Below are 49993 nucleotides of genomic sequence, written 5' to 3'. Positions count from 1 at the left end.
CGCTGCTACCGCTTCCGGCAACGGTGAGGGCACCGTAGAGGCCTAGGCCTCTACGGTGCCCTCACCGTTGCCGGAAGCGGTAGCAGCGGATTCGCCGGCCTGCTCCTCTTCCTGCTGCTTGAACTGCTTGCGCAGCATAAACAGCTGGCGGACGGTCTCTTCCTTCACGCCATCGTTCATGGCGTTGAACATCTCGCCGCCCTCCTTCTGGTACTCCACCAGCGGATCGCGCTGCGCCATCGCGCGCAGGCCGATGCCCTCCTTGAGGTAGTCCATCTCATAGAGGTGCTCGCGCCACTTCTGGTCGATGATAGGCAGGATGACCATGCGCTCGGTATTGCGCATCTGCTGCTCGCCGCCAATGGCGGTCACAGACTCTTCGAGCTTGTCGTACTCATTATTGGCGTCCTGCACCAGGGCGTCGCGAAGCTGCTCAGCAGAAAGCTCACCCGGGGAACCATATTCGGAGCCTTCCACCAGCTCCTCATGGGAAATGGTGGGGCCGTAGAGGGAATCCAGCGCATTCCACAGCGCGTCCAAATCCCAGTCCTCCACATAGCCGGTGGCGGTAGCGCCAGCGACATAAGCGGACACGGTGTCATCGATCATGCCGCGAATATTGTCCTGAATATCGCCGGCATCAAGGATGTCGTGTCGGGTAGCGTAGACCACCTTGCGCTGCTCGTTGAGCACCTCGTCGTACTTAAGGACGTTTTTACGCATCTCAAAGTTCTGGTTCTCCACCTGCGCCTGGGCGCCCTTGATGGAGTTGGAGACCATCTTGGCCTCGATGGGGACATCGTCCGGCACGTTGAGGCGGTTCATCATGTTTTCCATGGACTGGCCCACGAAGCGCACCATCAACTCGTCGCGCATGGACAGGTAGAAGCGGGTCTCACCCGGGTCACCCTGGCGGCCGGTACGACCACGCAGCTGGTTATCAATGCGGCGGGACTCGTGACGCTCGGTACCCAGTACGTAGAGGCCACCGGCCTCGCGCACCTGGTCACCCAGTTTCTTAGAGCGCTCCCTCTCGGAATCGATTTCTGCTTCCCAGGCCTCCTGGTACTTCTCTTCATCCTCGAATGGGTCTAGGCCGCGCTCGCGCAGCTTCTCATCGAGGATGACCTCGGGGTTACCACCGAGCACGATATCGGTACCACGGCCGGCCATATTGGTAGCCACGGTGACGGTGCCGGGGCGGCCCGCACGGGCGATGATCTGACCCTCTTCTTCGTGGTGCTTAGCGTTGAGCACGTTGTGCTTAATGCCGCGCTTAGACAGCAGCTGGGACAGGTACTCGGAGCGCTCCACGGAGGTGGTACCGACCAGAACCGGCTGGCCGGACTCGACGTGATCGGCAATATCGTCCACTACGGCGGCGAACTTAGCGTCCTGCGTCTTGTAGATGCGGTCAGAGTGATCGGCACGCTGATTCGGCTTATTGGTAGGAATAGGCACCACATCCAGGCCATAGATGGAGTGTAGCTCGGCAGCCTCGGTTTCTGCCGTACCGGTCATGCCGGAGATCTTCTCGTACAGGCGGAAGTAGTTCTGCAGGGTAACGGTAGCCAGGGTCTGGTTCTCGTTCTTGATCTCCACCTGCTCCTTGGCCTCAATGGCCTGGTGCATGCCCTCGTTGTAGCGGCGTCCGGCCAGCACGCGGCCGGTGAAGCCGTCCACGATCATGACTTCGCCATTGCGAACGATGTAGTCCTTGTCGCGGGTGAACAGCTCCTTGGCCTTCAGGGCGTTGTTCAGGTAGGACACCAGCTGGGAGTGCTCGGGGGCGTAGAGGTTATCGATGCCGAGCTGATCCTCGACGTATTCCACGCCCTCTTCCAGCACGCCGATGGTGCGCTTCTTGTGGTCCACCTCGTAGTGGATACCCTCGCGCATACGCGGGGCCAGCTGGGCGAAGACGCCGTAGAACTGGGAGGAACCATCTACCGGGCCGGAGATGATGAGCGGGGTACGGGCTTCATCGATAAGAATCGAGTCAACCTCGTCCACGATGCAGAAGTTGTGGCCGCGCTGCACCACATCGTTGAGGGAGCGGACCATGTTATCGCGCAGGTAGTCAAAGCCCAGCTCGTTATTGGTGCCGTAGGTAATGTCGCAATCGTAGGCAGCCTTGCGCTCTGGTGGGCGCATCTCGGACAGGATGACGCCCACGGACAGGCCGAGCCAGCGGTGAACACGGCCCATCATCTCAGCATCGCGCTTTGCCAAGTAATCGTTAACGGTCACGATGTGGACACCCTTGCCATCAAGGGCATTGAGGTAGGCCGGCAGCAGCGAGGTCAGGGTCTTGCCCTCACCGGTGCGCATCTCGGCGACGTTGCCGAAGTGCAGGGCCGCACCGCCCATGATCTGCACGCGGTAGTGCTTCTGATCGAGGACACGCCAGGCAGCCTCACGGACGGTGGCAAAGGCCTCGAGCAAGATGTCATTCATCTCTTCGCCGTCTCGCAGGCGAGTCTTAAACTCGTCGGTCTTTGCCTTAAGTTCGTCGTCCGAAAGCTCCGCGTACTTATCCTCAAGGGCAATTACATCGTCTGCCATTTTGCCCAGGCGCTTGACCGTACGGCCCTCGCCCGCGCGCAGCAGCTTGGAAAGTCCAAACACGGTTAGTTAGTCCTTCTAGTCGCGACAATAAAGTTAACTCGTCGCTATTGTACTCACTCGCTTTCACAAAGCATCTCCCGCCTAGCACATAGGGCAGGCGCACAGCCTCCGTTCAGCCTGTATATCCCCCGCAACCTGCTTGCCGACGCCCCCTCCCCTAACCACACATTCGACCCCGCTGCATACTCGCAGCAGGGTCGTTAGCTAAGAGAAGTATGAGCTCCTTTAAGCTTCAGCGTCTTCCGATAGGGAGATAATGCCGTAGTCGTAGGCGTGGCGGCGATAAACCACGGACGGCTTATTGTTCTCCTCGTTGATAAAGAGGAAGAAGTCGTGGCCCACCAGCTCCATCTCGCTCAAGGCATCATCCACGCTCATCGGGGTAGCCGGGTGCTCCTTGGTGCGCACGATCTGGCCGGGTCGAACGTCCTCCACGGTCTCAGCATAAGGGTCAACGTAGCGCTCTTCCTTTGCGCGCTCAGCCTCGGCCTGCGCAACCATTTCAGCGGCAATCTCGCCGGTGCCCTTCTGCGCGCGGTGACCGCTCTTGACGTTTTCGCGGCGCACCTTCACCTTGCGCAGGGAGCGCTCCATCTTGCCCAATGCGGTTTCGAGCGCTGCGTAAAAGGAATCTTCCTTGGCTTCAGCGCGGGCGATATGCCCCTTGCCCGTAGCGGTGATCTGGATGCGCTCCGCCTCGGAGTCACGGCGCGGGTTCGGCTCGTGCTGTAGCTCCACGTGGAAGAAGGTCAGGGTGGGGTCAAGGCGTTCAATCTTGGCCAGCTTGTCATTAACTCGCTCTTGGAAGTGATCGGGGACCTCGACGTTGCGGCCCGTAATCGTTACCTGAGCTTTGTTCGGCTGGGACATTGAGATGCCTCCCTTGAGTAGTGGGGACTAGAATTAATCACAGTAACTATCTCTCTGTGACACTCCTCATGATAGCACTGGTTATGACCTTTGCGGGAGATTTTTAGGCAACTCCCCTACCTCGAGGGTGGGCACCACCCCTATCTAGGCATCAGCAAAGACCAATGCCCCACAGACTTCTACACCCGTGGCCTGCAGGGCGGCGATGCTGGCGGCGAGGGTGGCGCCGGTGGTAATGACGTCGTCGGCAAGCAGCGCAGGCGCCTGAGCAATAGGCACGCGCACGCGGACTCGGCCCTGCAGGTTTGCCCACCTATCCTGCGCGTTGAGCTCGGACTGGTCCGCGGTGGACTGGCCCATAGTAAGCGCCGCGCACACGCCCACACGCTGGTGCTGCGCCGCGGCGTGACACACAGCGGACACCGGATCTCCGCCGCGTGCCCGCGCCGAACGCGGCCGAGTAGGCGCGGGCACGAGGGTGAACTCGCGCGGGATATCGCCGCGGGCACTCAGATGGGCCAGCCCGGCCGCGAAGACGGCCCCCACATACTCGCGAACCGGCCGATTGCCTCGCTCCTTCATGCCAATAATGATGCGGCGGCGAATATCGGAATAGGGGCCGAGAGCATAGACGGGCGCGCCCAGCGGCCGAGGCCGGGCCACCATGTAGGGCGGCTGCCGCAAGTGATCGCGGCACTGTGGGCACAAAACCTCGCCCGGCGCGCCGCACCCAGCGCACGCACGCGGAAAAATAAGCTCCCCCAAGCCCATAATCGCCTCTCCCAGCCGCGCAGACCCTCTGGCGGCTAATTAGAAACAATAGGGGAAGAACGCCGGCCCTGCAGGCCGGAGACCTCGCGCCAGTTGGTTTCGTCCATGACGGTGGAAGGAAGCTCAAACATGGCGTGCGAATCAGTAATAAAGAGCTTGGTAGGCGAGGTTGCTACCGCCACCACAGGGGCGGTGATATTGCCGGTAGGCATGGTCGAAGCCGAGGAACCATCCTGCTCAATGCGCCATACGGGCGACTGGCTCGAGGAAGTGCCAACGATGAGCGAGCCATCCGCATTCCAGTCCAGCGAAAGTGCCGAGCCGGATACTTCGGGGCCTACCTCGCGGGCGTTGACGATGCGCTCATCACCGCTGCTGGATTGAGCAACGGCCGCGATGTACACGTGGCCATCAATAATCATGGCCACGCGCGCACCGCTATGGGACAAGCGGATAACGGAGATTTCGCCCTCAATATCGTCGATGCTGCGGGCATCCACCTCGGATTCGGAGATGCGGCCTGTAGTCTTGGAGCGCACCACGCGCACGATGCGATCACCATCGACCACGGTCCAGGCGGCTTGCCCGTTGTACTCGAAGGTCGGTCGTGCCAGTGTGGGGCCGTCCACCGAATCCTGCAGCTGGCCGTCAAGCTCGCCTATCTGCAGCGAGAAGTCATTATTAGACTTGCGGCGCACGGCCGCAACGAGGCCGCTATCGGCAACATCTACGGATTGCACGTCACCGCTGCTGCCCAACGTGGATTTCACGTGCTCGGCCACACCATCGTCTACCTCGAGCAGGTTGCCCTCATTGAGGGCGTAAAGCTTAGACAAAGAGGTGCTTCTTTCCTGCGGGTTATAGTCCGCAAAGTCATCCACGCTCAGGCTATCCATGCCCTCCACCAAGTCACCGCCATCGGCTTTGACCTTAAAGGGACCGGTATGGCCGGCTTCCGTAAGCGTCCACACCAACTGGGCCGCAAAGAGCGTGCGATCATGGGAGTCCAGGTCAGCAAGGCCCTCGAATTGGTAGCCCTGTTCGGGGTCATAGCCAGCGAAGGTGACATTCTCCCCCGCTGCCCGGCGGGTAGCGGGCGCAATGCTAGCTGAAGGTCCCTCCATCAACAGCGTAAGGAGCGTCGACTCCGATTGTTCGCCGCCCTTGTACAGCCAGCGGCGGTCTGGAACCAGCACATAGTTGCTCTGCTTAAAGAAGTACAGCGATTGCGGGGTGTAGTGATTGCGCATTTCATTGCGCTCCATTACTACTCCGGCCGGCAAGCCATCGACGCGCCATCTATCGTCTTGCATCTTCATGTAGATGACGGCCTCGTAGCCCTCATTTTCCGGCACGTACGCACCGCCGGTTTTCAGGCGGCCGATGATGGTGCCGCGCACTGTGAAGGCGCGCTCATTATCCCTCGAGCTTTGCTTACTAGCGGGCGCGGTAACGATGTCCAAGCTATCGACCACCATCACATCGCCGCTGGCGTCCCAGGCTTCGCGGGCGTTATCAGTCAGAAAGCCGCGCGCGACCTCATGATCGTTTCCCGGCACGGCGGAAGCCTGGTAGAAATCGCGCAACGTCAAGTCCGGGTCATCGCCGGGTTGCGGTGCAATGACTTCTTCCGGGCCATCCTCTTGCTGTTGGTAGGTACCGACCACCTGCGGACTGGTGTTTTTCGGCAGGGTGGAACAACCACTGACAAAAAGCACGGCCGCTGCGGTGCCGACAACTGCGGTCTTGTGATACTTCGCTCTCAACACGCTTATTTCCTCCTGCCCTCAAAGTCCGGGGCCTTATAGGCGCGCCTGTCCGGAGCGGCCGCGCCGCGGTTAAGCTCACGTTCCGAAGGCCAGAGGATGCCATCGCCTTCTACCTCACCATCGGTGTCCCTGTCACTCTTCTCGACGTGCAGTGAGCTCATGCCGGATGAAATGGCCGGCGTTACAGAGGCGGGCCCGGCATCCAGCTCGGCGGCGCCAGTGTCCTGTGCTTCTGTAGCTTCAGCATCGGGTTCTGCCAGCTCACTACCATCCGCAGTGCTGGTGACGGGTGCGCCGGGAATCTCCACAGCGATGGGAGCCTCGCCCACCTCGGCATTCGGGGTGCGTGGAATAATGAGGCGGAAGCGAGAACCAAATCCCTCGTAACCGGTGGCATCTAGCGTGCCGCCGTGCAGGACGGCATCCTCGCGGGCGATAGCCAGGCCCAAACCGGTGCCGCCAGAATGGCGTTTGCGGGAAGAATCCGCACGCCAGAAGCGGTTGAATACCAGCTCTTCCTGGCCAGGTTTTAAGCCTACGCCATGGTCCGTAACGGTAACGCCCACCGCAGCGTCCGTGGCTGCGACGTCTACCGCCACTGGATTGCCCTCCGAGTGGTCAATGGCATTGGCCAGAAGGTTGCGCAAGATCCGCTCAAGGCGGCGGGAATCGGCCTCGACTCCGATGCGCTCCTCCGGCAGGTTGAGCTGGACTTCCACGTCGAGCTCGCGGGCCAAATGCTCCACCTGCCCGTAGGCCGCCTCCACACACGAGCGCAGATCAATGGCTGCCGTAGACAAATCCGCCACACCAGCATCGTGGCGAGAAATCTCCAGCAAGTCCGCGAGCAATTCCTCGAAACGATCGAGCTCACTAGACATCAGGCGGGAAGCTCGCTGGGCGCCGTGCGGCAAGCTATCACTTTCGGCCTCAATCATGTCCGCGGCCATGCGCACGGTGGTCAATGGGGTGCGCAGCTCATGGGAGACGTCAGAAGTAAACTGCCGCTGCAAATCGCCGTACTCCTCCAGCTGTGCAATTTGGGAGGAAAGCTTATCGGCCATGTTATTGAAAGATGCGGCCAAGCGACCCATCTCATCATCGCTATCGACGGCCATGCGCTCCTTCAAATGACCCGCCGCCAAGCGCTGCGCAATGCGCGAGGCCGAGCGAATTGGCGTAATTACCTGCTGGGTGGCTAGCCAGGCAATGCCCACCAGCAACACCACGACCACCACGCCGGCAGCCGAAAGCAGGCCGCGCATCAGCGCCATGGTGGATTCTTCCGATTCCATGGACAACGCCAGGTAGACCTGCGTATGGGGAATATCGGTATCGGTAGGCGTGCCTACTAGCAAGGCGTTGTAGTGATCACCATTTTCGCGCGGCGCTGGGAAATACTGCTGCGCAATCTGGCCTTTATCCACCATCTCGCGCAGCTGATCCGGTACGGGAAAATCCTCGGGCGAAGTGGTAACAGAGCCATCCTGGTTTTCCACCACGATGACCGGCTCGTAGACCGTCTGGGCGTCGCCCTGCTGGGCGGAGAGCTGGCCCAACGCAGCGCGAGCGGAATTAATGCGTACCTGGACGGAGTTAGCAGAACTGGTGGCATCGATCTGCTGTTCCACGGCCGTGCGGGCACGCTCCAGCTCCTGTTGGGCTACGTCTTCCTTCTGGCTGACCAGGCGCTGGGTAAGCACGGACACCAGCGCGTAGGCCAAGATGATCATGACCACCGAGGAGGCGACCAAAATCATGCCAATGACGCGCGCCTGCAAAGAGGTGCGCCACGTTGTAATGAAGGCGTCTCGAATGCGCCTTAGACGCTCAATGATGCCGATGGTCCTTACTCCCCGGCGCCGGCCTTGCCGGTCTTATACCCCACGCCGCGCACGGTCAGCACAATCTGCGGGTCTTCCGGATCGTGCTCGATTTTGGCGCGCAGGCGCTGCACGTGCACGTTAACCAGGCGCGTATCAGAGGCATTGCGATAGCCCCACACGGATTCCAGCAGCGATTCACGCGTATGCACCTGGCCTGGGCGGCGCGCCATCTCCAGCAGCAGGTCAAACTCAAGCGGGGTCAGGTTCAGCTCGGTGCCATCGGTGCGGCGCACGGTATGCTCCGGCACATCAATGACAAGGTCCGCAACCTCCAGGATTTCAGATTCCGCAGAATCGGTGCGGCGCAGGCGCGCACGGATGCGGGCGATGAGCTCCTTGGGCTTGAATGGCTTGGTGATGTAATCATCCGCGCCGGATTCAAGGCCGAGTACCACATCAACCGTATCGGTCTTGGCGGTCAGCATAACGATGGGCACGGAGGATTCACGGCGAATGGCACGGCAAATATCTACGCCATTCATGCCCGGAAGCATGAGGTCCAGCAGGATGAGATCCGGCTCGTGCTGCTCAAAGGCAGGCACGGCATCATTGCCATCCATGACCGGAATGGGCTTGAGTCCCTCGGACTCGAGCACAATGGTCAGCATCTCTGAGATGGCCGGATCGTCATCGACAACCAAAATCTTGGGCGCCACGTTTCATTCTCCTACAAGGTCTTTTATCGCTGAAATAATAGTATCCGCATCGGCAGTAGCGATCCAGCGTCCACCCCAGCCCGCATCTGCCAAGCGCCGGTAGGCTGCGGCGGTGCGTTCTTGCAACCCGCCATCGCGTTCGTAGCGGTCGCGTTCCCGGCTGGCGTCTGCCTGGGCTCGTGCCTGCGCTCTTTCCGACGCCACCTCTACCGCCGTATCCAAATACACCTGCAGGTCTGCCTGCGGCAGGCCGAGGGTGCCAAATTCCAGATCGTGCACCCACTCCATCACCGCATCGTCTTCGAGCCGCGCCGCCGAATACGCCGCATTGGAGGCCACGTAACGATCCAATAGCACCACGGTGTCGGATTCCTTGGCGCGCTGCAGCTGGTCCTTGACGCCATAGCGATCCAACGCGAATAGCGTCGCCATGGCATAAGCCGAATCCGTGAGGTCGCCCATCTTTCCGTAGAGCGCCTTTTGCGCTAGTTGCGCGTGAATCGAATCTGCATAGCGCGGAAAGGCAATAACCTCTACGGGCCGGTCCAACGACTCCTTGAGTGCGGAGACCAACGTATTTTTACCGGCACCGTCGATGCCTTCGATGCTGATCAGCATAGGTGTGGGCTATCTTCCCTTCTGTTATTTCACCCGCGGGGCCGCTTTCGCGCGGCCGCTGCCGCGGGCAGCAGGATCGACTTAGGACAGGGCCTCAATGAAAGGCTCGAGGTCATATTCTTCCTCGACGTTTTCGAGCACCTCGAGGGCATTTTCCGTCAAGGTCTCGCTGCCAGAGCCCACCAGTTCCCTAATATAGGGGTAGTCTTCGACAACTTCGCCCGCACTAAAGGGCGCACCAGCCCAAATGGCAGCAATGGTGGCCGCCGCTTGAGCATTCTGTTCCTCTTCCTCGCTGAGTTTTGGCTTGCTGTGTGCGACCTCGCAGGCATCCTCGACGGCGCGAATTACCCCTTCTTCATCGAGGTTTGCCATCTCGTCCAAGAAATCCACGTTGAGGTCCGTGCTGAAAATATTTTCGTCCCAAGTACTCACTTTTTGACTCCTTCGGTGCTTTCAGCGCCATTTATACACGCTTTCTTGGTGAAAGAAAGCAGATAATGAAAAGGTTTGCATGGCTTTCTACGCCCGTGAACTGCCCTTTTGTTTACTTATCACAGAATTGCGACGCCGTCGCAATGTTTCCCAAACATGATAGTCTCGTTACCAACTTGTTACCGGGGCGCCGTATCGCCCTCCCCCTTGGGCTGTAACGGCCCGCCTCATAGAAAGGACAGCCACGATGAAGCCAGATTCGCGCCGCGTCTACGTGTTCATTGTGGCCGGACTGATCGCCGCGGTCGTCGTCGGAGTCGCCGTCTGGCGCATGAGCTCGCCAAGCGCCAACTATTCCAATGCCGCGGATCAGTCCGCGACCACCTCCGTCTCCCCGACCCACACCGCAGCCGAGGAGACCACCACTTCTTCAACGGACCGCTCCCCCTCGAAGAAGCACTCCTCGCGCACCACGACATCAACTGCCTCGTCCGGTGATGCCAAGCACCAGCAGCCGCACAACAACGATCCGTTTCTCGCCCCTAATGCGGTAGTGCGCCCACAGGCAGCAACCCAGCCCACCAAGGTCTACCGTCCAGAAAACATCTCCCCGCAGGGCACCGCCTCGCAGGGCAATACCACCACCCAGGGTGGTCAGGGCACCGGCCAGGGCAATCAGCGTCTAACGCCTGATTACCCGAGCAACCAGAACGGCTCGCAGGCTACTGGTGCCCCGCAGAGCAACCAGGGCGGCACCACCCCGCCGGCCACCACTGGTCCGTCCACTCCACAGCCCTCACCTGAGGCGCCTGCCGCGCAAGATAACTCGGGCAAGAATTCCGACGCCCCGGCCCATGAACCAGCTGGCACGGAGCGACCCGAGGCCGAGAAGGCGGAGCAGAAACAGCTCACCGACCATGCCGCTGCAGAGCGATCTTCCGCCGATCAGAACCAGGAGCCTACCGACTTGGTGCCAACTAAGCAGGCACCGGCCACGGCCCAGCAGGCTCCGAGGGAAGCAGCGCCTACGCGCTAATTCGGAGCCGGTTCTCGGCGTAGACGAACAAAACAAGCACGTTCCCTCGATTTTAAAGGCAGAAATCGGGGAAACGTGCTTGTTTTGTATGCGCTGGAATGCGGTAGTTACGACGCAACCACAATGTGCGCCAAAAATTGGGCGGAGCAGACCGCAACGCGGCCGTAATGAAGACTGAAAAGCACGCTTCGCCTGAAACCGGAGGACGGCGGCGAAGCGTGCTTGTGTGGGTTAAACGCGGACTAGGCGCGGGCGACGAAGAGGTCGGCGGCGTCGGATTCCGCCGTAGCGGTAACGAGACCCTCGGAGGCTGGCAGCCAGACGGCCTGGCCTGGGGTCGCGGTGAGGGTCTTGCCCCCAGCATCGGTAAAGGTTACGGAACCTGCGGTACACAGGGCGATGGTCGGGCCATCGTAATCAAGATCCACAGAAGACGAACCGGTAAGCTCCACGCGATCCAGCAGGAATTCCTCGATGGGTACTGGGTAGGACCATGCGGCGGCATCGTGGACATTGTCTTGGGCGGACTTATCTTGTTGCTGCACACGCGGCTCATCGGCAGCGGCGTACGTCAAGACCTTGACCAATTCTGGAACGTCCACGAACTTAGGCGTCAGGCCACCGCGCAACACGTTATCGGAGTTCGCCATGATCTCCACGCCGAGGCCCGAGACATAGGCGTGAAGCTGACCGGCATCCAAGTAGACGGCCTCACCGGGCGAGAGCTCGATGTGGTTGAGTAGCAATGCGCCCAGCACACCGATATCGCCTGGGTAGCGCTGGTTGAGATCCAGCACCGTGGACATGACGCGGGACTTCCAATCGGCTGGGTCGGCGGCGATCAGGCGCTCGCCAGCGGCAACAATGGCGGAAATGAGCTCCTTGCGCTTGGCAGACGGAATGGTAATCCATGTGGTGAAAAGGACGCGCAGGTTGGCGGACTCGGTGGTTGCCGAAGGGTCGTCGTCAAGCATGGCAACGTAGTGGTCCAGCTCCGGGCACTCGAGGGCGGCAAAAAGCTCGCGGGTGCGCGCCAAGGGGCGGAAGCCGGCCATGGCATAGAAATCCGTGAGCGCGACAATGAGCTCGGGCTTGTGATTATCGTCCTTGTAATTGCGATTAGACGCGGTGAGCTCGATGCCGGCGGCGTTTTCGCGGGCAAAGCCCTCTTCCGCCTGCGCCTTTGACGGGTGGGCCTGCAAGGACAGCGGCTCCTCGGCCGCAAGCACCTTGAGCAGGAAGGGCAGGCGCTCGCCGTACTCGGCAGAAACGCGGCCACCTAGCTGTCCTGCCGGATCCTCGGCAATAACCTCATTGAGCAGGCGGCCATCCACCGTGGAAGGGTCGCCGGGGTGGGCGCCGAACCACAGCTCTGCGACGGGCTTGTCGGAATCGGGCTGGCCCTGCAGGTGCGGGATAAGGGTACGCGAGCCCCAGGAATAATTGCGAGTGGCGCTGTCCAACAGCTGCATGTGTTTCTATCCTTTAGAAATCTCGTAGGCGGTCGCGGCAAAACTCCGCGTAATAAGCTGCAGTGAGCGGGCAAGATGCCCCATGCCCGGTTCCGGGTCGATGCTGCGGACTGCAAGCGAGTTGGGCAGGTTCGCCTCTTCCTGCCCCCAGAAAACTACCTTCAAGGGTACCAAAGCGCCCTCAGCACCATCGCCATCAATAAAGGGGTCAAAGAAGAGATCAGTGGCCGGGGAACTATCAGAATCCCGGTCGAGCGCGTGACGCAATTCGGCCGGGTCCACATAAGCGCTCGGCAGGCCGTGTACGGCCCAGATGGTCGCAGCCATGCGGGCCACGAGGGCGTCGAGCTGCACGTGCTCGCGACGTTCCGAATAGGAGTACGGGTCGAGCACGCAGGAATGGATGATGCGGGCGCCGTCGATAAACTCGCGCAGTTGGCGGCCCGGATTGGTAGTGGCATCGCGCTCGGGAGAAAGCTGGGCGAGCTCGCGGTCCACGGCCGCAGCGAGGTCCTCAAGGGTCTCCTTCACCGCGGTCGGGCCCTGATAGAGCAGGCAGCACAGCGCATGCAGGGCGGCAATGCTGCGCGCGGGCGAGCTACCCTCGGCCGTCGGCAAGCAAGGTGCGACGAGCGTATCCTCCGGGCAGTCCTCCACCAGCGGGCCCTTAGCCGGTCCGATGAGCAGGGTGGTGGCACCGCGCTGGCTGGCAGTTATGAGGGCGCGCGACGCCCAGTCGCACTCGCTGGGCTCGCCGACGACCACGACCAGGTCCAGCGCCCCCACGTAGCGCGGGAGCGATTCGGTCACCACAATTGGGATCCGCAGCGGCTCGGCTAGGCCAACTCCCAGGTGGGCGGCCTGGCGGGCAATCGCGTCGGTGGGAATAATGACAAGCGAGCGGGGATTGAGCCCGCTGAGCGCCTCGCCCCAGCGCTCCACTTCTCCGGCCACCAGGCGGATTTGGGCGCCTTCGTGCGCCACATCAAAAAAGCGCACGGTTTCGGCATCATAATTACCGGTATCCATGTGGCCCAAGCATAGTCGGGCGCCCACTAAGATGAAGTCCTATGACTTCCGCACAGATCCATCCTGTAACCCTGATTGGCGGCGGCCCCGGCGCGTGGGACCTCATTACCGTGCGCGGCATGCGTGCCCTGCAGGATGCAGAGGTTATCCTTGCCGATCACCTGGGACCTACGGCGCAGCTCGATAAGCTGTGTGATATTTCTTCCAAAGAGCTTATTGACGTCTCTAAGCTCCCCTATAAGAAGTCAATCTCGCAGGAAAAGATCAACGAGCTGCTCATCGAGCACGCCCGTGCCGGCCGCAAGGTGGCCCGCCTTAAGGGGGGCGATCCCTTCGTCTTTGGGCGCGGCTTTGAAGAGGTGCAAGCGCTGGCGGAAGCGTCTATTCCCACCACGGTCATTCCGGGCGTGACCTCAGCCATTTCCGTACCTGCGGCCGTCGGAATCCCAGTAACCCAGCGCGGCATCGTCCACGGATTCACGGTGGTTTCCGGCCACCTTCCGCCCGGCCATGAAAAGTCCTTGGTGGACTGGGCAGCGCTTGCCCGCTCTGGCGCCACGCTGGCTGTCATCATGGGCGTGAAGAATGCCCCGGCGATTGCCAATGTGCTTATCGACGCCTCCCTCTCCCCCTCCACTCCCTGCGCCATCATCCAAGAGGGCACGCTTTCTACCGAGCGCGCCTACCGTTGCACCTTGGGCACCCTTGCGCAGACGATGGCCGAGCACGAGATCTCCGCGCCGGCGGTCTACGTCATCGGCGAGGTTGCCGGGCTGTAGCACCCCCTCGAGGCCTTCAGGGTCCGCGAGGCCAACTTGTGGCCGCGCTCTACCCCACCGCAGTTGGGGTTTAGCCCGTATCGTGGCCAAAGGTCGCGGCAGAAGGGCTACGCGCGGTCAGCGGCGGGGCTTTCGGGCGCCTTATCCTGCACGATGGTTACGGCAGACCTGCGCGAACCGTGGACGCGGTAGGCGGCAGCGACGCGCTCCGGATAATCCGGGGCATGGAAATCCGCGTGGGCGGCTTCCTCAGCGTTTTCGGCTTCCAATTCCGCCGCACGCGCACGCCTGGTGCGCAACGCGCCACGAATGGTGGCTGCAACGCCAGCCGCGACCACGACCGCGATGGCAACGGGGGTAACTGCTGCAGGCACTGCCCAGCCAAAGTACGTCTCGGCACCGCCGATCACCTTGCTGATGTTCAGGCCCACGATGGCGGTGCCCACCAGTCCGCCGAGTAGGATCGGGTTGATGCGGGAGATGAGCCACGCGGCGATGGGCGCGGTGATAGCGCCGCCGATGAGCAGGGCAATAACTGCGGCCAAGTTGGCGACGATATCGTGCCAGAGACCGACGATAAAGCCCGCGGTAGCGCCGAAGGTCACCAGGAACTCAGCGGCGTTGACCGTACCCACGATGCGGCGCGGCTGCTCGCGGCCGATGGCCATGAGCGTGGAAGTCGACACCGGGCCCCAACCGCCGCCACCGGTGGAATCGACGAATCCGCCCACAAGGCCCAGTCCGGCCAGAAACGGCGTGGAGTGGGTGCGCTTATAGGCGGAGCCACGGCGGCGCGGTTGGGAGAAACGCCAAATGAGGTTCGCGCCGATGCCGACCAGGATGAGTGCGGTCACCGGCGCGGCCGCCGCGGTGGAGATATTCGACAACAACGTAGCGCCCAAAAAGGCGGCGATCCCGCCCGGCACGCCGAGACGGACCACGGTTTTCCAATCCACGTTGCCAAAGCGCGCGTGGCTCAATCCAGAAATGGCCGTGGTACCAAGCTCGGCGGTATGAACGACGGCCGAGGCCTGCGCGGGGCCAAGGCCGGCAAGAAGCAGCATCGTGGTGGACGTGACGCCAAAGCCCATGCCGATGCCACCGTCCACGAGGTTGGCGGCCGCACCGGCGAGCGCGATGAGGATGAGGGTTAGCATGGCACGAACACCTCTTGTGCGGCGCAGCGGGCGTGGTGAAAGCGGTCTGCGACGAGGCCCGCGAGGTCGGTTCCTAGCGGGCGGTCGACGGTTGCGGGAACGCCCGCCAGCCGGTCCAGGAGCAGGCCCTCGGTCACGAAGAGCGGAATCACGCGCACGCGAGAGGGGTCTTGATGCTCGCGGCACAGGGACACGATCCCTTCGCGACCACCGCGAGTGGCGAATTCCACCGCCGTAGGTACGCCGGTGAGCGCGAAGGTGCGGTGGGCGAGCTCACGGATGGCATCGTTCGCCGCAGTATCGGAGGACCCAACGGAGTAGATGACCACATGGGCATCGCCAGGCCGGGTACGGGAGGCGAGCACGCGGGCGAGGTCCTCGCCGGTGCCGAGCCCAGGGGCGAGGTGGAGGGAAAGGTGGGAGGTTTGGGCGGCGTCGGCAAGCGTGCGCGGGACGTCCACGCGCTGGTGGTAGCCCTGGGTAAAAAGCAGCGGAACTACAACGGTCTCGGTCTCCCCGAGCTGGGCGAGCTCGAGCGCGGCCGTGGTGAGGTCGGGCTCGTTGAATTCCAGGTGCGCCGCGCGGGCTGGTCGCAGACCCGTGGCCTGGGTCAAACGCTCAATGCCGGCCGCGGCGCCCGGGTGCCGCGAACCGTGGGACAGGGTAATAAGTGCGGGCATGGGGCGCATCCTTAAGCCTGCGGTGCCGTGGAGTGTCCGCGGCGGGCAAGCGAGCGCTTTAGGGCCTCGTTGGAGGACACGGCCGGTGCGGGGGCTACCGGGGCATCGTCTTGGCCGTGAAAGCGCACGGAGAAAATCCGCAGGCACTCCTGGCACTTCCAGGCAAAATCATCTTCCTCATCCGGGAAGAGGTCGGTGCCGGCGCAATACGGGCAGAAGCTGGGATGGTTGCGGTTGGGGTTGGGCTGGCGGCGAAAATTCACTGCAAGTCCTCCTCCTTGGCGCGCAAGACCCAGTGGCGGAATTGCTCGCCGTCCTCGCGCTGCTCTTTGTATTTATTGACCAAGCGAATGACGTACTCGGGCACCTCCTCGGCGACGACCTTGTGGCCGCGCAGCTTACGGCCCCAGTCCGGGGACAGGCCAAGCGCACCACCCAGGTGGACCTGGAAACCCTCGACGCGGTTGCCTTCAGAGTCGGTAACAATCTGGCCCTTCAGGCCAATGTCCGATACCTGCGAACGCGCACAGGCGTTGGGGCAGCCGTTGAGCGCGATGGAAATCGGCACGTCCAGATCGCCCAAGGTGTCTTCCAGGATGTCTACCAACTCGATGGCGCGGGCCTTCGTGGTCACGTGCGCGAGCTTGCAGAACTCCAGGCCGGTGCAGGAGATGACGCCGCGGCGGAATTCGGACGGCTGGGAGTACAGGCCGGTCTCATCGAGCGCGCGGGAGAGCGCCGGAATGTCTTCTTCCTCCACATCAAGGAAGAGCAATTCCTTCATCGGGGTGGTGCGGATGCGGCTGATGCCGAATTTCTCGGCCACGTCCGCGATGGCGATGAGCTGCTCACCGGTGGCGTGTCCCACGGTAGGCTTTACGCCGACGTAGAACTTGCCATCTTTCTGGCGGTGTACGCCCAAGTGATCGCGGGAGCCGGGCTCGACCTCCAGCGGGATGCCATCCAGCAGTGGCTTATCCAGGTATTCTTCCTCCAGCACTTGGCGGAATTTTTCGATGCCCCACTTGGCTACCAAGAACTTCAGACGGGCACGGTTGCGATTGCGGCGGAAGCCGTAGTCACGGAAGATGCCGACCACACCGGCCCAGACCTCCGGCACGCGCTCTAGGGGAACCCAGGCGCCGAGGGACTGCGAGAGCATCGGGTTGGTGGATAGGCCGCCGCCAACGAAGCAATCGAATCCTGGGCCGTACTCGGGGTGGTTCACGCCCACGAAGGCAACGTCTTGAATCTCATGCGTGACGTCCTGACGGGAGTTGCCGGAGATAGCGGTCTTGAATTTGCGCGGCAGGTTATGGAATTCCTCGCGCGGCAGGTAGTTATTCTTAATCTCTTCGATGGCTGGGGTGGCATCGATAATCTCGTCCTCGGCCACGCCGGCAACTGGAGAGCCTAAAATGACGCGCGGCACATCGCCGCAGCCCATGAGCGTGCTCAGCCCCACAGACTCGAGCTTGTCCCAAATGGTGGGCACATCCTCGATTTGAATCCAGTGCAACTGGATATTCTGGCGGTCCGTAAAGTCCGCCGTGGAGCGGGCATAATCGCGCGAGATCTCACCGACGGCGCGCAGCTTGGCAGGATCGGCACGCCCGCCGTCGAAGCGCACGCGCATCATGAAGTACTCGTCCTGCAGCTCGGCGTTGGACAGCTTGGAGGTCATCTCGCCGCCCAAGTTCTGGTTGCGCTGAGTATAAAGGCCCAGCCACTTGAAGCGAGGGGCTAGGTCATCGGCTGGAATAGAGGAAAATCCCTGCTTGGAGTAGATATCGATGACGCGCTGCTTGGCAGAAAGCCCGCCGTCTTCCTGCTTAATTACCTCATCGTTATTGAGGGGCTCGGTGCCGTCAATCTTCCATTGGCCTTCGGGCTTTTTGGCGCGGGGCGTGCGCTTGGTATTAGTCGCGGTGGTCATGGTGTAGATCTCAACCTGCCTTTCCAAAGTATTGAAAGACAACGTACCCGTCTAAAATGAGCAGACAAAGCGGTCTTTTTTATTTTCAAGTAAAAAATCGCTCTGAACTGCATGAAGAGAAGAATATTTTCAGAATCTAATTCAACGTCTTGCCGCAACCTAGACTAAACGGTTCAATGGCCAGAAAGTTAAGCCCCAGAAAATGAACCTAGCGGTCTAGACCCCGCGATAGAGAGAAAGGCATTCACGCAGCATGAATCAGCCCTTTAAGGTAGCCGTCATCGGCGCAGGCCCGGCCGGCATCTACGCCTCCGATATCCTGGTGAAAAAGACCGGCGGCGAGGTACAGATTGACCTCATCGAGCAGATGCCCGCGCCCTTCGGCCTCATCCGCTACGGCGTAGCGCCGGACCACCCGCGCATTAAGGGCATCATCAAGTCCCTGCACCGCGTGCTCGATACCGAGCAGATTCGCCTGTTGACCAACGTGCACATCGGCCGTGACATCACCGTTGACGAGCTGCAGCAGCACTACGATGCCGTGGTCTTTGCCACCGGCGCCGTGGGCGACCGCCACCGCGATATCCCTGGCGCGGACTTGGACGGCGTGCATGGCGCCGGCGAGTTCGTCGGCTTCTACGATGGCAACCCGCGCTTTGAGCGCGATTGGGATCTGTCCGCCAAGGAGGTGGCGGTCATTGGCGTGGGCAATGTGGGACTGGACGTCTCCCGCATCTTGGCCAAGACCGGCGATGAGCTCAAGGTCACCGAGATCCCCGATAATGTCTACGAGTCCCTGGCTAAGAACCAGGCTGAGACTGTGCGCGTTTTCGGACGCCGCGGCCCGGCGCAGGCCAAGTTCACTCCGCAGGAGCTCAAGGAGCTGGACCATTCTGAGTCCATTAATGTTGTGGTCTCCCCCGAGGACATCGACTATGACGAAGCCTCGCTGGCCGCGCGCCAGGAGAGCAAGTCCACCGACTTGGTGTGCCAGGTGCTCGAGCAGTATGCCATCCGCGATCCCAAGGAGGCGCCACACACCCTGCAGATCCACCTCTTTGAGCAGCCGGTAGAGATTTTGGGCGAGGACGGCAAGGTCAGCGGCATCAAGACCGAGCGCACCGCCCTCAATGGCGATGGCAGCGTGCACGGCACCGGCAAATTCACCGAATGGCCCGTGCAGGCGGTCTACTTCGCCACCGGTTACCGCTCCGATGCGGTCGATGGCGTGCCCTTTAACCAGGACAAGAACGTCATCAATAACGATGGCGGCCATGTCATCGATGCGGCCGGCGCGGTAGTGCCGGGTCTCTACACCACCGGGTGGATTAAGCGCGGCCCAGTGGGCCTGATTGGCAATACCAAGTCCGATGCCACGGAGACGATTGGCATGCTGCTTGCCGACGCCGCTTCTGGTGCCCTCCCCTCCCCCTCCAGCACCGCGGATATCACCGAAGTCTTTGCCGAGCGCGGTATCGATTACCTGACGTGGCAGGATTGGCAGCGTTTGGACGCGGCCGAGCGCGCCCTAGGCGAGCGCGAGGGCCGCGAGCGTAAGAAGTTTGTGGAGTGGGAGGACATGGTCTCCCACTCGCGCGCCGAAGTTTAGCGACGAATGATGGCAAGGACTTCGTCGACGATGGACTGCACCTCGTCGGCGGTCTTTGCCTCTACATTGAGGCGCAGCAGCGGCTCCGTATTGGACGCGCGCACGTTGAACCATGCCTCGGTTCCCTTGAGCTCGACGGTCACGCCATCGAGCTCATCGACGGACTCAATCTTATCGGCCAGCTCATCCAGCACCGCCTGGGTAGCGGCCTTCTGGTCCTCCACGGTGGAATTGATCTCGCCAGAAGCCTCGTAGCGGGAGTACTCCGCCATAAGCTCGCTCAGCGGCTTATCGGACTGGCCCAGAGCGGCCAGCACGTGCATCGCAGCAAGCATGCCGGAATCGGCGTTCCAGAATTCCTGGAAGTAGTAGTGCGCGGAGTGCTCGCCACCGAAGGCGGCCTGGTGCTCGGCCATCTGCGCCTTGATGAAGGAGTGGCCCACGCGGGTGCGCACCGGGGTGCCGCCCTTTTCCTTAATGAGCTCCGGCACGGTCTTGGAGGTAATCAGGTTGTGGATGATGGTAGCGCCGGGGAACTTCTCCAGGTAGCGCTCAGCAACCAGTGCACAGATGGCAGAAGGAGAAACCGGCTGGCCCTTTTCATCCACCACGAAGCAGCGGTCCGCATCGCCGTCGAAGGCCAAACCAATATCAGCCTTCTGATCCACGGTGAATTTCTGCAGATCCACCAGGTTCTTTGGATCCAAGGGGTTCGCCTCGTGGTTCGGGAAAGTGCCATCGAGCTCGAAGTACAAATCGCGGACGTCGAAAGGCAAGCCATTGAAGACGGCCGGCACGGTGTGGCCACCCATGCCGTTGGCGGCATCGACAGCCACGACGAGCGGCTTGGAATCCTCCAGCGGTACCAGCTTGCGCAGGAAGTCGGCGTAGCCGGCCAGAATCTCCTGCTCGGCAATTGCGCCCTCGGTGCCGGTGAACTCCGGGGTGCCGTCGATAAGCATCTGCTTAATCTGCTCCAAGCCGGTCTCCTGGCCCACCGGTACCGCGCCGGCGCGGCAGAGTTTAATGCCGTTGTACTTGGCTGGGTTATGGGAAGCGGTAAACATAGCGCCCGCACACTCCAGGGAACCGGCGGCGTAGTAGAGCTCGTCGGTAGAGGTTAGCCCCAGCAGGGTCACGTTGAGGCCCTGCGAGGTCACACCCTCAGCAAAAGCGCGCGCCAGAGACGGCGAGGACGGGCGCATATCGTGGCCGACAGCCACGGTGTTTTCGCCTTCTTCCCGCAGGATGGCGGCAAACGCGGCGCCCGTATCGCGCACGAAGTTCTCATCGATATCTTCGCCCACCACGCCACGGACGTCATAGGCCTTAATTACTGCATCAAGATGCTCACGAGTTCGCATAACCTGCAATAGTACTCCCGCCCGCTGGGAAACTACCGCACCACGGGGTTCGTGTCAGTCCTGTTCCGGTTCTGCGGGCGTCGTTTCATCGGGCACGACCGAAAGGTGCGCGCGGCGCGCCTTTTTGGCATAAGCCACGCGGCGGGTGCGAAAGACCGGGTGGTTCGAATTGGCAGGGTCCGCCCCATCAAAGGTCGCGGAATAGTCGATTGGGTCTGCACCGGAGCCGGCGCTGCGGTCATCGACCAAGCCGGTGGTCACGCGGCCGTCTTCCTTGACCGCCTCCGCCAAGGCCATCAGGTCATCTTCTTCGTCCAGCTCAATGCGGTCCACACGCACCAGTTCCCAGCCCACTGGGGCGGAAATGCGGTCGCGGTGGGTCGCACACAGATCCCAGCTGTGTGGGTTCTCCTCTTCCGCCAGCGGGCCGACGACGGCCGTCTGGTCCGCGTAAGCGTAGGTCAATGTCGCCACGGCGGGGCGGCCGCAGCCTGGGCGGGAGCAATGGCGAGAAATAGTCACAGCGCATAAGTCTAAACCCTTGGTTTAGATTTAGATAGTCTTCGCCCCGGCGTGGCTCCGCTAAATCCGGCCCGCCAGCGCCTTAGAATCAGGGTCATGACCGCCGCTCGCCCGCATATCCGCCCCGCCCGCGACCGCCACGGCCACGGCATGCGCGGACCGCTCCTCCCCCAGCAGACCCCGCGCTACCGCAGCGCGCGCGAGCACTTCGACATGGCCGTATTGGAGGCCTATGCCCCCATCCAAAACGCCTTCGCGCCACAATTGCGTGGCCTCGACTTGGCCGTGGATACCATCCCACGCATGCGGCTTTCGCCCGATATGACCGTGCTACCGGATGAGATTATCGCCGATGGCCCAGTTCCCCTTGGCCGCGTGGTTCCCGCCGGTGTAGATTCCGAGGGCCAGCCCACCCGCGCGCGCCTAGTCATCTTCCGCATGCCCATCGAGCAACGTGCCTCTACCCCGTCCGAGCGCTCCGAGCTCCTAGGCACCGTTATTACCGCGCTGGTGGCCAACTACCTCAACTTGGATCCCGAAGAAGTGGACCCGCGCTATAGCTGGTAACCTCCGGCAAGTTTCGCGGCAGCAGAAAAGCCCCTGGCCGCACATTGCGTGCTAACCAGGGGCCTTACTGGACACCTTAATTATCCAATCTCGCGCTTGAGGCGGCGGCGCTCACGATCCGATAGCCCGCCCCAAATACCGAAGCGCTCATCGTGCTCCAGCGCGTACTCCAAGCATTCATCGCGTACCGCGCAGGCCTGGCAGATGCGCTTGGCCTCACGGGTAGAGCCTCCCTTTTCGGGGAAGAATGCTTCAGGGTCGGTCTGCGCGCACAGCGCCTGGTCCTGCCACTCCTGCTCGACGGCACCGAAGAGTTCATCGAGCGACATCTCTGCAGCAGCACCGCCACGGAGAATGGCGTTGTTATTAGCCATTTTGTCCACGCCTTTTCCTTTCTCCGAGGTTGGGTAATTCTCATTAGCGCGACCGACTGTACACCACATTTCCTTTGGGCTACCCCGCCAGGACTGTGTGGAAGTAACGGCGCCGGCCGCTGTTTCTTTCACTGATGTCATTTCACACCGGATCACTAAATATCGTCAACCCGAATTGGCGGCTTCTTCGCGCTTTCCGGCAAAAACGCAGCACACGATCCCCATGCGTCACATCCGTAACAACTGATCCCCCGCGGGGGTGTAGGTAGGGGGTACTACATGTAGTGGTACCCCGTTTTTCTGTCAACAATTTTCAGGAAATTCCGGCGTGTCGCGCGCACAACCCCGCAAAGAAGGGATCCATGCGCTTCATATCTGTGAAGATTTCGTACCATGTCGGCCGGTGCAGACAGGCGTAACAGGTGGCCCCATAAAAGAAAGGCCGAACCGAGGCTCTTTATCCTCAGTTCGGCCTATGTCAGCTAGACCTAGTGCAGCGCCCAGACCACGGCGAAAGCGTTAAGCATCGGAGCTAAAACGCACGCCGGCATCAGGAATAGAAACGCCGGGGAAGACTCGCATGCCGTCGAGAAGCTCGCAGCGTGCGCCGATATGCGCGCCTTCACCAATGACACAGTTCTCAATGACCGCGTTGGCGCCAATGTGAGCGCCGGAGGCAATGATCGAGTTGTGAATGATGGCGCCTGGCTCAATGCGCACGCCGTCAAAGACAACGGTGCCCTCCAGACGGGAGCCCGCGCCCACCTCAGAGCCTCGGCCCACGGCGGTACCGGACAGCAGCAGCACGCCGCCAGCGATGCCGGCGGAGGGATCCACCAGGGATTCACCAGTCTTGCCCTCAATCAGCGGGGAAGGCGCGATGCCACGTACCAGGTCGGAGGAACCACGGGTGAAGTCATCCGGGCGGCCCATGTCGCGCCAGTAGGAGTTGTCTACGTGGCCGACAACTAGACGGCCTTCAGCCAAGAGCCCTGGGAAGGTTTCGCGTTCGACGGAAACAACGCGGTTGGCCGGAATGGACTCGATGACGGAGCGCTTGAACACATAGCAGCCGGCGTTGATCTGGTTGGTTGGCGGATCCTCGGTCTTTTCTAGGAACGCGGTAACTCGGCCGTTGGAGTCGGTCGGCACGCAACCAAACGCACGCGGGTCAGCTACGTTGAGCAGGTGCATGGTGACATCGGCGTCCTTGTCATGGTGCGTGGTGAGGATGCCTTCCAGATCCATGCCGGAGAGCACGTCGCCATTGAAGACCATGACCGTGTCATTGCGCAGCTTGTCGTAGACGTTGCGGATGCCGCCGCCGGTGCCGAGCGCGGTCTCTTCCACCACGTACTCGATCTCCAAGCCCAGATCGGAGCCATCACCGAAGTACTCCTCAAAGACCTCGGCCTTATAGGAGGTAGACATGACGACGTGCTCGATGCCGGCGGCCTTGATGCGGGCGAGCAGGTGCTGCAGGAACGGGTAGTTTGCCGTCGGCAGCATCGGCTTCGGTGTACCGATGGTTAGTGGGCGCAGGCGGGTGCCGCGGCCGCCGACGAGAATCACTGCATCCGTGCTGGCACCGTGGGTGGTGGCTGCTTCAGTCATAGTCTTCCTTATGTATGCGGACAATTTTATTCTGTGATTTTCTGAGGGACAGTGTAGAGCGTATGGCGCGCAATCCAGTTCAACGGCACGCGCACCGAGCCTTAAGAACGTGCCGAGGCTGAGGCAATAAGCCCGCGGACTCGCAGTCCCAGCCACAACGCGCCGCGCAGTGGGGCCTGCCACCATGCGGGGTGGCGGTCTGCCTGAAAGCGATAGGCGGAGTTGTGGTGGGCGCGCAGCATCGCTCCGGCGTGCGCTTGGGTGGAATGCCCCTTAGCGTGGCTGATGACGGCCTCTGGGCAAAAGATGTTTTGGTAGCCGGCGCGCGTGAAGCGATCTCCTAGATCTACGTCTTCGAGATACATGAAGTAGCGCTCATCAAACCCACCGATGTCGTCGAAGGCCTCCCAGCGCACAAGAAGGCAGGAACCGGATAACCATCCGGCCGGACGCTGGGCGGTCATATCGGATTCATCGCGGTAGGCGCGCGACCATGGATTGGACGGCCAGATCGAAGAAAAGAGTGCGTGCCCAATGCCGGTAGCCACGGTAGGCACGGCGCGGGCCGAGGGATAATTGCTGCCATCCGGTTCCACGATGCGCGGGCCCACGGCCGCAGCATCCGGCCACTGGCGGGCGCACTCGATGAGCTGGTCAATAGATCCCGGGGTAAAGGTGACATCGGGATTAGAGATAAGGAAAAATTCCTCATCCACGCCACCGTGCTCGCGGGCGAAGCGGGCACCCGCATTCATGCCAGCGCCGTAGCCGATATTTCCGCCGGTATCGAGAAAGTCCACCCCGGCGCGTTCGCGGGCGGCGGCCTCGGGCACGCCGTCGGTGGAGCCATTATCCGCAAGCACGACCTTGGTGCCGCGAGCGCAAGCGCCCGGCAGGGAGTTCAAAAAACTACCGAGGTATTCACCGGGACTATAGGTCACGGTGATCACGGCCAGCGGGGATTGATTTGGTGTAGTCACAATGGCCCCGAGCTTAGTCACAGGCGCTCCTCGCACTGGGCAGGGACACTGCCCGAACACGCGAAATCGGACACGGATCACTAATTTTTGCCCGTTCTGCCCTAAACTGTCTCCAGATCCCCACCAATCTAGAAAGCCTCCAGTTGTGACTTCTGAGAACACTCGTCGGGCGCGCACGATCCAGCCGGCGCCCTCTGCCGCTAGTGCGGTGAAGCAAAAAGGTTCCACGGCCATCAAGGCGATCGTGGCACTCCTGTCTGCCTTGATCCTGGTGGTATCTGGCGTGGGTTATGCCACCGTGGGTCGACTAGATAATGGCATGTCTTCGGCCACGGACTTGTCCCTGGACGGCCAGGGCTTGTCCGGTGACTCGCACGATGGCGCAGTGGATATCTTGCTGGTGGGCAAGGATTCGCGTACCGATGCCAAGGGCGATCCCCTCTCTGAGAAGGAATTGGCGGACCTGCACGCCGGCGTGGCCGATGGTGAGGAAAATACTGACACCATGATGCTCATCCGCGTTCCGGAGGACGGTTCCCGCGCTACCGCCGTATCCATTCCGCGCGATACCTATGTCAAGGATCCGGACTACGGGAATATGAAGATGAATGCCGTCTTCGCCTCCCACAAAAACGCCAAGGTGGAAGAGCTCGAGCAAGAAAATGCCGAGGCGGAGGCCAAGGGCAAAAAGAAGCCGCACTCGGATAAGGACATCGAAAAGCAGGGCGTCGAAGCCGGCCGCGAAGGGCTGCTGGCCATGGTGCGCACCCTGACCGGTGTGTCTATTGATCACTACGCCGAGGTGGGCCTCTTGGGCTTTACCCTGCTGACTGACGCCGTCGATGGCGTGGATGTCTGCCTCAACGATAATGTTGATGATGATATGTCTGGCGCTAAGTTCAGCAAGGGCAAGCAGACCCTCGACGGCGCCAAGGCGCTAGCCTTCGTGCGCCAGCGCTATAACCTCCCGCGCGGCGACCTCGACCGGATTGTGCGCCAGCAGGCCTTCATGGCGTCCCTAGTCAATAAGATACTGGACAATGACACCCTGGCTAATCCTTCCAAGCTGTCCAAGATTGCCAAGGCGGTGGAGCGCTCCGTAGTCATCGATGATGGCTGGGACATCATGGGCTTTGTCACCCAGCTGGCGGGCCTGGCCGGCGGCAATGTCACCTTCACCACTATCCCGGTGACCTCCATCGACGGCCAGGGCGATTATGGCGAGTCCATCGTCACCATCGACGCCTCCGAGGTCCACCGTTTCATGGATGACCTGGCTAAGACCCACGATGAAGCCACCGATGAATCCAAGGCCGAGGATAAGGACAAGCAGGACAAGGCGGAAAAGGACAAGGACGTCGATCCGAATATCAATATTCACGTCCTCAACGCCGGCAATATTGATGGCTTGGCCGCAGGCATTGGTTCCTGGCTGGAGGACAAGGGCTACACGGTGGAGCGCTCCGCGAACGCGCAGCCGGGCATCTACAGCGAGTCGCAGGTCGTCGCCGCCGATCCATCGAGCAAGGAAGCTAAGGCCCTGGCCAAGAAGCTGGGTGGGCTGCCGGTGGCAGAGAATCCGCAGCTCGACGATGACACCCTCATCGTGGTTGCTACCGATGACTACCAGGGACCTTCCGATGAGGAGGCCAGCGCCCAGCAGCCGGAGGAAGACACCTCCAGCCAGCCGGTTGGCACCCCGGGCAATGACTTCGGTACCGCCAAGGTTTCCCCGGAGATTGACGCCGGCGGCGACGGCCCGCGCTGCGTGAACTAGCACTTCTCCCCTACGATGGGCGGGTATGGAACTACTCGCCCATCTTTTGCGTGCCGATGCCGCCTCCCCGCGGCTTACCGTATACAACGAGGCCACCGGCGCTCGCATGGATTTTTCTGCGCAAACGCTCGACAATTGGGTGGCCAAGATCGCCAATATGCTGGAAGAAGAGCTCGACTTAGAGGCGGATTCCACCATCGCCATCGATCTTCCTTCCTCGTGGCAGGCGGCCGTCGTCGCCTTGGGCGCCCTTGCTGCTGGCCCTTCCTATAGCTTTGGCGAGGCTGCCGCGCTTGCCGACGTCGTCTTTACCTCCCCTTCCCGCTACGCGGCCGCCCACGAGCGCCAGCCCCAGGCCGATATCGTGCTCATTAGCGAGGACCCCTTTGGCCGCGGCGTGGTCGAGTCCGGCGGGGAGCTTCCCACCGGCGCCATCGATTTTGGCCCCACCGTGCGCTTCTACGGTGATCAGTACTTCGGCGAAACCCAACCGCTGCCCCAGCTTGTCGATGCCCCCGCATCCGCCGAGCGCCTGCTTTCTACCGGTTGGTCCGATAATGAGTCTTTCTCCCGCGCCGTGCTCGAGCCCCTAGCCGCTGGCGGTTCCGCGGTCATCGTTGCCGGCATGTGCCCGGCCGAGCGCTTAGAGGAAATCGCCGCCAATGAGAAGGCCACCGCCCGCCTCTAATAGTTTCTACATGCAGGCTAGGCCCAGATATACTTAACCCTCGTTATGCTTCTGGGAATCTCTGTGGACGCATGGTCCTCTATCTTCATCGGCGTCCTCATCCTCGCCGGCACCATTACTCAGGGCACCATCGGCTTTGGCTTAGGCACCATCGCCACGCCCATTATCGCGCTCATTCGACCTGAGCTCGTGCCCACGCTCATTCTGCTGCTGGCACTGTGCATTTCCAGCTATACGCTCGCGCGCACCTTCCGCGAGACGTCCTGGCGAGTTGTGGGCATTTCTTCCCTCGCCCGCATTCCCGGTTCCCTGGTGGGCGCGTGGGCAATCGCCAGCCTCCCACCCGATGGGCTGTCCATCTTCATCGGTTGCGCCGTACTCCTTGCTATGACGCTTTCCAGTTTGGGCTGGAGCCCTCGACCTACCACCGCCAATACGCTCATCGCCGGCGTAGCCTCCGGCATCCTGGGCACCTCGACCTCCATCGGCGGCCCGCCCATGGCGCTCATCATGAAGCGCTTCGACCCAAACCGCACCCGCGGGACCTTGGCGGGCACCTTCGTCGTCGGAACCTTAATTTCTCTTATAATTCTGGCGCTTAATGGGCAGATCACCAGCACTCAGATGACCGCTGCGACAGCCTACTTCCCCCTCGTTGTCGTGGGTCTCATTGCCGCCAACTACCTCAACCGATTTATAGATAGGCACCTCCTCAACCGCATCGTCATCATCGTGGCCATCTCCGCGGCACTCTTGCTTATTGCCGAAGCCGCCCTACTCTAGCCCCGCGCCCTACCCCTCAGCGGAAAGCCCCGGTAGATTCCAGTTACAAAACACGCCAACCTTGGCCATGTAAACGCCTATAACTTATGTCACGTAACATTCATGCTTAGGCATTTTATAACCCCTTTCCACCCGCCTAAATGCAGCGTACGGCGCATATTGTGACATGTCCACAACTTTTCAACAGGGTGCCAACGCCTTCCTCGCAGCCACAGGAACACCCCCACCTAGGGGTGTTACAAATTTGAGCCGATCGGCCGTTGTATATACATCTATCCATCAATAATTTTTCACGCACTACCAGCCATCTAGCGGGAATAAATCCCAATAAACAGCTTGGTCTATATAAAAAATACCCACCCTCCGCTCCAGTAAATATATAGACATCTAAGAGATGAATTAATTATGAGCCTGTTTTAGCGTTATCTTAGCGCAACACTGTGAGTTGCTGGATTTCATTCATAAGTTCATTCATTTTCTACCTGCCCAGGAGAAGTTCTATATGTCGATTCGTCGTCGCATGACCGGCCTGACCGCCGGCCTCATCGTCGCCGGCACCGCATTCGCGGCACCGCTGGCTGGCGCAGCTACCCAGACCGAGTCCTACCCGGAGACCCCGGCCCTGAACCCGGATCTGCCAATCATCCACACCACCCACGGTTCCGACCACATGAAGGCGAATATCCTGAACCCTCGCCCGGTATGTAACCCGTGGGAGGACCACCGCACCGTGGTCTACAAGGTCTCCGACCGCTTCCTGCCGGCCGGCACCATCTCCACCACCAACCAGACCAAGAAGGACATCCCGCTGCAGCAGGATCTGTCCAAGTCTCAGTCCATCTCCCTTTCCGTCAACGGTGACCGCACCGAGACCACGTCCATGAACCTGGGCGGCAAGGGCTCCAAGAAGGGCGCTGAAGGCTCCTTCGGCATTTCTCACGAGATCGCTACCAAGATTGGTGCTAGCGCTTCCTACTCCCTGTCTTGGGATGCTGGCCAGTCCATCGGACCTTACGACGTTCCGCCAAACCACACCGGCGAGGCTACCTACGGCTTCCGCGTGCTGAACATGACTGGCACCCAGCAGTACTGCAAGCCAAACGGCACCTGGTCCACTCCGACCGCTTGGAACGCTATGCAGCCGGTAAAGAACGAGGTTCGCGTCAAGCTGTACGATAAGCTGTCTGACTCCTACGCTCCCAACAAGGACGCTCAGAACACCACCGACGTCAATGACCCGAAGGTCGTTGAAGAGGACAAGAACCTCGAGGCTGACGCAGAGGTAGTCAAGGAGTCCGAGGGCAACGCCAAGGAAGCAACCGAGAAGGTCTCTGAAGCAGAGGGCAAGAACGAAGAGGCTGCTGACAAGAAGAAGCAGGAAGAGGTTGACGCCAAGGAAGACAAGAAGGACTCCAAGCACAAGCTCGACCTCGAGCCTTACCTGACCGTTTCCGGCGCTAAGCACGCTGGCTTCGCAGGCACCGTTGCTCTGCGCGCCAAGAACGTTGGCTCCGAGCGCTACTACGGCGAGTTCCCAGCTACCCAGTTCCGCGTGGACGTGAAGACCGCTAAGGGCCCGAAGGGCGTTGACCGCCTCATCACCCCGCGCTCCTCCAACGGCGCTCACATCCGTGACCTGGGCTTCAACGAGAAGACCTCCACTCGCTCCTTCGAGGTAACCCTGGCTAACCCGATTAACGCTGGCGAAGAGGCCCGTATCGCTAACCTGGACTTCGGCGACGGCAACACCAAGGAAGGCCGCCTCATCAACAACATCGAGGTAACCCAGACCTCCCGCATCAAGGGTGATGACTCCAAGCACAACGACCAGAACGTTGACTCCCGCGAGCACACCCTGAATGACTTTGGCAAGAAGAACGAGGGCCTGTTCTAAGAATACCCTACTTCTGCCCTAGGAAAATAGTTTCCTAGCCAGTCACTCCCAGAAGGCCGCTGCATCATCAAACGGTGCGGCGGCCTTCTTTCTTACCCTCGCCTACCCATACACGTCATTACTCCGCTTCAGATGTTCCCACCGTGGTCGTGGACGAGCACCCAGAGATTGAAGAGCTCTTCGCTCCCCTTTCGCAGTTGCTTACCGACGAAAAGATGCAGGAACTCAACGCCCGCGTCGACGTCGATGGCGAAGACTACATCACCGTGGCGCTAGATTTCTTGAAGGAAGAAAACCTGATCGCGGACTAGCTGCGGCACCTTAACAAGATTCCCAAAGACCGTTGCACCACCCTCGGTGCGGCGGTCTTTAACATTTATTTAACTTAGATCACAAATTTGCTTTCGTTCACCAGAACCTTCAGATAGATTGTGTATGTTACCCCATTCACAAACACTGGAGGATGAATTCTATGTCTCACACGACTGCGAATGCGCCCGCTTCACCAGCCAGCCCACCCACCACTGGCGGTGCAGGTACTTCACCCAGCGGCCAGGTGACCACTAATAAGGCCGTCAATAGCCAATGGACCATCACGCTCTTCGGCACCGCCGTGGGTGCAGGCATCCTCTTCCTGCCGATTTCGGCCGGCAGCTTCGGCTTCATCCCGCTACTGGTGGCTACCCTGCTCATCTTCCCAATGACCTACCTGGCCCACCGCGCGTTTTCTTGGATCATCAGCTATTCCCCGCTACACGGCGAAGATGTCCTCGCGGTACTCACTCACTTCTTCGGCCGCGGCAATGGCATCATCCTGGCAATCATCTACTGGTTCACCATCTTCCCGGTGGTGCTCATCTACGGCGTATCGATTACGAATACGGTCGATAGCTTCATCGTCAACCAGCTGGGCGGCCCGGAAATCTCCCGCTACATCCTGGCGCCACTGTGCGTGGGCCTCATGACACTCGCGCTCGCCTTTGGCAACGCCATCATGCTCAAGATTGCCCAGTTCGTGGTCTACCCGCTCATCGTGGCGCTCGCAGCGGTATCGCTCTACCTCATCCCGCAATGGGACTTGGGCTCCTTCCTGGAAGCCGGCGACCACAGCGCCGGCGGCGTCCTCAAGGCCATCATCCTCATCCTTCCAGTATTGGTCTTCTCCTTCTCCTTCGTTGCCGCCATCTCCCAGTTCTCCCTGGGCATGGAGAAGGAATACGGCGCGGACCACCACGCGCAGTCCGATAAAGTCATCCGCAACTCCGCCATCCTGCTGACCATCTTCACCATGTTCTTCGTCTGGTCCTGCGCCCTGGCCATGGGCGCGGACGGCATGCAGGAGGCTAATGACAAGAACCTGCCGGTACTCTCCTACTTCGCCAACGAAACCGGCACCCAGTTTATGGCCTACATGGCGCCCATTGTCGTTATTTGCGCGGTGGCCTCCTCCTACTTCGGCCACGCCCTTGGCACCATCGAGGGCACCCAGTACCTCTTCAACCTGGGCGCGCCAAAGGCCACGAAGAAGATGTCTACGCGCACACTCGACCTGTGGACCTACCTCTTCATCTTTGTTTCAACCTCCCTGGTGGGTATTTTCAACCCCTCCATCCTGGATATGATTTCCGTCGTGGGCGGTGTCTTCTTCGCCTTCATGACCTACCTGCTACCCATCTGGGTCATCTACCGCGTGGAGGCACTGGCACGGTTCCGGGGCAACAAGACCAACTTCTTCGTGGCGATCATGGGTCTTATCGTGCTCTTCGCCACCATCTGGGGAATGTTCCAATAATTCCACAAAAACATGGTTCGACAAGGCCTTTTCCTCTCTGGCAGGGTGGGAGACATCATGTCAGAACAGGAAAAGGATCCCGACCTAAAGATTAAGCTCGGGCAGAACAACGAAATCAAAATTAAAAACAAGTACGAGACTTTCTCCATCGCCAATGACATCGCCATCTCTGTGGTCTTCATCCTTGGCTCAGTGCTGACACTGGCCGGCATGTCAATGGTCGCCACCGTCTTCTACCTTCTCGGCAGCCTGGGCATGGCAGCCCGCCCAGCTATCCGCTTGAAGCGGCGCACGCACCTGCAACGCATTGGAGCGGATGCCAATACCGCCGAAAGCTACGACTACTAGGCGCAATGGGCAGACGCGGCTAACAGTAAACTTTCAGCAACTCGCAGCGACCTATCAGGCGCAACCCATTGCAGTAGCAGCCCCGTACCCCATACTTAAATCATGCGTTTGAGAGAGCGCATACGAGAGAGATAGAGAGAACCCCTCAGTTTCCAGAGGGCGGCTTTAAGCCGATACATGGGAACACCTTGTAGAGAGAGACGCCTGCGGCCCTCGGTTCCTTTTAGGTTCCGAGGGCCGCAGGCGTTTTACACGGCTCCACGGTACTACTCGTGCAGCTTATTCTTCTTCGACGCGAAGAGAACTGCGATGCCGGTCACCAGCGCCGCGGCCACCAAGTAGAAGGCGGGGGCGAGCTGCAGGCCCGTGACGTCAATAAGCCACGTGGCAATCATCGGTGCGGTACCGCCAAATACAGCGTTGGCGGTATTAAACGTCAGCGCGAAGCCGGACAGGCGCACGTGGGTGGGGAATTGTTCGGAAAGGAAGGAGGGCAGGACGCCGTCGTTAAGCGCCAGCACGCCGCCCAAGCAGACCTGAATGATAATGACAAGGAAGAGCCCGGCGCCATCGAGAAGCATGAAGGCCGGAATGATGGTCGCGCCCATGAAGGCGGCCGCGCACAGCATCGTCGTGCGGCGACCAAGACGGTCCGAAAGCATGCCGGTGAGCAGGGCAAAGCCCACATAGAATGCGGACGCCACCGAGGACGCGATAAATGCCGGCGTCGCAGCCATGCCCAACTCCTCCGACAGGTAAGTGGGCAGGTAAGTCAAAATGACGTAGAAGCCAATGGCGTTGAGCACCGCGCCCGCAAAGGCAATGGCCAGGGCCTTGGGGTACTTCAGAACCTCGCGCAGCGGGGACTCCTCCGGCTCATCCTGGTCCTCAAAGTGGGAGGACTCTTCCGTGTTGCGGCGAATCCACAGGCCGTATAGACCCAAAGGCAGCGCAATCAGGAATGGCACACGCCAACCCCAGGAATCCAGGGCGGCATCATCAAGGACTCCAGTCAGCAGCGCCGCAATGAGCGAGCCCAAGAGCAAGCCCGAGGCCGTCGCGGAGGGCACCACCGCCGAATAGATGCCACGCTTGCCGGCTGGGGCAATCTCAGCCAGGTGCGTGGCCGCGCCCGCATACTCACCGGCTGCGGAAAAGCCCTGCACCATGCGGCACAGCAATAACAAGATGGAGGCGGCAAAGCCAATGGTGGCATAGCCCGGCAGGAATCCGATACACGCGGTTGCCACCGACATCATCACAATAGACACCGTCAGCGTATGGATGCGCCCGTATTTATCACCAAAGTGACCCCACACGATGCCGCCCAAGGGCCGCACCAGAAACGACAACGCGAAAAGCGCAAACGTCATAATCAGCGCGCGACGGCCTTCCATCTCCGGAAAGAACACCCGGGAGATAATCGCGGACATATAGATATAGGCCGCATAGTCGAACCACTCGATGAAGGTGCCAATAAACGCCGCCTTAATGGCCGAGCGATGCTGGCGCCTGGTTTCTTCCGCATCCTCTACCTGCGCCGGCACAACGTCCTTGGCTGGGGGTTGGGCTGTGAGAGGAGACATGCTCCTCACCTCGATTCTGTAGCTCTACAAGCAGGTGAAACGGCGCAGCCTGACTGCGCGCATATCTTCCACCCTACAGAAACAAACTATGTTCTACGTCACTTTCACGCGCCAATGTTGCACATCTCCACCCCAGTCCTGCTTTCCGACGCCCTCCCCACCCCATTCCCAGCCACTAACAGCAACCCAACAGCCGGACCCCATGGCCGCTACAGCCCAGTGCCCCATACTGAGATTGTGCGTTTGAGAGAGCGCATATGAGAGAGATAGAGAGAACCCCTGCAGTTTCCACAGGGCGGCAGATGCCGATACATGGAAACGACATGAGAGACGCCCGTGGCCTCCAGCTCCGAAAGGAACTGGGGCAACGGGCGTTTCCCTAGCTAGAGTCTAGGCATCATGCGGAAGAAGGCCGTTGCGGAAGCTTTTTATCAAAATCAATTAGGCGACCAAAGGCCCAATCCTTATCAGTAAGCAAGCGAGAAAACACCAAACCGGCACCAATAGATCCAACTACCATCATTCCAGTTGCCACATTGGCCAACGCTTGATCCATCTGACCATCGTTCAAATAAAACACCGCCCGGAACATTGTCACCCCTGGGATCATAATCACCGCGGCCGGAACGGTGGTTGTAATGCGAGGAAGACGCGCCCTTTTAGAAGCTACTGCCCCCAGCAACCCGATGATTAATCCACCCACAAAGGCTGCAAAGAAAATGGTTGTTCCCGCGTGAATTAGAATCAAACGAAGCTCATTTGCCACGGTTCCAACGCACGCCGCTACTAAGACCATGCGGCGAGAAGAGTTAAAAAGAAAAGCAAACCCAGCAATGCCCAGAAAACTTGCCATCGGCGCCAACAGAAACCATTGCATATCCTGCACAGGTGCAGGTGGGTCAGGACTAAGTTTTGTCAGCCAGCTAACCATAGAGACCGTGAAAGCCGCCGTGAATATGACGGTAAAGGCGTACCCCAATCTGACAATCCCCGCATCAAGATCAAATCGCGCTATGTCGATCAAAGCAGAGAAAAGTGGAAACCCAGGAATCAGGAATAAAACGGCCGCCACAAAACCCGAGGACAGTTCACTGGGTTCCACCGAGCCTATAGCCCCGAAAAATTCCGTCAACAAGAAGAAAACTATGCTTGCCGTCGCACCACCAGCAATCACTCCTCCAATTTGATGAACGTGACGGTGGAGAACTGTATAACGAACAAACTGGCCTGCAAACGCCGCCAAAGCAACCAACCCCACTGCTTCCAGCGGGAAAAAATTAAGATACGCAAACGCCGCACATGCGATCGCGGCAGCGAAAGAAAGAGTTAGACCGCCCCAGCGCTTTTTGACATTATGCTCGATAGTATCCAGCATCGCCGCTAATTCCTGAGCGGTGATCCCTGCGTAGAGGCGATTGTGGGTTAAATCTTCCAAGGCTTCAATCCGAGAGGCATCAACTGCAGGCGAATGTTGCCGAGCAATGACCGTCCGGAAGTATTCGCCGCGGTGAAACGTACAGGTAATCTGCGTCAGACCCACTGTGGCATCTAGATGGTCAAACCCCAATGCTCGCGCACTCCGTTTCATCCCTCTAAGTACGCGATAACCAGAGGTGCCGGCCCCCATTAGGAGCATTCCCACCCGCAATACAACGTCCGCCTCGATACCCATTTGCCGATGCATCTCCGGATCAAATTGTTGTGCCATCTCTCCTCCTCTGACACTGCTCTTGGCGCACAATTAAAGACTTGTCGACCCCAACCCGATAGCGCGCTTGTAGTTTCCCTAGAATCTTACGCAAAAGAAGCCTCTTGTGAATCAGGCTCATCGATCCAAAAGCCTCCACCTTGATACCCGTAAGCTGATTGAGCCATTTTTTATCCTCCGCCAAATGATTGCCACTATATTCACAGGAAAAAACCAGACCTATGGCAGCCTAGCGCGTTATCTTTAATTTACGTGTTCGAGCGAACGCAAGAGAGATAGAGAGAACCAGTTCCAGCGCCCTGTGGCCCAAGCGAGGCCCGGGCGTTGGAGCTGTTTTAGGGGTCTGCAGGTTGGGGCGTGGAAGGAGAAGGCGTCGGAAAGCGGTGCATGGCTCAAATTCGTGGCTATAGATCCTACGGGCTACTCCCCCCGCCACCTCATACAGCGCGCATGCCAAAAGGAATGGCCGCACACCCTATTGGAGCCGTGCGGCCGAATGCTGCGCTTCGGTTAGCTGTTTCCTAGGTAACTCATCGCAGCGGCGATAAGGGCTTCGGTGCCGGTGCGCAGAGTGGGCTGGAGCAGCGGAGCGAAGTGCGGACTGTGGTTGGGGACATCCTTTTCTTCTTCGCGGCCGGAAAATACCCAGAAGCAGTAGAGAACGCCGAAAGCGCGGGCGATGGTGGAAAAATCCTCCGAGGCGGTGAGGGGCGACGCGGTCGGTGCCGAAGTAGGACACAAAGGCTTCCTTAAGGCGTACCGTGGTGTCCTTATCGTTGCTGGTAAGCGGGTAGGAATCGTGGTAGCTGAACTCGGCAGGCTGCGGGCTGCCGGCAGCCTGACACTCGGCAGTGACGATGCGCTCGATGGCGCCGGTGATTTTATCGCGTACCTGCTCGCTATAGGCGCGCACATTGATCTTCAGGTTGGCCTCGAAGGGGATGATATTGGCCTTCGAGCCGGCGTTGATGGCTCCCACGGTCAGCACGCCGAATTCGGAGGGGTTGAGTTCGCGGGAGATGACCGTCTGTAAACGCATGACGATGGCGCTGGCCAGTACCACGGGGTCAACACTGAGGTGCGGCATGGAGCCGTGCGAGCCTTGGCCATAAACCTTGACGTCCATACTTACCGCGGTGGACATGAATGGGCCGGAAGCCAGCGCCACGGTGCCGGCGGGAAAGTTGCTGGCAAAGACGTGCTGGCCAAGTACTACGTCGGGCGTGGCGACCTTGTCCACAAGTCCGTCATCCACCATGGACTGGGCACCGGCGGCAATCTCCTCGCCCGGCTGGAAAATGAGCTGCAGGGTGCCGGACCACTGGTCAGTGGCCTGCGCCATGAGCGCGCCCATGCCCAGCAGGCTGGCCACGTGGGAATCGTGGCCGCAGGCGTGCATGACGGGGACCGTGTTTCCTTCCTGGTCAACGGCGCTATCGGTGGAGGCGTATTCCAGGCCGGTGTCTTCCTTAACCGGTAGGCCATCGAAATCCGCGCGCAGCATGACGCTTGGCCCGGCACCGTTTTCTAAGACACCGACCACGCCGCCGCCTACTTCAATTTGGGAAAAGCCAAGGTCGGAAAGCTTGTCCTTGATAATGCCCAGCGTGCGCTCTTCCTGCATGGATAGCTCCGGGTGCTGGTGCAGATCCTTATACAGCGGCTCCTGCCACACCTTGACGGAGTCATAGTTGCTGCAAACGGTAGGGACAGACATTGCTTCCTCCTAGTGGGCTCGCGGTGGATTGTGGGGGCCAGTGTAGTGGGGTGGGAGGAAGGTGGGCGTCGGCAAGCGGGGCATCTTTGTAATGCCGGACATAGTTGGGCGGTGGAGCGACCAGCGCCATAGGGGGTTGCGCTGCGACTTTATCGAATATTCGATGACGTGTCTACCTTTAACTCATCGGCTTCTTATTATTCATCAGAAGTTTGTTTTCTGTGTAGCTGGGTGTCACCTGCCCGCCCTAGATTGACCGAGTGACTTTTCAGGAAGACTCTCTCGGTGCCGGTTGCGTCGGCACTACAACCGCATCTCCCACACGCGCGGAAGGCCCCGGTGATTCCGCGGCGCTTGTCCGCAAGGCCAAGCGCAACCGACACAAGGAATGGCTGCTGGCAGCAGCACTGCTTGCTCCCAACCTGATCCTGCTGGCCGTATTTACCTACCGGCCCCTGCTGGACAATATCCGCCTCTCCTTTTTCAATTGGAATATCTCCAGCCCCACCTCCACCTTCGTGGGCTTGGATAACTATGTGGAGTGGTTTAGCCGCGATGACACGAAGACCATCGTGCTCAACACCCTGGTTTTTACCTTCTTCGCGGTGATTGGCTCCATGGTTATCGGCCTAGCGCTGGCCTTGCTGCTCAACCAGAACATTAAGGGCCGCAACTTTGCGCGCTCGGTGGTCTTTGCTCCCTATGCTATTTCCGGCGCAGCCATTGGCATTGCCTTCCAATTCGTCTTCGACCCCAATTTTGGCCTCATCCAGGAACTCTTGGGCTGGTTCGGCGTGGACTCCCCCAACTTCTACGCTGTACCCGGCTGGGCCATGTTCATGGTGACCTTCACCTTTGTGTGGAAAAACCTGGGTTATACCTTCGTCATCTACTTGGCGGCGCTGCAGGGCCTGGACAAGGAATTGGATGAAGCTGCCGCTATCGACGGCACCGGCCGCTGGCGCAAATTCTGGCGCGTGACCATGCCGCAGCTGCGCAATACCACCTTCTTCCTATCTATTACGGTGCTGCTCAATTCCGTGCAGGTCTTCGACATCATCAACGTCATGACCCGTGGCGGCCCGCAGGGCAATGGCACGCAGACGCTGGTCTTCCAGATCTACAACGAGACCTTCGTCAACTTCCGTGCTGGCTACGGTGCGACTGCCGCCACCATCTTGTTCCTCATCCTGCTCATCATCACCCTGATCCAGGTCCGCATCATGGATAAGCGAGGTTAACCCAACATGGCTACTTCTACCCTTCACATGGTCACGGATGAATCCCCCGCTACCCGCCGCGCTAAGCTCATCGGCGGCTACCTGGGCATCCTGGCGGTTCTGCTGCTCATTGGCCTGCCGCTGTTTTGGATTCTGATGACCTCGTTTAAGGCCAAGGGCGATATTTATACCGACCCGGTCAATTGGCTTCCGCCAGTGTGGGAGACCGAGAACTACTCCGATGCCACCACACGTGTGCCGTTCTGGACCTACCTGCGCAACTCGGTGCTCATTACCGCGGTGCTGTCCATCATCAAGATTGTACTGGGAGTCATCTCCGCCTATGCGCTGGCCATCCTGCGCTTCCCAGGCCGCCACCTGGTATTCCTGCTGGTCATTTCCTCGCTCATGGTGCCGAGCGAAATCACCGTCATTTCCAACTACGCCCTGGTCAATTCCTTGGGCTGGCGCAATACCTTCGTGGGCATCATCGTGCCGCTAGCCGGCGTGGCCTTCGGTACCTTCTTGATGCGCAACCACTTTTTGTCCCTGCCCTATGAGCTGGTGGAAGCCGCCCGCATGGACGGCGCCGGCCCTATCCGCCTGCTCACCAAGGTGCTCCTGCCGGTCTCATGGCCCACGCTGACCGCATTTTCTGTCATCACCATGGTCAATGAATGGAATACCTACCTGTGGCCCTTCCTCATGGCGGATACGGAGGATGTCGCCCCGCTGCAGGTGGGTCTGACCATGCTGCAAAACAACGATGGTGTGACCAACTGGGGCCCGGTAATGGCCGCCACCATTCTCACCATCATCCCAATGGTCATCATCTTCCTAGCCTTGCAAAAGTACATGATTCAAGGCCTCACCACTGGCGCCGTGAAGGGTTAGAAGGCTTCTTCCCCACCCACGCTCGCCGTTTCCACTTGTTTTTGTTTCCCCCCCCTTAACCACGCTTTTTAAGGAGAACTACATGCTACGCCGCAAATTCCTCGCCCTGGCCTCCACGGCCGCTTCTGCTACCGCACTCGCTGCTTGTGCCGGCACCTCGTCCACCAATTCACAGGGTGGCAACGACAAGGGCGGCGACGGTGAAGTCACTGAGCTGACTTGGTGGTCCAACCACCCCGGCACGTCCAAGGACATTGAGAAGGAGATCATCTCCCGCTTTGAAAAGGAGAACCCGGACATCAAGGTCAACCTCGTTGATGCCGGCAAGAACTACGAAGAAGCAGCACAGAAATTCAACGCCGCACTCACCGGCCAGGACCTGCCGGACATCGTGGTGCTGTCTGACGTCTGGTGGTACAACTTTGCTATCAATGGCCAGATTGCCAACGTGGATGACCTTGCTAAGGAAGCAGGCATCGACCTGTCTACCTACGTGCAGCCCCTTTATGAGGACTACAAGTACGATGGCGGCCACTTTGCCCTCCCCTTCGCCCGCTCCACGCCGCTGTTCTTCTACAACAAGGACGCGTGGAAGAAGGCTGGACTGCCGGACCGTGGCCCCAAGTCCTGGGATGAGATGGATGAGTGGTCCAAGAAGTTGGCTGAGGCTGATTCCAAGATGAAGCCTTTTGGCTGGGGCGATGCCGTGGACTACCTGGGCTGGATCTTCCAGGGCCCGCTGTGGTCCAAGGGCGGCGCTTACTCCGATGAGTGGGACCTGAAATTCACCGATGACAAGACCATCAAGGCCGTCGAGTGGCTCAAGGACATCACCGATGAGAAAAACGGTTACTCCTACGTGGGCAATGACATGGCCATGGAGTTCGGCACCGGCCGCGCCGCCGCCACCGTCCTGTCCACCGGTGATCTGGCGGGTCTGACCGATACCGCCAAGTTCGAGCTCGGCACCGCCTTCTTGCCTAACCCGACTGGCGACGGCGCCTGCCCCACCGGTGGTGCCGGCCTGGCCATCCCGGCCGGCATCAGCAAGAACCGCCAGCTGGCTGCTATCAAGCTCATTGACTTCATCACCAATGAGGAAAATACCTGCTACTGGTCCCAGAACGTGGGCTACATGCCGGTGCGCTCCACCGCGGTGGACAACGAGGACCAGAAGAAGTTCATGAAGGACAACCCGAACTTCGAAACCGCTATCAAGCAGCTGCCTGAGACACGCCCGCAGGACAATGCCCGCGTCTTCCTGCCCGGCGCGGACCAGGAAATCGGCGGCGCCTTTGAAAAGATCGTCACCAACCGCGATGACGTCACCAAGGTGCTGACCGATCTGCAAAAGACCCTGCAGTCTATCTACGACAATCAGGTTAAGACCGTCATCAATAAGTAGGCTCTCGCAGCCACTCCCCCGCCCCACTAGTTTCTGAAAGGTAACCATGGCTACTGTCACCTTCGATGGCGCAAGCCGCATCTACTCAAAGGACGCGGAACGCCCCGCCGTTGACCGCCTCAACCTGGATATTGCCGATGGCGAATTCTTGGTCCTCGTCGGCCCATCCGGCTGCGGCAAGTCCACCAGCCTGCGTATGCTGGCAGGCCTCGAGCCCACCGACCGCGGCTCCATCCGCATCGGTGGTAAGGACGTCACCGGGGTCAGCCCATCGGACCGCGACGTGGCCATGGTCTTTCAGAACTATGCCCTCTACCCCAATATGTCCGTGGCGCAGAATATGTCCTTCGCGCTGGAAAACCGCAAGGTCCCGAAGAACGAGATTAAATCCCGCGTGCACGAGGCCGCGAAGATCCTGCAGATGGAAGACCTGCTGGACCGCAAGCCGGCTAATCTTTCCGGTGGCCAGCGCCAGCGCGTGGCCATGGGCCGCGCCATCGTCCGCGAACCGGCCGTATTCTGTATGGACGAGCCGCTGTCCAACCTGGATGCCAAGCTGCGCGTTTCCACCCGCGCGCAGATCTCCAACCTGCAGCGCCGCCTTGGTACCACCACCGTATATGTCACCCACGACCAAACTGAGGCAATGACCATGGGCGACCGCGTCGCCGTTCTCAACGCCGGCGTCCTACAGCAGGTGGATACCACCCGTACCATTTATGACCGCCCACAGAACGTTTTTGTCGCCGGATTCATTGGCTCCCCGGCGATGAATATCTACGACCTCACCCATAACTCCTCTGAGCTCACCATCGGCTCTACCCACATCAATCTGGCTAACTACAACTTTGAGGGCGTAGAGACCGTCACGGTGGGCATCCGCCCGGAAGACTGGCAGCTAAGTGATACCGGCAATGGCGGGGCAAAGTTCACCGTCGCGCACGTCGAGGAGCTGGGCAACCAGACCTATGTCTATGGCGAGCTTGACGACGCCGCCGGCAACAGCTCCGCCGACGGTGTACTCAAGTCCTCGACCCGGATGGGTGGCCAGACCGGCATTTTGGTCGATGCCCGCGGCCGCTATGCGGTGGGCGATACTTTCTACGTTTCCCCCGACCCGGACCGCGTGCATCTATTTAGCACCACTACTGGCGAACGCCTGAACTAGAAGTGGCAAATAGGCAGTTGACACCTTAGTTTCTTACTCTTCCCTTTGCGGACAATAAGAAACGGATATATGCTCGCGCGCATAAGACGCCCATGTAGTCCCGTTTACCACGGATATTGCTGGGAATATCGCACTCTGCGAACCTTAAAATCAACCGAAAGGTAACTCACTGCCTATGCCTTCTTTCAAGAAGCTTTCTGCCGCCACTCTGACCGCTTCCGCCATCCTTGGTACCGTCGCCGCACCGGCCGCAAGCGCCAAGAGCGACCCAGTTCGCTCCCTTATTGATCCAGGCACCTGCAAGACCATCACCAATCTGGCCAATGATGGCAAGCCGGTTCCGGATCCTTCCATCCTCCACGATGAAGACTCCGTAAAGCCGTACTTCAAAGATGGCGTTTTGGAGTACAAGGTGGTCGAAAACTTCCCGTACCGCAAGCAGCTGGATGCCGCGGTTGCCGAGTGGAACAAGGCCCTCGGCGACAAGGCTTCCCTGAAGGAAGTTAAGCCTTCCGAGGCAGACGATGACACCGTCGCCATCATCTTCAAGCCCGACCCAAATGGCTATGTCCAGGGCGCTGCCTACCCGGATCACAATATGGTCTTCATCAAGATTCCTAATGCCCAGTACCCAGAGGCAGTCCAGGGCACCATCGCCCACGAGCTGGGCCACATGATGGGCGCAGGTCACTCTTGCGCCGGCGCGCTCATGGCCGGCGCCAACCAGAATCCCATCTCCTACCACGTGACCCCGCTGGATGCAGCGGCTGTCATCCAAGGCCAGTTCGACTAAACTGCCTGCACCTCCCCTAGGTTCCTGCACCGGCACCTAGGGGACTTTTATATACCCCGCCCCTTTGGGGGGTGTTAGCTGGGTCGCATTTGGAGGAAGGGGGACGTCGGCAAGCGAGGCTACTGCTAACGTTTCCGTTATTCAAAGGTTTGCATTAGAAAAGGAGCCCGCTTTATGGATACGTGGGAACCCACCCTGTCGACCGGCCCGCTGCTAGGCATTGCGGTGGCCGCCATTGCCGTGATTTTGGTGCTGGTCATCTATTTCAAGCTCCACGCTTTTCTCACCCTGCTGGTGGTCTCGGCGCTCACGGCGCTGGCCGCGGGCATTCCACTCGAGGGCATTGTGCCCACCATGACCGAAAGCTTTAGTTCCACTCTGGGCTCGGTGGCGTTGCTGGTGGGACTGGGCGCCATGATCGGCCGGTTGGTGGAAGCCTCCGGTGGCGCTAAATCGCTTGCCGACGCCATGGTCCGCCACTTCGGCGAATCCAAAGCACCCCTTGCGCTCGGCCTGGCATCACTGATCATGGGCTTTCCCATTTTCTTCGACGCCGGCCTGATTGTGATGCTGCCGGTTATCTTCGCCGTAGCGCGCCGCTTGGACGGTCCCGTCCTTGCCTTTGGTCTGCCGGCCGCTGGTGCGTTTTCCGTCATGCACGTCTACCTGCCACCGCACCCAGGCCCTGTGGCGGCGAGTGAGTTCTACGGCGCTGACCTTGGCCTCGTCCTCCTCGTCGGCCTGCTGCTTGCGCTGCCTACCTGGTATATTTCCGGCTACCGCTTCGGCCTGCTCTCCGGCAAGAAATTCCCGCTGAAGGTTACTGATGCCATCGCCGGCCCGGTGCTTTCTGAAGAAGAACAGCCGCTTAAGCCCGCCTCTGCCCCAACGGTGATTTCCCTCCTGCTTATCCCGATGGTGCTCATCTTCTTCAACACCGGACTCAATGCCCTGGCGTCCTATGGCACCATCGATGCCGACGCCGCGTGGGTACGGTTCTTTGTCATGCTCGGCCAGACCCCTATCGCGCTACTTATTACGGTGCTCGTCGCGCTCGTGGTCCTGGGACCGCGCCGCGGCGTGGACAAGACCGCGCTAGAAAAGCTCATCGATTCCTCGCTCGGCCCCATCTGTTCCGTCGTGCTCATCACCGGTGCCGGCGGCATGTTCGGCGGCGTCCTGCGTACCTCCGGCATTGGCGACGCCCTGGCCGATTCGCTTTCCGGCCTTGGCATCCCCGTCATCCTTGCCTGCTACCTCATCGCCGTGGCGCTGCGCCTAGCCCAAGGTTCGGCCACCGTGGCGCTAACCACGGCCGCCGCCCTCATGGTTCCCGCCGTGGAAGCCGGCGGATTCAATGAGCTACAGCTCGCTCTTATCGTCGTGGCCACCGCCGCCGGTTCCGTCTTCGGCTCTCACGTCAACGACTCCGGCTTCTGGCTCGTCGGCCGCCTGATGGGCATGGATACGGTCACCACACTGAAGACCTGGACGGTCAACCAATTGCTGATTTCCGTCATCGGCTTTGCCCTGGTCTTGGTGCTCTACGCAGTAGCAGCGCTCTTTTAGGCACCAGCCTTAATCCAAGCAGCAGCTTCCTGAGCAATCTCCTCAACTGTCCGCGTCACATCAAAGACGCGGCCAGTTTCGTCGTCTTCCAGCGGCTCCAAGGTATCGAACTGCGACTGCAAGAGCGACGCCGGCATAAAGTGCCCCGGCCGGTGCTGCATCCGCTCATGCAGCACATCAAAGTCGCCGTGCACGTGCACAAACACCACGGATGGGCAGTACTCGCGAATCAAATCCCGGTACTTCCGCTTCAGCGCACTGCAGCCCACCATCGCACCTTCTGGCCTATCCGCCAGCCACTGACCAATCTGCTTCAACCACGGCTCCCGGTCCGCATCAATGAGCGGTATTCCAGCAGCCATCTTGTCGATATTGGCCTGCGGATGCATATCATCGCCATCGCGGTACTCCAGACCTACCAAAGGCGACAGCGCCTCCCCCACCGTTGTCTTTCCCGAACCGGATACTCCCATCACTACGATGTGGCGGAAACTGTGCTGGTTCATGGTGGCTCCTTGGGTTGGGGTTCTTCCCCCTCGATTTTATCCTCCTGAAGTTCCCAATTGAGATACGCCCATCCCCTGTGGATCGTTCTCCTATTATTATGAGAACGCCCCCTGCTTTGAATTCTAAGGATGCTTTGATGAGTAACCGACAGCAATCTTTTTCCTGGAGAACCGTTCTTCCCGTCGTCTTAGAGACGATGCGGGGTATGTCCGTAGTCGCTTACCCTGAACTATTTGAAGACGTTCAAAAAATTGCTGAAGCGGACTTTCCAGGACAAGCTCACCGCCAGCTCAAAAGCCGATCAGTTGTGGAAGACCGGACGCGATGGGCAGTGTTCTATGCAAGGAGATTAGGCTTTGTCAGCTCCTCTACACCGGGGTCCTTTTCCTTGACCGCCGAGGGCGCCACTTGGCTTGCTTCCAACCCATACCCTTTAGGCAAAGATCAGATCCGAGAAATCGACGACCTTGTCTCTAAAGCGCATAAGCAACGAGAAGTCCATTCGGGCCCGCAAGAAGAGGTTCCTGAAGAATCAAGTGCGGATTTTTTCTGGGTACTTCGAGCGGGCCGTAATGGTGAACGCGAAAAGAAAGCTTTAGAGTCCAATCTAGGCATCCCAGGTATGGACTACGGCCCGGAGGTGAATAAGCAAACTACCTTAGACTCCATCAAGGCCTCGATGGTGCGAGAGCACCCAGATCTCAAAGCACAAACATCCACAAGCTACGCTTCTCAACTCAACCGGTTTAAGAACCAAATGCAGGTAGGCGACCTGGTTCTGATGCCGAGCAAGTTGCACAAAGGGCGAGTTTATTTTGGCTATGTCTCCGGCGATTACGAGTACCGCCCTCATGAGCCAAAAGAGATGCGGCACGTCCGACCGATCAACTGGTCAAGCGATTTCTTCAATCGCGATGACCTAGGAATAGACCTCCAACGATCTCTAACTTCACTGCTTACTATCTGCCAAGTTTCTCGGAACCATGCCTTTGACCGAGTAGAGTCCGTCATCCAAGGCATGGGAGATCCTGACTTTTCCTCTGAAACTCCATTGTCACCGTCGTTTGACTGGCCGGAATTTTTCGCAGAACTCGCCACCAAACTTCTTGCCTTCAAAAACAACCGCGCGGAGCTACTCGAAAAACTAAAAGAGACTGCTGAAATCTCAGGACGCCCGCTCCGGTTCAAGCACCTATGGAAATGGCACATAGATGATGAAGAAGTGCCCGCTACTGATATGGATCCTTTTACCATCCTCGGTGTTGCTAACCGGCAAATTTCGACATCTAATAAGGTGGCAATTTGCCAAGCCTTTAAAACCGTCTTCGGAATTGAAGCCCCAGCACCAACGGATTTTTCGGGACTGCCCCAACTCAACAACTTACGCTCGTGCTTTGCTACGAAGCCGTCAGATGTTATTAATCTAAGTTTTTGGGAGAATAGCTGGAGCCTTTTCGCTTCGGCCCTCGCGGTGAGCCAATCGGATACGCCCGAAAATCGAGCTCAGTTTATACACGATTTCGACGTGATGACCAAAGACCGCCAGATCACGGCATACACCATGGCATTGTTCTGGGCGCGTCCCCGCTATTTCCTCACTTTCGATTCAGTCATCACCAAGTATCTTGCCCAAGACTCCGCGCTTGGAATCAATATTCAGAAAAATGTTTCGACGGGTAAAGATTATTTGCTTACACTCGATGAAATCCGAGATTGGCTTACTACTGCCGAGATCGAACCGGCTAATTTTCCCCAATTGTCTTACGAAGCATGGGTTTTCAACCAAGAACCAACCGATGCTACTGCCCAAACCGTAGAGTCTTCGTCGGAAGAGGACGTCTATACCATTTCTGCAATTATCGAAGACGGATGCTTTATCCCGAAAGACGATCTCGAACTAATGCTGGAACGCCTGAAGGAAAAGAAAAACCTGATTCTTCAAGGCCCGCCGGGTACGGGAAAGACTTGGCTTGCACGTCGCTTGGCATATATCTTGTGCAAGTCAGACGCAGAAGATGTAGTCACCTCCGTCCAATTCCACCCTTCTACTTCTTATGAAGACTTCGTTCAGGGTTTCCGTCCCAGCAGTAGCGGGAAGCTTGAACTAAAAGATGGCCCATTCCTCCAAGCAGTGGAAAAAGCTAAGGAGGACTCCAATCCACACGTAGTGGTGATTGAAGAGATCAACCGCGGCAATCCAGCGCAGATTTTTGGTGAGATGCTTACCCTCTTGGAAGCTGACAAAAGAAACCCTGAAAATGCGCTTACCACGCTTTATAGCAAAGAAGGAGAAGCAGTTTTCCTTCCCGATAACTTTTACGTCATCGGCACGATGAACCAAGCAGACAGATCCCTTGCCATGGTAGATATGGCTTTACGTCGTAGGTTCGCTTTCATTAATCTCGTACCGCAGTTGGGATCCACTTGGCGGAATTTTTGTGTTTCCAACCGTAATCGCAATGACGAGGCTCTCAGTGAAATCGCGCGAAGGATCGAAAAGGTCAATCAATTGATCCGAGACGATTTCAATCTCGGTGATGACTACCTAATCGGACACAGCTTTGTTACTCCACGCCGAAAGCTTGCAGACAGTTCCTTCGATGCAACTATGGAATGGTTTGACCAGGTAGTAGCCTCGGATCTCAAGCCGCTCATAGCAGAGTATTGGTTCGACAATCCTGCGAAGCGAGAGCAGGCCCTCGATGTCCTCAACGGATAGTTCCCCTCAACCGGAAGACATATACGTTCCTATTCGAAGTGTATGGATGCTCCAGCTATACGCCTCGCAGTCTTTTATTGATGGGCATATATCCAACGCCTCGGTGGAAGACGCGGGTGTTGAGCTTCCAGAGCTGATCGGAACGATGCTGTGCGACGCTGTAGAAAGGCGTTTTCGGAGAGAATTGAGCATTGGTTTCACCCTTACCGAACGAGATATAACTCGGGTGCGAGGCCGAATTGACATGTACGAAACCACTCGCCACCAACTCCTTGAAAAGGGACTCATTGCCTGTGAGTTCAATGAACTCACCATCAATAGCAAAGTTAACCAATTCCTTAAGTACGCCCTCGAATATGCAGCACAAATGCTCTTAGACGTAAGCAGTTGCGATGCTGCGCACCGGTGCAAGGTGCTTGCTCGAAGGCTTACTCAAATGGGGGTTTCCAAGCCGAAATCGACAGCCTTCCCTCGTGGAAGGCTGTCTCCTGCAGATAAGAAACCGGTTGCAGTAGCCAGACTGCTTTTGGAATTGGCCGTGCCCGCGCGTGGGGATGACGCCCATACTCGATTCAGCAGAAAGCAACTCACGCAACACGAGCTCCGAAAGCTTTTCGAAAAGGCTCTATTTGGTCTGTTTCAATACCACCTCAGCCCTATCGGTTGGAAAGTAAGCAGCGGAGAATGGTTGCACTGGAATGCTCAACAAACGCCCAGACAATTACCGAGTATGCAGACAGATATCATTCTGCGATCCCCAGAAGGTGAAATTACAGTTATTGATGCCAAGTTCACGAATATGTTTATTGAGAATCGCGTAGGAAACGAATCCTTGAAGAGCCCGCACCTTTATCAGCTTTACGCCTACTTACGTAGCCAAGAAGCGCTTGGCGGAGAGTGGAAAACCGCAAAGGGCATCATGCTCTACGCTTCTTCGGGTCGAAGCTTACAGGATGAGACGATTTCATTCCTCCTCGACGGACACCCCGTAGCTTTCGCTAGCATCAGTCTCGAAACCTCAATTCGTGAGTTTCGCCAGAAAGCGCTTCATCTTGTGGCCCCGAATCTCGAAGTCCTTTAGAAAGAATCTCACGAAAGTCCTTAATGACTCCCCAAGCTACGCAAGCAAAGAAGAGGTGAAACATAAGGGCGCAAAGCAGCCACGTTATGACCCCGAACTGGTGGTTCAGGAGCCATAACGTGGCTGAAAGTTGGGTCCCCTCGCGGTGGACGTGCAGCTGAGGCGGGCGAGGCGAAGGTGGCCTAGGCGAGGTTTTTGAGGGCGTCGGTGACAAGGCGCCAGAAACCGGCGTGGTCAAGGGTGGTGGCGACTTGGGTGTGGCAGGAGGCGTCGGCAGGCTCGCGCAGATCGGTGACGGTCATGCCGGTGGTCAGCGCGCCGGCGAGCTCGACGTGGACGGGGGCCTTGCGGGTCTGGACGATGTCCGGATCGATGAGGTAGGCGATGGTGCACGGGTCGTGTACCGGCGGGTTATCAAAGCCCTGGTTGGCCTGGTAGGCCTTGCGGAAGAAACCAAAGAGGCCGACGACGAACTCCGAGACGGGAGTATTTAGCGCCTTGATTTCGGACTCGACTTCTGGGGTGGCAAGCGCCTGGTGAGTAAGATCGAGGCCCACCATGGTCACGGGCCAGGGCTCTTCGAAGACGATGTGGGCGGCCTCAGGATCGATCTTGATATTGAATTCGGCGACTGGGGACCAATTGCCCTCGTGGTAGCCACCGCCCATGAGGACGACTTCCTTGACGCGCTCCACGATGCGCGGCTCCTTGCGCGCGGCCATCGCGATATTGGTAAGTGGGCCGGTGGGCACCAGGGTGATGGTGCCGGGCTCATGGGACATGATGGTGTCGATGATGAAGTCGATAGCGTGGACGTCGGCAAGCGCCGTGCTTGGCTCCGGAAGTTGGACGCCCTCGACGTCCATGCCGGTGGAGCCGTGGATGGCCTCGGCGACCTCGACGGGGCGCACGAGCGGGCGATCGCAGCCTGCGTACACCGGAACCTCTGGGTGGCCGGCGATTTCCTTGACCACCAGGGCATTGTGGGAGACTTTATCCAAGGTCTGGTTGCCGCCTACGGTGGTAATGCCCAGTAAGTCAATGGTGGGGTTGCCCATAGCTAGGAGCAAGGCCACCGCGTCATCGTGGCCGGGGTCGCAGTCCAGAATGATTTTTCGCGTCATGCCACGAGCCTACTTTCGGGCGTTGACGGCCGCCACGGTGTCATCGATGGACTCCGGGCGAGGAATGAGGAAGGACAGGGCAAGGGCCGCAAGCAGAATAATGACGCCGGCGATCATGCCCGCGCGGTAGCCGTGCTCGAAGGAACCAGAAACCGCAAAGAGCACGGCGAAGGACAGACCCGCGCCGAGGTTGAAGGCACCGGCGTTCATGCCGGGCAGGTAGCCCTGGTTATCGGCCGGTGAAAGCACAATGCCCAGGCCATTGAGCATAATATTGGCAATGCCGGCGTAGGTTACGCCCAAGAAAATGGAAACGAAGAGCAGGGTCCATGCGTTCGGGGCGCCTACCACGAAGATGGAAATAATCAGGCCGACGACGGTGCCGATGAGGCCGATTTGCAGGACGTACTTATAGCCCATCTTGGAGGCCATCCAACCGGCAATCGGGCCGAAGACTAGGCCAGCGAG

Annotated in this window: 43 protein-coding genes and 1 pseudogene (1 of these 44 cut by a window edge); 19 read left to right on the top strand and 25 right to left on the bottom strand. The window is 59.3% G+C overall.

Annotated features, from left to right (window positions below; translation table 11 throughout):
• Positions 1-42 precede the first annotated feature (42 nt).
• The 8 genes from secA to MHX61_RS05850 form a co-directional block, all read right to left on the bottom strand.
• Positions 43-2628, bottom strand: a complete 2586-nt coding sequence (gene secA / locus MHX61_RS05885) for a preprotein translocase subunit SecA (RefSeq protein ID WP_239193483.1) — start codon at positions 2626-2628, stop codon at positions 43-45.
• Between the two features lie 225 nt (positions 2629-2853).
• A complete protein-coding gene (gene hpf, locus MHX61_RS05880) occupies positions 2854-3498 on the bottom strand; it encodes a ribosome hibernation-promoting factor, HPF/YfiA family (RefSeq protein WP_204609920.1) in 645 nt (214 codons plus the stop codon).
• A 144-nt stretch (positions 3499-3642) separates the two neighbouring features.
• Positions 3643-4182 carry a ComF family protein gene (locus tag MHX61_RS05875; RefSeq protein ID WP_239193481.1) on the bottom strand — a complete coding sequence of 180 codons (540 nt, stop codon included), beginning with the start codon at positions 4180-4182 and terminating at the stop codon, positions 3643-3645.
• A 122-nt stretch (positions 4183-4304) separates the two neighbouring features.
• Entirely contained in the window at positions 4305-6038 is a 1734-nt protein-coding gene (gene lpqB / locus MHX61_RS05870) for an MtrAB system accessory lipoprotein LpqB (protein ID WP_239193479.1), read from the bottom strand.
• A 2-nt stretch (positions 6039-6040) separates the two neighbouring features.
• Complete coding sequence (gene mtrB / locus MHX61_RS05865; RefSeq protein ID WP_255717580.1) at positions 6041-7819, bottom strand: MtrAB system histidine kinase MtrB; 1779 nt, start codon at positions 7817-7819, stop codon at positions 6041-6043.
• A 68-nt stretch (positions 7820-7887) separates the two neighbouring features.
• Entirely contained in the window at positions 7888-8580 is a 693-nt protein-coding gene (gene mtrA / locus MHX61_RS05860; RefSeq protein ID WP_005322406.1) for an MtrAB system response regulator MtrA, read from the bottom strand.
• Positions 8581-8583: 3 nt separating this feature from the next.
• Positions 8584-9198, bottom strand: coding sequence for a dTMP kinase (locus MHX61_RS05855; RefSeq protein ID WP_239193477.1), 615 nt, complete (start codon positions 9196-9198; stop codon positions 8584-8586).
• Between the two features lie 81 nt (positions 9199-9279).
• Positions 9280-9633: a DUF4259 domain-containing protein gene (locus MHX61_RS05850; protein WP_179387511.1), complete on the bottom strand. Its 354-nt coding sequence runs from the start codon at positions 9631-9633 to the stop codon at positions 9280-9282.
• A gap of 247 nt (positions 9634-9880) precedes the next feature.
• Here MHX61_RS05850 and MHX61_RS05845 point away from each other — a divergent pair, with 247 nt between their 5' ends.
• A complete protein-coding gene (locus MHX61_RS05845; RefSeq protein ID WP_239193475.1) occupies positions 9881-10669 on the top strand; it encodes a hypothetical protein in 789 nt (262 codons plus the stop codon).
• Between the two features lie 242 nt (positions 10670-10911).
• Here MHX61_RS05845 and manA read toward each other — a convergent pair whose 3' ends face one another.
• Both manA and MHX61_RS05835 read right to left on the bottom strand, forming a co-directional pair.
• Positions 10912-12141: a mannose-6-phosphate isomerase, class I gene (manA, locus tag MHX61_RS05840; protein WP_239193473.1), complete on the bottom strand. Its 1230-nt coding sequence runs from the start codon at positions 12139-12141 to the stop codon at positions 10912-10914.
• Positions 12142-12147: 6 nt separating this feature from the next.
• Positions 12148-13170 carry an exopolyphosphatase gene (locus MHX61_RS05835; RefSeq protein ID WP_239193471.1) on the bottom strand — a complete coding sequence of 341 codons (1023 nt, stop codon included), beginning with the start codon at positions 13168-13170 and terminating at the stop codon, positions 12148-12150.
• A gap of 41 nt (positions 13171-13211) precedes the next feature.
• Between MHX61_RS05835 and cobA the strand changes: the two genes are divergently transcribed.
• Positions 13212-13949, top strand: a complete 738-nt coding sequence (gene cobA, locus MHX61_RS05830) for a uroporphyrinogen-III C-methyltransferase (RefSeq protein ID WP_239193469.1) — start codon at positions 13212-13214, stop codon at positions 13947-13949.
• 107 nt (positions 13950-14056) lie between these two features.
• On the opposite strand, the gene MHX61_RS05825 is transcribed toward cobA, so the two are convergent.
• The 4 genes from MHX61_RS05825 to MHX61_RS05810 are packed head-to-tail and all read right to left on the bottom strand — an operon-like array spanning position 14057 to position 17722.
• Entirely contained in the window at positions 14057-15106 is a 1050-nt protein-coding gene (locus MHX61_RS05825; protein WP_239193467.1) for a sulfite exporter TauE/SafE family protein, read from the bottom strand.
• Positions 15100-15786, bottom strand: a complete 687-nt coding sequence (locus tag MHX61_RS05820) for a sirohydrochlorin chelatase (RefSeq protein ID WP_239193465.1) — start codon at positions 15784-15786, stop codon at positions 15100-15102. Before MHX61_RS05820 ends, MHX61_RS05825 begins: the two co-directional genes overlap by 7 nt.
• A gap of 11 nt (positions 15787-15797) precedes the next feature.
• A complete protein-coding gene (locus tag MHX61_RS05815; protein ID WP_005322420.1) occupies positions 15798-16049 on the bottom strand; it encodes a hypothetical protein in 252 nt (83 codons plus the stop codon).
• The gene (locus MHX61_RS05810) at positions 16046-17722 is read right to left on the bottom strand and encodes a nitrite/sulfite reductase (protein WP_239193463.1); all 1677 of its coding nucleotides are present in this window, start codon (positions 17720-17722) and stop codon (positions 16046-16048) included. The genes MHX61_RS05815 and MHX61_RS05810 overlap by 4 nt, the downstream gene beginning before the upstream one ends.
• 253 nt (positions 17723-17975) lie before the next feature.
• Here MHX61_RS05810 and MHX61_RS05805 point away from each other — a divergent pair, with 253 nt between their 5' ends.
• Entirely contained in the window at positions 17976-19331 is a 1356-nt protein-coding gene (locus MHX61_RS05805; protein WP_239193461.1) for an FAD-dependent oxidoreductase, read from the top strand.
• Here the strand turns inward: MHX61_RS05805 and MHX61_RS05800 are convergent.
• Both MHX61_RS05800 and MHX61_RS05795 read right to left on the bottom strand, forming a co-directional pair.
• Positions 19328-20695, bottom strand: a complete 1368-nt coding sequence (locus tag MHX61_RS05800) for a phosphomannomutase/phosphoglucomutase (RefSeq protein WP_005322425.1) — start codon at positions 20693-20695, stop codon at positions 19328-19330. The genes MHX61_RS05805 and MHX61_RS05800 overlap by 4 nt on opposite strands.
• A gap of 54 nt (positions 20696-20749) precedes the next feature.
• Positions 20750-21217 carry a DUF3499 domain-containing protein gene (locus MHX61_RS05795; RefSeq protein ID WP_150850639.1) on the bottom strand — a complete coding sequence of 156 codons (468 nt, stop codon included), beginning with the start codon at positions 21215-21217 and terminating at the stop codon, positions 20750-20752.
• A gap of 96 nt (positions 21218-21313) precedes the next feature.
• Here MHX61_RS05795 and MHX61_RS05790 point away from each other — a divergent pair, with 96 nt between their 5' ends.
• Positions 21314-21784 carry a metallopeptidase family protein gene (locus MHX61_RS05790; RefSeq protein WP_005322429.1) on the top strand — a complete coding sequence of 157 codons (471 nt, stop codon included), beginning with the start codon at positions 21314-21316 and terminating at the stop codon, positions 21782-21784.
• A gap of 80 nt (positions 21785-21864) precedes the next feature.
• Here MHX61_RS05790 and MHX61_RS05785 read toward each other — a convergent pair whose 3' ends face one another.
• From MHX61_RS05785 to MHX61_RS05775, 3 genes are all read right to left on the bottom strand, one after another.
• Positions 21865-22113, bottom strand: a complete 249-nt coding sequence (locus MHX61_RS05785) for a WhiB family transcriptional regulator (RefSeq protein WP_005528147.1) — start codon at positions 22111-22113, stop codon at positions 21865-21867.
• Positions 22114-22677: 564 nt separating this feature from the next.
• Positions 22678-23772 (bottom strand): sugar phosphate nucleotidyltransferase, encoded by a 1095-nt coding sequence (locus MHX61_RS05780; RefSeq protein ID WP_179387501.1) that lies wholly within the window; start codon positions 23770-23772, stop codon positions 22678-22680.
• 101 nt (positions 23773-23873) lie between these two features.
• Complete coding sequence (locus MHX61_RS05775) at positions 23874-24773, bottom strand: glycosyltransferase family 2 protein (RefSeq protein ID WP_239193460.1); 900 nt, start codon at positions 24771-24773, stop codon at positions 23874-23876.
• A gap of 124 nt (positions 24774-24897) precedes the next feature.
• Here MHX61_RS05775 and MHX61_RS05770 point away from each other — a divergent pair, with 124 nt between their 5' ends.
• The 7 genes from MHX61_RS05770 (at position 24898) to MHX61_RS05740 (ending at position 32034) form a co-directional block, all read left to right on the top strand.
• Positions 24898-26529: an LCP family protein gene (locus MHX61_RS05770; RefSeq protein WP_239193459.1), complete on the top strand. Its 1632-nt coding sequence runs from the start codon at positions 24898-24900 to the stop codon at positions 26527-26529.
• Positions 26530-26554: 25 nt separating this feature from the next.
• On the top strand, positions 26555-27217 hold the full coding sequence (locus tag MHX61_RS05765; RefSeq protein WP_239193458.1) for a TIGR03089 family protein: 663 nt from the start codon (positions 26555-26557) through the stop codon (positions 27215-27217).
• Between the two features lie 45 nt (positions 27218-27262).
• Positions 27263-28000, top strand: a complete 738-nt coding sequence (locus MHX61_RS05760) for a sulfite exporter TauE/SafE family protein (protein ID WP_239193457.1) — start codon at positions 27263-27265, stop codon at positions 27998-28000.
• A 502-nt stretch (positions 28001-28502) separates the two neighbouring features.
• The gene (locus MHX61_RS05755) at positions 28503-29894 is read left to right on the top strand and encodes a hypothetical protein (RefSeq protein ID WP_204609946.1); all 1392 of its coding nucleotides are present in this window, start codon (positions 28503-28505) and stop codon (positions 29892-29894) included.
• Between the two features lie 143 nt (positions 29895-30037).
• Positions 30038-30205 (top strand): glycine betaine ABC transporter substrate-binding protein, encoded by a 168-nt coding sequence (locus MHX61_RS05750; RefSeq protein ID WP_239193456.1) that lies wholly within the window; start codon positions 30038-30040, stop codon positions 30203-30205.
• Positions 30206-30366: 161 nt separating this feature from the next.
• Positions 30367-31686, top strand: coding sequence for an amino acid permease (locus tag MHX61_RS05745; RefSeq protein ID WP_239193455.1), 1320 nt, complete (start codon positions 30367-30369; stop codon positions 31684-31686).
• Positions 31687-31743: 57 nt separating this feature from the next.
• Positions 31744-32034 carry a YrhK family protein gene (locus tag MHX61_RS05740; RefSeq protein ID WP_234447434.1) on the top strand — a complete coding sequence of 97 codons (291 nt, stop codon included), beginning with the start codon at positions 31744-31746 and terminating at the stop codon, positions 32032-32034.
• Between the two features lie 266 nt (positions 32035-32300).
• Here MHX61_RS05740 and MHX61_RS05735 read toward each other — a convergent pair whose 3' ends face one another.
• The 3 genes and pseudogenes from MHX61_RS05735 to MHX61_RS05725 all read right to left on the bottom strand — a co-directional run bounded on the left by MHX61_RS05735 (position 32301) and on the right by MHX61_RS05725 (position 37045).
• Positions 32301-33620, bottom strand: a complete 1320-nt coding sequence (locus MHX61_RS05735) for an MFS transporter (RefSeq protein ID WP_239193454.1) — start codon at positions 33618-33620, stop codon at positions 32301-32303.
• 397 nt (positions 33621-34017) lie between these two features.
• Positions 34018-35328, bottom strand: coding sequence for a threonine/serine exporter ThrE family protein (locus MHX61_RS05730; RefSeq protein ID WP_239193453.1), 1311 nt, complete (start codon positions 35326-35328; stop codon positions 34018-34020).
• Between the two features lie 510 nt (positions 35329-35838).
• A pseudogene (locus MHX61_RS05725) lies at positions 35839-37045 on the bottom strand (amidohydrolase).
• Between the two features lie 260 nt (positions 37046-37305).
• On the opposite strand from MHX61_RS05725, the gene MHX61_RS05720 reads away from it, so the two are divergent.
• The 6 genes from MHX61_RS05720 (at position 37306) to MHX61_RS05695 (ending at position 44094) form a co-directional block, all read left to right on the top strand.
• Positions 37306-38286 (top strand): carbohydrate ABC transporter permease, encoded by a 981-nt coding sequence (locus MHX61_RS05720; RefSeq protein ID WP_239193451.1) that lies wholly within the window; start codon positions 37306-37308, stop codon positions 38284-38286.
• Between the two features lie 27 nt (positions 38287-38313).
• On the top strand, positions 38314-39159 hold the full coding sequence (locus MHX61_RS05715; RefSeq protein WP_049378801.1) for a carbohydrate ABC transporter permease: 846 nt from the start codon (positions 38314-38316) through the stop codon (positions 39157-39159).
• Between the two features lie 82 nt (positions 39160-39241).
• Positions 39242-40564, top strand: a complete 1323-nt coding sequence (locus MHX61_RS05710; RefSeq protein WP_239193449.1) for an ABC transporter substrate-binding protein — start codon at positions 39242-39244, stop codon at positions 40562-40564.
• Positions 40565-40610: 46 nt separating this feature from the next.
• Positions 40611-41732 carry an ABC transporter ATP-binding protein gene (locus MHX61_RS05705; RefSeq protein ID WP_204609958.1) on the top strand — a complete coding sequence of 374 codons (1122 nt, stop codon included), beginning with the start codon at positions 40611-40613 and terminating at the stop codon, positions 41730-41732.
• Positions 41733-41907: 175 nt separating this feature from the next.
• A complete protein-coding gene (locus MHX61_RS05700) occupies positions 41908-42525 on the top strand; it encodes a hypothetical protein (protein ID WP_239193448.1) in 618 nt (205 codons plus the stop codon).
• A gap of 174 nt (positions 42526-42699) precedes the next feature.
• Positions 42700-44094, top strand: coding sequence for a GntP family permease (locus MHX61_RS05695; protein ID WP_239193447.1), 1395 nt, complete (start codon positions 42700-42702; stop codon positions 44092-44094).
• Here MHX61_RS05695 and MHX61_RS05690 read toward each other — a convergent pair.
• Positions 44091-44600 (bottom strand): gluconokinase, encoded by a 510-nt coding sequence (locus tag MHX61_RS05690; RefSeq protein WP_239193446.1) that lies wholly within the window; start codon positions 44598-44600, stop codon positions 44091-44093. The genes MHX61_RS05695 and MHX61_RS05690 overlap by 4 nt on opposite strands.
• A 137-nt stretch (positions 44601-44737) precedes the next feature.
• Between MHX61_RS05690 and MHX61_RS05685 the strand changes: the two genes are divergently transcribed.
• Positions 44738-47320, top strand: coding sequence for an AAA family ATPase (locus tag MHX61_RS05685; protein WP_239193445.1), 2583 nt, complete (start codon positions 44738-44740; stop codon positions 47318-47320).
• 46 nt (positions 47321-47366) lie between these two features.
• A complete protein-coding gene (locus MHX61_RS05680) occupies positions 47367-48401 on the top strand; it encodes a restriction endonuclease (protein WP_239193444.1) in 1035 nt (344 codons plus the stop codon).
• A gap of 182 nt (positions 48402-48583) precedes the next feature.
• On the opposite strand, the gene MHX61_RS05675 is transcribed toward MHX61_RS05680, so the two are convergent.
• Positions 48584-49525: a nucleoside hydrolase gene (locus MHX61_RS05675; RefSeq protein ID WP_239193443.1), complete on the bottom strand. Its 942-nt coding sequence runs from the start codon at positions 49523-49525 to the stop codon at positions 48584-48586.
• Between the two features lie 9 nt (positions 49526-49534).
• Positions 49535-49993 carry the 3' portion of an MFS transporter gene (locus MHX61_RS05670; protein ID WP_239193495.1) on the bottom strand. Its footprint extends 909 nt past the window's final position, so only the last 459 of its 1368 coding nucleotides appear in the window; its start codon lies beyond the right edge, outside the window — the gene reads right to left on this strand; it ends in the stop codon at positions 49535-49537.

The sequence above is a fragment of the Corynebacterium sp. ACRPF genome, assembly GCF_022347395.1.
GTDB classification, from domain to species: Bacteria; Actinomycetota; Actinomycetes; order Mycobacteriales; family Mycobacteriaceae; genus Corynebacterium; species Corynebacterium tuberculostearicum_D.
The sequence above is the reverse complement of the archived record's forward strand: the minus strand, read 5'-3'. Positions and strand labels throughout refer to the sequence as shown.

What these genes read in the sequence shown, in the direction of transcription:
- MHX61_RS05820 (WP_239193465.1), bottom strand. Translation starts at nt 15,786, where the DNA reads ATGCCCGCACTTATTACCCTGTCCCACGGTTCGCGGCACCCGGGCGCC.
- MHX61_RS05800 (WP_005322425.1), bottom strand. Translation starts at nt 20,695, where the DNA reads ATGCGAACTCGTGAGCATCTTGATGCAGTAATTAAGGCCTATGACGTC.
- hpf (WP_204609920.1), bottom strand. Translation starts at nt 3,498, where the DNA reads ATGTCCCAGCCGAACAAAGCTCAGGTAACGATTACGGGCCGCAACGTC.
- MHX61_RS05825 (WP_239193467.1), bottom strand. Translation starts at nt 15,106, where the DNA reads ATGCTAACCCTCATCCTCATCGCGCTCGCCGGTGCGGCCGCCAACCTC.
- MHX61_RS05735 (WP_239193454.1), bottom strand. Translation starts at nt 33,620, where the DNA reads ATGTCTCCTCTCACAGCCCAACCCCCAGCCAAGGACGTTGTGCCGGCG.
- MHX61_RS05710 (WP_239193449.1), top strand. Translation starts at nt 39,242, where the DNA reads ATGCTACGCCGCAAATTCCTCGCCCTGGCCTCCACGGCCGCTTCTGCT.
- MHX61_RS05695 (WP_239193447.1), top strand. Translation starts at nt 42,700, where the DNA reads ATGGATACGTGGGAACCCACCCTGTCGACCGGCCCGCTGCTAGGCATT.
- MHX61_RS05690 (WP_239193446.1), bottom strand. Translation starts at nt 44,600, where the DNA reads ATGAACCAGCACAGTTTCCGCCACATCGTAGTGATGGGAGTATCCGGT.
- MHX61_RS05685 (WP_239193445.1), top strand. Translation starts at nt 44,738, where the DNA reads ATGAGTAACCGACAGCAATCTTTTTCCTGGAGAACCGTTCTTCCCGTC.
- manA (WP_239193473.1), bottom strand. Translation starts at nt 12,141, where the DNA reads ATGCAGCTGTTGGACAGCGCCACTCGCAATTATTCCTGGGGCTCGCGT.
- MHX61_RS05835 (WP_239193471.1), bottom strand. Translation starts at nt 13,170, where the DNA reads ATGGATACCGGTAATTATGATGCCGAAACCGTGCGCTTTTTTGATGTG.
- MHX61_RS05760 (WP_239193457.1), top strand. Translation starts at nt 27,263, where the DNA reads ATGCTTCTGGGAATCTCTGTGGACGCATGGTCCTCTATCTTCATCGGC.
- MHX61_RS05675 (WP_239193443.1), bottom strand. Translation starts at nt 49,525, where the DNA reads ATGACGCGAAAAATCATTCTGGACTGCGACCCCGGCCACGATGACGCG.
- MHX61_RS05700 (WP_239193448.1), top strand. Translation starts at nt 41,908, where the DNA reads ATGCCTTCTTTCAAGAAGCTTTCTGCCGCCACTCTGACCGCTTCCGCC.
- MHX61_RS05855 (WP_239193477.1), bottom strand. Translation starts at nt 9,198, where the DNA reads ATGCTGATCAGCATCGAAGGCATCGACGGTGCCGGTAAAAATACGTTG.
- MHX61_RS05765 (WP_239193458.1), top strand. Translation starts at nt 26,555, where the DNA reads ATGGAACTACTCGCCCATCTTTTGCGTGCCGATGCCGCCTCCCCGCGG.
- MHX61_RS05810 (WP_239193463.1), bottom strand. Translation starts at nt 17,722, where the DNA reads ATGACCACCGCGACTAATACCAAGCGCACGCCCCGCGCCAAAAAGCCC.
- cobA (WP_239193469.1), top strand. Translation starts at nt 13,212, where the DNA reads ATGACTTCCGCACAGATCCATCCTGTAACCCTGATTGGCGGCGGCCCC.
- MHX61_RS05730 (WP_239193453.1), bottom strand. Translation starts at nt 35,328, where the DNA reads ATGGCACAACAATTTGATCCGGAGATGCATCGGCAAATGGGTATCGAG.
- MHX61_RS05785 (WP_005528147.1), bottom strand. Translation starts at nt 22,113, where the DNA reads ATGTCGCTCGATGAACTCTTCGGTGCCGTCGAGCAGGAGTGGCAGGAC.
- MHX61_RS05755 (WP_204609946.1), top strand. Translation starts at nt 28,503, where the DNA reads ATGTCGATTCGTCGTCGCATGACCGGCCTGACCGCCGGCCTCATCGTC.
- MHX61_RS05680 (WP_239193444.1), top strand. Translation starts at nt 47,367, where the DNA reads ATGCTCCAGCTATACGCCTCGCAGTCTTTTATTGATGGGCATATATCC.
- MHX61_RS05780 (WP_179387501.1), bottom strand. Translation starts at nt 23,772, where the DNA reads ATGACTGAAGCAGCCACCACCCACGGTGCCAGCACGGATGCAGTGATT.
- MHX61_RS05745 (WP_239193455.1), top strand. Translation starts at nt 30,367, where the DNA reads ATGTCTCACACGACTGCGAATGCGCCCGCTTCACCAGCCAGCCCACCC.
- MHX61_RS05705 (WP_204609958.1), top strand. Translation starts at nt 40,611, where the DNA reads ATGGCTACTGTCACCTTCGATGGCGCAAGCCGCATCTACTCAAAGGAC.
- MHX61_RS05805 (WP_239193461.1), top strand. Translation starts at nt 17,976, where the DNA reads ATGAATCAGCCCTTTAAGGTAGCCGTCATCGGCGCAGGCCCGGCCGGC.
- MHX61_RS05715 (WP_049378801.1), top strand. Translation starts at nt 38,314, where the DNA reads ATGGTCACGGATGAATCCCCCGCTACCCGCCGCGCTAAGCTCATCGGC.
- MHX61_RS05845 (WP_239193475.1), top strand. Translation starts at nt 9,881, where the DNA reads ATGAAGCCAGATTCGCGCCGCGTCTACGTGTTCATTGTGGCCGGACTG.
- MHX61_RS05790 (WP_005322429.1), top strand. Translation starts at nt 21,314, where the DNA reads ATGACCGCCGCTCGCCCGCATATCCGCCCCGCCCGCGACCGCCACGGC.
- MHX61_RS05740 (WP_234447434.1), top strand. Translation starts at nt 31,744, where the DNA reads ATGTCAGAACAGGAAAAGGATCCCGACCTAAAGATTAAGCTCGGGCAG.